The sequence below is a fragment of the Sphingomonas sp. BK069 genome (assembly GCF_014193405.1).
Taxonomy (GTDB): domain Bacteria; phylum Pseudomonadota; class Alphaproteobacteria; order Sphingomonadales; family Sphingomonadaceae; genus Sphingomonas.
Genome location: NZ_JACHZH010000014.1, coordinates 1 through 50,757, shown reverse-complemented (window position 1 = coordinate 50,757; position 50,757 = coordinate 1). Strand labels below are relative to the sequence as shown.

39 protein-coding genes and 1 pseudogene are annotated in these 50,757 nt (G+C 63.9%); 29 read left to right on the top strand and 11 right to left on the bottom strand.

Annotation, left to right across the window (positions count from 1 at the left end; genetic code table 11):
- Positions 1-889 (top strand): SDR family oxidoreductase (locus FHY02_RS21535; RefSeq protein ID WP_183926206.1); only part of this gene is annotated, 889 nt, incomplete at its 5' end.
- A 31-nt stretch (positions 890-920) separates the two neighbouring features.
- Here FHY02_RS21535 and FHY02_RS21530 read toward each other — a convergent pair.
- A complete protein-coding gene (locus FHY02_RS21530) occupies positions 921-1,595 on the bottom strand; it encodes a TetR/AcrR family transcriptional regulator (RefSeq protein WP_183926204.1) in 675 nt (224 codons plus the stop codon).
- A gap of 221 nt (positions 1,596-1,816) precedes the next feature.
- Between FHY02_RS21530 and FHY02_RS21525 the strand changes: the two genes are divergently transcribed.
- The 5 genes from FHY02_RS21525 (at position 1,817) to FHY02_RS21505 (ending at position 6,618) form a co-directional block, all read left to right on the top strand.
- Positions 1,817-3,919, top strand: a complete 2,103-nt coding sequence (locus FHY02_RS21525) for a beta-glucosidase (protein WP_311731906.1) — start codon at positions 1,817-1,819, stop codon at positions 3,917-3,919.
- A 40-nt stretch (positions 3,920-3,959) separates the two neighbouring features.
- Positions 3,960-4,151 (top strand): hypothetical protein, encoded by a 192-nt coding sequence (locus FHY02_RS21520; protein WP_183926200.1) that lies wholly within the window; start codon positions 3,960-3,962, stop codon positions 4,149-4,151.
- Positions 4,152-4,221: 70 nt separating this feature from the next.
- Complete coding sequence (locus tag FHY02_RS21515) at positions 4,222-5,067, top strand: SGNH/GDSL hydrolase family protein (protein WP_183926198.1); 846 nt, start codon at positions 4,222-4,224, stop codon at positions 5,065-5,067.
- A gap of 91 nt (positions 5,068-5,158) precedes the next feature.
- Positions 5,159-6,166: a hypothetical protein gene (locus tag FHY02_RS21510; protein WP_183926196.1), complete on the top strand. Its 1,008-nt coding sequence runs from the start codon at positions 5,159-5,161 to the stop codon at positions 6,164-6,166.
- The gene (locus FHY02_RS21505; RefSeq protein ID WP_183926194.1) at positions 6,166-6,618 is read left to right on the top strand and encodes a hypothetical protein; all 453 of its coding nucleotides are present in this window, start codon (positions 6,166-6,168) and stop codon (positions 6,616-6,618) included. Before FHY02_RS21510 ends, FHY02_RS21505 begins: the two co-directional genes overlap by 1 nt.
- 92 nt (positions 6,619-6,710) lie before the next feature.
- Here the strand turns inward: FHY02_RS21505 and FHY02_RS21500 are convergent, their stop codons facing one another.
- From FHY02_RS21500 to FHY02_RS21490, 3 genes are all read right to left on the bottom strand, one after another.
- On the bottom strand, positions 6,711-7,022 hold the full coding sequence (locus FHY02_RS21500; RefSeq protein ID WP_183926191.1) for a helix-turn-helix domain-containing protein: 312 nt from the start codon (positions 7,020-7,022) through the stop codon (positions 6,711-6,713).
- 79 nt (positions 7,023-7,101) lie between these two features.
- A complete protein-coding gene (locus tag FHY02_RS21495; RefSeq protein WP_183926189.1) occupies positions 7,102-7,254 on the bottom strand; it encodes a hypothetical protein in 153 nt (50 codons plus the stop codon).
- 35 nt (positions 7,255-7,289) lie between these two features.
- Positions 7,290-8,744 carry an efflux transporter outer membrane subunit gene (locus FHY02_RS21490; protein ID WP_183926187.1) on the bottom strand — a complete coding sequence of 485 codons (1,455 nt, stop codon included), beginning with the start codon at positions 8,742-8,744 and terminating at the stop codon, positions 7,290-7,292.
- Between the two features lie 79 nt (positions 8,745-8,823).
- Here FHY02_RS21490 and FHY02_RS21485 point away from each other — a divergent pair, with 79 nt between their 5' ends.
- The 3 genes from FHY02_RS21485 (at position 8,824) to FHY02_RS21475 (ending at position 13,828) form a co-directional block, all read left to right on the top strand.
- Complete coding sequence (locus tag FHY02_RS21485; RefSeq protein ID WP_183926185.1) at positions 8,824-9,441, top strand: TetR/AcrR family transcriptional regulator; 618 nt, start codon at positions 8,824-8,826, stop codon at positions 9,439-9,441.
- Between the two features lie 83 nt (positions 9,442-9,524).
- Positions 9,525-10,616 (top strand): efflux RND transporter periplasmic adaptor subunit, encoded by a 1,092-nt coding sequence (locus FHY02_RS21480; RefSeq protein ID WP_183926183.1) that lies wholly within the window; start codon positions 9,525-9,527, stop codon positions 10,614-10,616.
- 143 nt (positions 10,617-10,759) lie between these two features.
- Positions 10,760-13,828, top strand: coding sequence for an efflux RND transporter permease subunit (locus FHY02_RS21475; protein WP_311731907.1), 3,069 nt, complete (start codon positions 10,760-10,762; stop codon positions 13,826-13,828).
- 342 nt (positions 13,829-14,170) lie between these two features.
- Here the strand turns inward: FHY02_RS21475 and FHY02_RS21470 are convergent, their stop codons facing one another.
- A complete protein-coding gene (locus FHY02_RS21470; protein WP_183926179.1) occupies positions 14,171-16,456 on the bottom strand; it encodes a TonB-dependent receptor in 2,286 nt (761 codons plus the stop codon).
- Between the two features lie 362 nt (positions 16,457-16,818).
- Between FHY02_RS21470 and FHY02_RS21465 the strand changes: the two genes are divergently transcribed.
- Positions 16,819-17,322 (top strand): RNA polymerase sigma factor, encoded by a 504-nt coding sequence (locus FHY02_RS21465; protein ID WP_183926177.1) that lies wholly within the window; start codon positions 16,819-16,821, stop codon positions 17,320-17,322.
- Entirely contained in the window at positions 17,319-17,990 is a 672-nt protein-coding gene (locus tag FHY02_RS21460) for a hypothetical protein (protein WP_183926175.1), read from the top strand. The genes FHY02_RS21465 and FHY02_RS21460 overlap by 4 nt, the downstream gene beginning before the upstream one ends.
- A 79-nt stretch (positions 17,991-18,069) precedes the next feature.
- Here the strand turns inward: FHY02_RS21460 and FHY02_RS21455 are convergent, their stop codons facing one another.
- On the bottom strand, positions 18,070-18,516 hold the full coding sequence (locus tag FHY02_RS21455) for a MarR family winged helix-turn-helix transcriptional regulator (RefSeq protein ID WP_260173060.1): 447 nt from the start codon (positions 18,514-18,516) through the stop codon (positions 18,070-18,072).
- An 85-nt stretch (positions 18,517-18,601) separates the two neighbouring features.
- Between FHY02_RS21455 and FHY02_RS21450 the strand changes: the two genes are divergently transcribed.
- Both FHY02_RS21450 and FHY02_RS21445 read left to right on the top strand, forming a co-directional pair.
- A complete protein-coding gene (locus FHY02_RS21450; protein ID WP_183926174.1) occupies positions 18,602-20,104 on the top strand; it encodes an FAD-dependent oxidoreductase in 1,503 nt (500 codons plus the stop codon).
- Complete coding sequence (locus FHY02_RS21445; RefSeq protein ID WP_183926172.1) at positions 20,097-20,603, top strand: DUF4405 domain-containing protein; 507 nt, start codon at positions 20,097-20,099, stop codon at positions 20,601-20,603. The genes FHY02_RS21450 and FHY02_RS21445 overlap by 8 nt, the downstream gene beginning before the upstream one ends.
- An 895-nt stretch (positions 20,604-21,498) precedes the next feature.
- Here FHY02_RS21445 and FHY02_RS21440 read toward each other — a convergent pair.
- The gene (locus FHY02_RS21440) at positions 21,499-22,092 is read right to left on the bottom strand and encodes a TetR/AcrR family transcriptional regulator (protein ID WP_183926170.1); all 594 of its coding nucleotides are present in this window, start codon (positions 22,090-22,092) and stop codon (positions 21,499-21,501) included.
- 100 nt (positions 22,093-22,192) lie between these two features.
- On the opposite strand from FHY02_RS21440, the gene FHY02_RS21435 reads away from it, so the two are divergent.
- The 16 genes from FHY02_RS21435 (at position 22,193) to FHY02_RS21365 (ending at position 46,017) form a co-directional block, all read left to right on the top strand.
- Positions 22,193-22,948: a 3-oxoacyl-ACP reductase family protein gene (locus FHY02_RS21435; protein WP_183926168.1), complete on the top strand. Its 756-nt coding sequence runs from the start codon at positions 22,193-22,195 to the stop codon at positions 22,946-22,948.
- Between the two features lie 29 nt (positions 22,949-22,977).
- Complete coding sequence (locus FHY02_RS21430) at positions 22,978-23,946, top strand: SDR family NAD(P)-dependent oxidoreductase (RefSeq protein ID WP_183926166.1); 969 nt, start codon at positions 22,978-22,980, stop codon at positions 23,944-23,946.
- A gap of 255 nt (positions 23,947-24,201) precedes the next feature.
- Entirely contained in the window at positions 24,202-26,046 is a 1,845-nt protein-coding gene (locus tag FHY02_RS21425; RefSeq protein ID WP_183926164.1) for a methyl-accepting chemotaxis protein, read from the top strand.
- 541 nt (positions 26,047-26,587) lie between these two features.
- Positions 26,588-28,501, top strand: a complete 1,914-nt coding sequence (locus tag FHY02_RS21420) for a bifunctional diguanylate cyclase/phosphodiesterase (protein WP_183926162.1) — start codon at positions 26,588-26,590, stop codon at positions 28,499-28,501.
- Positions 28,502-28,581: 80 nt separating this feature from the next.
- Complete coding sequence (locus tag FHY02_RS21415; protein ID WP_183926159.1) at positions 28,582-29,112, top strand: YfiR/HmsC family protein; 531 nt, start codon at positions 28,582-28,584, stop codon at positions 29,110-29,112.
- Positions 29,113-29,114: 2 nt separating this feature from the next.
- Positions 29,115-31,172 (top strand): TonB-dependent receptor, encoded by a 2,058-nt coding sequence (locus FHY02_RS21410; protein WP_183926157.1) that lies wholly within the window; start codon positions 29,115-29,117, stop codon positions 31,170-31,172.
- A gap of 490 nt (positions 31,173-31,662) precedes the next feature.
- Positions 31,663-31,869, top strand: coding sequence for a molybdopterin-binding protein (locus tag FHY02_RS21405; RefSeq protein ID WP_183926155.1), 207 nt, complete (start codon positions 31,663-31,665; stop codon positions 31,867-31,869).
- 1 nt (position 31,870) lies between these two features.
- On the top strand, positions 31,871-32,242 hold the full coding sequence (locus tag FHY02_RS21400; RefSeq protein ID WP_183926153.1) for a winged helix-turn-helix domain-containing protein: 372 nt from the start codon (positions 31,871-31,873) through the stop codon (positions 32,240-32,242).
- Between the two features lie 110 nt (positions 32,243-32,352).
- Positions 32,353-34,755: a TonB-dependent receptor gene (locus tag FHY02_RS21395; RefSeq protein WP_183926151.1), complete on the top strand. Its 2,403-nt coding sequence runs from the start codon at positions 32,353-32,355 to the stop codon at positions 34,753-34,755.
- 512 nt (positions 34,756-35,267) lie between these two features.
- Entirely contained in the window at positions 35,268-38,162 is a 2,895-nt protein-coding gene (locus FHY02_RS21390) for a TonB-dependent receptor (protein WP_183926149.1), read from the top strand.
- 25 nt (positions 38,163-38,187) lie between these two features.
- A complete protein-coding gene (locus FHY02_RS21385) occupies positions 38,188-39,741 on the top strand; it encodes a tryptophan halogenase family protein (protein WP_221198778.1) in 1,554 nt (517 codons plus the stop codon).
- Complete coding sequence (locus FHY02_RS21380; RefSeq protein WP_183926147.1) at positions 39,738-41,327, top strand: tryptophan halogenase family protein; 1,590 nt, start codon at positions 39,738-39,740, stop codon at positions 41,325-41,327. The genes FHY02_RS21385 and FHY02_RS21380 overlap by 4 nt, the downstream gene beginning before the upstream one ends.
- Before the next feature lie 14 nt (positions 41,328-41,341).
- The gene (locus FHY02_RS21375) at positions 41,342-42,400 is read left to right on the top strand and encodes a cellulase family glycosylhydrolase (RefSeq protein WP_183926145.1); all 1,059 of its coding nucleotides are present in this window, start codon (positions 41,342-41,344) and stop codon (positions 42,398-42,400) included.
- A gap of 89 nt (positions 42,401-42,489) precedes the next feature.
- Complete coding sequence (locus FHY02_RS23200) at positions 42,490-43,164, top strand: glycoside hydrolase family 27 protein (protein WP_260173058.1); 675 nt, start codon at positions 42,490-42,492, stop codon at positions 43,162-43,164.
- Positions 43,145-43,720, top strand: a complete 576-nt coding sequence (locus FHY02_RS23195; RefSeq protein ID WP_260173057.1) for a hypothetical protein — start codon at positions 43,145-43,147, stop codon at positions 43,718-43,720. The genes FHY02_RS23200 and FHY02_RS23195 overlap by 20 nt, the downstream gene beginning before the upstream one ends.
- A 218-nt stretch (positions 43,721-43,938) precedes the next feature.
- Positions 43,939-46,017 (top strand): family 16 glycoside hydrolase, encoded by a 2,079-nt coding sequence (locus FHY02_RS21365; RefSeq protein WP_221198777.1) that lies wholly within the window; start codon positions 43,939-43,941, stop codon positions 46,015-46,017.
- A gap of 533 nt (positions 46,018-46,550) precedes the next feature.
- On the opposite strand, the gene FHY02_RS21360 is transcribed toward FHY02_RS21365, so the two are convergent.
- The 4 genes and pseudogenes from FHY02_RS21360 to FHY02_RS21345 form a co-directional block, all read right to left on the bottom strand.
- Positions 46,551-47,573 (bottom strand): IS110 family transposase, encoded by a 1,023-nt coding sequence (locus FHY02_RS21360; protein WP_183926208.1) that lies wholly within the window; start codon positions 47,571-47,573, stop codon positions 46,551-46,553.
- Positions 47,574-47,800: 227 nt separating this feature from the next.
- Positions 47,801-48,133 carry a hypothetical protein gene (locus FHY02_RS21355; protein ID WP_183926143.1) on the bottom strand — a complete coding sequence of 111 codons (333 nt, stop codon included), beginning with the start codon at positions 48,131-48,133 and terminating at the stop codon, positions 47,801-47,803.
- 462 nt (positions 48,134-48,595) lie between these two features.
- The gene (locus FHY02_RS21350) at positions 48,596-49,618 is read right to left on the bottom strand and encodes an IS110 family transposase (protein ID WP_183926141.1); all 1,023 of its coding nucleotides are present in this window, start codon (positions 49,616-49,618) and stop codon (positions 48,596-48,598) included.
- Between the two features lie 348 nt (positions 49,619-49,966).
- Positions 49,967-50,757, bottom strand: a pseudogene (locus FHY02_RS21345) (IS110 family transposase); the annotation flags it as partial.

Below are 50,757 nucleotides of genomic sequence, written 5' to 3'. Positions count from 1 at the left end.
GATCTGCTCCTCGCTGAACCTGGTCTTCTTCACATCCATCTCCTCACGAAGGTGGACTCTAGCTCAAACTGGCGGAGTTTCAGGGGAGCACGTCAGTGCTGCGCTCGTCACTGGCGGTACGTCAGGCATCGGCAAGGAAATTTCGCTGGAGCTGGTCCGGCGTGGCGTTCGCAAGCTCGTGATTGTTGCTCGCGAAACCGAGAAGCTCGATCAGGTCTCCGAAGAGATCGCCGCCCTGGAACCGGCGTGCGAGGTCCATACCATTGCACTTGATCTTGCCGAGCGAGATGCCGGCGCCAAGGTCCGCCAGAACGTCGACGAGAAAGGCTGGCCGGTCGAGATCCTGGTCAACGATGCCGGTTTTGCTCGTAAATACGTGTTCGCCGAAAATGTGGAGAGCGACCCGTCACTGCCGATGGTCGATCTGATGGTTCGCGCCGTCGTCGATCTGTCCCTTCAGTTCCTGCCCGACATGGTGAAGCGGGGCCGCGGAGGTATCTTGAACCTTGGATCGACTGCGGCCTACAGCCCTGTTCCCTTTACCTCCGTCTACGCGGCCGCCAAGGCGTTCGTGGTCTCGTTCTCAAAGGCGGTCCGCGAGGAAAATCGCGATACGGGCGTTCGGATCGCCTGCATCGTTCCGGGCATCACCGACACGAACCTAGCCGGGGACGGCCATGGCGAGAAACGCGGCACGCTCGATCTGGTCGGCATCGACAATCCCGCGGACGTGGCGAAGGGCGCGGTCGACGTGCTGGAAGCGAATGAGGCGGCGCGGACGTTCGGCTGGAACAACAAACTGTTGGCTGCCGCACAAGGCGTGCTGCCCGACTCCGCCAATGCATATCTGGTCGCCAAGTCACGTGGGCGGCCGGGTGACGAAGACTGAGTTTGGGCAATCGGCTCAAGGCAACATCACGCTACTTGTCCAAGCCTCTTGATCTGTAGAAATTGGTCAACAGCAAACCGTGCTCGACGACATACCAGCGCTGCTCGAAAATGCGGCGCTGGTCGGTTGTGGATGAATAGCCGTGCAGCGGCAGCGATGCGGCATCGTTGACCAGCAGATCGAAGAGGATCTCGCGCAGTTCCTCTGTCTCCAAAGGCGGGAGCGCGCCCTGCTGCTTCGCTATGTCCACCAATGCGTCGACGGGCGCGACGTAGCGTGCACGCACATGACCGAGCGCTTGCCGAACCGCCTCCTCAGTAATCGCCGTCAGCGCTAGACGTTGCAGCGCAAGCATCTTGTCTGCGCTGATCCGTTCGCGATAGCGCCACATCAGGGTCTGGAGGCTTGCGATCGGGTCGGCGACATCGGGGATCGGTGTACTATCAGCGTGCAGCTGCGCTGAATGACGAAGGATAACCTCCGCCAGTAATTCCGCCTTGCCGGGAAAGCGCCGGTACAGGGACATCTTGGTGATTCCGGCCGCTGCTGCCACCCGGTCCATCCGCGCAGCTTCGAACCCGTGCGCGCGAAAGATGTCAAATGCCGCCTCGATGACGCGCGCGTCGATCTGCTGCCGTTCGGCCTCGCTCGGCCGTCCGCGCTTGTGCTCCGATCGCTCTGAAGGCTTATTCGTCACAGTCGTCATGCCTCCTTTTATAGCGACAAAAGCGAACGATCGACCACGGCTAGGAACAAATATACCTCTGGTATATTTTGCCAGTATGCCTCCCGGAGATCGCGATGACTGCCAAAGTTCGCCTAGCCCTGTCATGCGCCGTATTGTCGTCCGCTGCGGCGGACGCTGTCGCGCAGTCAGCGCCGGTCGCACCGCTGCCCACGCAGAGCCGTTCGCCAGATGAGCGCGCGGTGGAGAAGGTCGCGCAGATGACGCAGGAGGAGAAATTCTCTTGGATCTCCGGCCCGATGGCGATCCCGATCGGGGATACGAAGAAGCCCGAGGGCGCGCTTGGGTCGGCAGCCTATTATCCCGCCATCCCGCGCCTCGGCATTCCAGCGCAGCAACAGAGCGATGCGAGCCTCGGCGTCGGCAATCTGGGCGGCGTTCGGCCTGGCGACAATGCGACCGCCCTGCCTTCCTCGCTGCTCCTTGGTGCAGCTTTCGATCCCGAAGGCGCGCGAGAGACGGGGGCGCTCGTTGGGCAAGAAGCGCGAGCCAAGGGCTTCACCGTCCAGCTCGCGGGTGGTGCGAACCTGATCCGCGAGCCGCGCGGCGGACGCAATTTCGAGTATGTCTCAGAGGATCCACTGCTGACCGGCGTGATCGCCGGCAGTTCTGTCGCCGGCATCCAGTCGCAAGGCGTCGTGGCCACGGTGAAGCATTTCGCGGTCAACGCGCAGGAGACCGGACGCGTGCTGGTCAGCTCCGACCTGTCCCAGGCGGCGCTGCACGAATCGGACCTGCTGGCGTTCAAGATCGCGATAGAGATCGGCCGACCCGGCTCGGTGATGCCGGGCTACAACCTCGTCAATGGCGAGTGGGCGTCAGAGAACGCCTACCTCATCAACAATGTGTTGAAGGGGGAGTGGAAGTATCCCGGCTGGGTCATGTCCGACTGGGGGGCGACGCATTCCACGGTCAAGGCGGCGCTGGCCGGGCTCGACGTTCAATCGGGCGCGAACCTCGATCCCGAGCCCTTCTTCGCCGCGCCGTTACGCAAGGCGGTGGCCGCGGGCACGGTGCCGCAGGCGCGCATCGACGACATGGTGCGGCGTCAGCTGCGCAGCCTCTACGCGGTCGGCGTCATCGACCATCCGCCGCAGCCCGGCGGTGCGATCGACTACAGCGCGCATCGCCTGATCGCGCAGCGCGCGGCCGAGCGTGGGCTCGTGCTGCTGAAGAACGAAGGCGACATCCTGCCGCTCGCCAAGGGGGCGAAGCGCATCCTGGTCATCGGCCGCCATGCAGATGCGGGCGTGTTGGCGGGCGGAGGTTCATCGACGGTGACGCCGGTCGGCAGCCTGTCGACCAAGGGCATGTCGTTCATGGGTACCGAAATGGAGAAGGTCTATCACCCATCCTCGCCGCTGATGGCGATCCGGGCGGAGGCCAACGCAGCTCGGGTCGATTTGCTCGACGGAACCGATCGTGCGGAGACGATTGCAGCGGCGCGCGATGCCGACATGGTGATCGTGCTGGCGGAAGAGTGGCGATCGGAAGGGCTCGACATGCAGGGGCTCGACCTTCCCGATGAGCAGAACACCCTGATCGACGGCGTGGCGAGTGCCAACGCTAAGACAATCGTGGTCCTGGAGTCCGGCGGTCCTGTCCTGATGCCATGGCTGGCCAAGGTGCCGTCCGTTATTGCCGCCTTCTATCCCGGATCGGGCGGCGGCGAGGCGATCGCCGGCGTGCTGTTCGGGCGAGTCAATCCGTCAGGTCACCTACCGATCACCTTCCCTGCGAGTGTTGCGCAGCTGCCGCATCCCGAGCAGCGCGATCCCGAGACGACGACGTCGAACCCCGGCATGAAACCGAAGGGCGGCGTCTTCCACGTCGATTATAACGTTGAGGGATCCGACGTCGGCTATCGGTGGTACGCCCGGCAGAATCTGACGCCGCTGTTCCCGTTCGGCCACGGCCTATCCTACACCCGGTTCCGCAACAGCGACCTGTCGGTGCGCGCGGCGAACGGCAGCATCACTGCCGGCTTCACCGTAGCCAACACCGGCGTGCGACCGGGCGCCGACGTGCCGCAGATCTATGTCACATTGCCGGGCGAGGGCGGCTTCGTCACGCGTCTGGCGGGCTTCGACCGGGTCGAGCTGGCGCCGGGAGCAAGCGAGCAGATCGAGGTGCGTATCGACCCACGCCTCCTCGCGCGGTTCGACGCGGATACGCGCCAGTGGCGGATCGCCGCGGGCCGCTACGAAGTCCGGCTGGCGAACGACGCGGCGGATCCGGGTATCCGCGCCACCCTCGATCTTCCGGCCGCAAGCTTCGCGTCCTGATTCTCACCCTGCCAAGTCACCTCCAAAGAAGGATTTTACGATGAAGACGATTCTCTCCGCCACCGTTCTGGCACTCACGTTGGGGGGTCTTTCCGCCTGCTCGACGCTGAAGGGCGCAGGTGTCGGCGCGGCAGGCGGCGCGGGCGTTGCCGCCGCGACGGGCGGTAGCGTCGAGAAAGGTGCCGCAGTCGGCGGTGCGGGCGGCGCGGCCGTCGGCACGGTCGTCGATTGACGGGGCGCGGCGGCCGGCGGCACGCTGGTCGCCGTCCTTCTCCTGCCATTTGGTCCGAGGTTCTTCAGCCATGCAATCGATGATCGGCGCGGCCATGGGGCTGGCGGTATTCGCCGCCAGTGCCGCCACCACCCAGCAAACGTCGCCCGCGCCAGTGGAGCGACAGACACGCTACGTTGCGATGGGCAGCTCCTACGCGGCGGGGCCCGGTATCCCGGCTGCCGCTGACGGGGATACCCGTTGCGCACGATCGACCAACAATTACGCGCACCAGTTCGCCCGCATGCGCCAGCTGACGCTGGTCGATGTCTCGTGCAGTGGTGCAACGACCAGGGATATCCTGAAGCGCTCGGGCACAACGCCGGCGCAGATCGACGCCGTGACCCCGGAAACCGCGCTAGTGACTGTCACGATCGGTGGCAACGATGTCGGCTTCGTCACGCTGCTGGGATCGGCCTCGTGCCGCCAGCTCGGACTGGCCAGGAAAGCGCCGGGCGGCACCTGTCCCACGGCCCCCGCGGTTACTGAGCGCAGCTGGAAGGATCTCGCAGCCGCGATGAAGCGCATCGCCGACGAGGTGCGGCAACGCGCGCCAGCGGCACGGTTGGTGTTCGTCGACTATCCGGTAGTGCTGCCGGCGCGAGGTCATTGCACGGCGACACCGATGACCCCGGCCGAGGCGGACGCTGCACGGGCGCTTGCCCGTCGGCTTGCGGCGGTGACCGCCGAGGCAGCCGAGGCGAGCGGAGCAACGCTGGTGCGCGCATCGTCGTTGTCGCGCGGACACGACGCGTGCAGCAATAACCCGTGGATTAACGGTTTTCCTCGCACGGGTCAGGCCCGCTTCGTGCCTTACCATCCCATTCAAGCCGGCATGACCGTAATAGCCAAAGCACTTGATTCAACAATCCGCTGAGAGTGCCTGCCGGGTGGAGGATCCGTAGAGCGGGAAAGACGTTGCTGCGATCCTCGCGTTACATGCCGTTCCGTCAAGGATCATCGAACTCATGACCGATTTCGACCGTGCCGATAATAAACATCGGCCACCCCTTGGCGGCACAAAGGTGCCGACCGGGAAGCCGTTGATCGTGACGCCGACCTTCGTCAGCCGAGTTGACGACACTCCTCGTGGCGAGCGGCCGCAGGACAGCGGCTCAGCCAAGAGCCGCCATGGTCATGAAGTGCACTTTCTCGACTGGCGCGCGAGTGCGTTGGCGCTCGAAGGTGATCCCAACCTCGCGTTCGAACACTGGGATGAATATTGGCGTAAGGTGCACGGCCCCAAATTCGCTTGGGACGAGCCAGGCAGTTCGTCCGCCAAAGTGCTACGTTACGATCAGGTGCACCGGGTCGCCTCGGGTCCATCGTCCGGTTTCCCTCTGCCATATCGGGCGATGGTGGACGATGATGGCCGGCTGCCGTCTGACCCCTGGAAGCGGGGGCCGGAATTCAAGCGGCCACGTTGGGACGGGCTCGCCTACATCGCCTATGCTGACGAGGATGATATCGAAGCGACGCTTGGTCAGGAGAAGTTTGCCAAGCGGATCATCGCAGACGAGCAAACCGCCTTTCGGATGGTGACGCGCGAGATCACGCGTGAACATATCTTGATCCCGAGCGAACGACATCGCGACCCAATCAGCCTGGTAAAAATCCACATGCGTAGGCCGGAGCTGTCCCGCGACGCGTTTCAGGCTCGCCTGCTGCACGATCACGCCGATCTCGTCATGGCGCAAGGAGCGACGAAGGAACTGGTGCGCCGCTACGCACAGCTTCACAATATCGGGTCGACCCAGACCGACCCCGAAGGATCGAAGATCGATGCGGTATCGATCCTTTCGTTCGCCTGCATGAACGATGTCGAGGATTATCTGGTGCACGCCGACCACGCCGCGATCGCGGCATCGGAGGATGCGCTCGCTGGCAAGGGCTCCGAGTGGTGGACCGCGGTCAACTATTCCGTGATCAACCGGCTCAACCCTGAAGTCATTACTCTCCGAAAGGAGGAGAACTGATGCGCCCTCTACCCGCAGCGGTGCTCGGCGGATTAGCGGCCGGCATCATAACCACAGCCGTCATGACCGTGGGCCGCAAGACTGGCCTTTTGGGCAAGACCCTTGATCGCGATGCAGTCGACTGGATCGACGATCTCACCGGCAGTCGCGACGTCATCGGCGACACAGGAACGAGCGTGGTGGAGTTTGCCAATCATCTCGGCGCGTCGGCCGCTTTTGCCGTGGCATGGCCGACGTTGCGGCGTCTAGCGCCCGAGGCTTCGGTACCACTCGTCGCGGCAGCGTATGGCACGGCCCTTTATGCGGTGAACATCGCCGGCGTTGCGCCAAGACTCGGCATTACAGAAGGCGAAATCGAAGCCGGACCGCGAAAGGCAGCGGAGCGTTGGATGGTTCACGTTGTCCAAGCAGTTGCGACCGGAATGCTAGCTGAGCGGCTTACCGATCGATAGCCAGCCTCGGAGCACGCCCCCACAGACACGGCAAGTGGCTGTGGGGCGTCAATTAGGATTCGACTACGACACGAGCACTTCGTCCAAGGCTCTTACGGCGCCTCTCCCCAGCGTTGCGACAGAGCTCGAATAGCCTCTAACACACTGCGCATGTCGCCCCCTCGAGGCGTCAGGATATACGCTTGGCGGTCCGCAGGTGGCGGCAGGCAGACGCGATCAAGTAGATCCTCCTGCTCAAGATCGCGCAGTCTTTTCGTTAAAACGTTGGCTGAGACGAGCGGAAGGCGCCTCTTCAAGTCCGAGAAGCGGGCCGGCCCATCGAGCAAAATCTGCATGATAGGCACGGTCCATTTAGTCGAGATGATCTGCTCAAGCGACATCCGGGTGCTTTGCATCTCGCTCATACGGTGACATTCCCAGCGTCTACGCTTCGACGGCGACATCCGGTGGACGAGCGGCACAGGAAGCGGCGACGTACCGGCATCATTTGGCTGATGATCCTTGCACCAGGTCTAGATAGCGCGACGCGAGTTCGTAATGGGAATTACAGGCCTTCGCATTGTCGGCACGCTGCGCCATCACGAGCTCGGCCTCCGCCCGCTTTTGAAAGTAAGCGAGGTCGTCTGACTTTGACATCGATGCCTCCGAACCTGAGTCGCCCGGTGCGCAGCTCACCGGCTCGCAATCTGTCTGGGGTTCCAGCCGCCGCCCAAGGCGCGAAAGGACGCAACCGCGCCACGGCTCGCGGCCGCTCGCGCCTGTATCGCGCTGTCACGTGTCTCGAGCAGTCTGCGGTCGGCGTCGAGCACCTCGATGAGGCTGACGACTCCGCCTTTGTAGGCAAGATCGGACGTATTCCTTGCGCGCGTTAGCGCCACCTCCCCTTGCGCAAGCGTGGTCGCCCGGGCCTCCTGCTGCACCAGCGTCGAAAAGGCATTCTCGACATCCTCGGATGCCTTGAGGACGGCGAGACGATAGGCGGCGAGCGCCTCGGCATTACGACCGCGTGCCGCCTTGATCTCGGCATCGACGCGCCCGAAGTCGAACAGGCGCCAGCGCAGCCCGAAGATGCCATTGGCCTGGATGGAATTGCCCGAAAACAGGCCACCTGCGGCGGTAGTCGCGGTGCCCAGCAGACCGCTGAGGCTGAATTTCGGGTAGTATTCCGATATTGCCACGCCAATGCGGGCATTGCTCGCGGCGAGCGTCCGCTCGGCTGCGATGATGTCGGGCCGGCGTCGCAACAGCGTCGCCGGCCCGCCCGCCGTCGATACCTGGGGAGGGGAAGGGATCGCGGCAGGAACAGAAAGATCGGCCTGGCTAGAGCCGGGCTGTGCGCCGATCAGTACGTCGAGCGCATTCATCGCGACGTCGAGATCATTCTGAATTTGGGGGATAGAGGCGCGCACCTGCGCGGCGGCACCCTCGGCCTGCCGCAACTGCAGCTCAGCCGCGATGCCCTTGCGGTACTGCAGAGCGATCAGGTCAACGAGGCGCTGCTGGGTCAGGCTCTGCGCCTTGGCAACGTCGAGACGGGCCTGGAGCGATCGGATGAGGATGTAGGTGTCCGCAGTCTGTGCAGCGATCGACAGTCGCGCGGCAACCGCTCCGGCTTCAGAGGCCTGCCAATCGGCACGGGCGGCATCCCGCGCGGCATCGCGGCCGCCGAAGAGGTCGATTTCCCAGCTCGCGGTCGCATCGAGTTCGTAGATCTCAGTCGATCGCTCGAATTGCGGAAAGGCGTTCGCGACCCTGCCGATCGGCGTCTCGAGCGATTGGTAGGTCTCACCTGCCTGTCCGGAAATCTGACCCGACGGGAGCAGCGCGGCATTGGCGTTCTTCAACGCCGCCCGTGCCTGCAACACACGAGCTCGCGCCTGCTGCAGATCAAGGTTCTGGTCGAGTGCCTGTTCGACATACCGCACCAACAGCGGATCGTGAAACGACTGCCACCAAGTAGCCAGATCAACGTCGTTTCGCACGACGGCTCGTGCTTCCACCGCCTGAGCGCCCACGAAGGTTGCGGGCGCCTGAGAAACGGGCGCGACGTAACGCGGACCCACTGCGCAGCCACTCGATAGGGCAGTGAGCGTGAGCGCGGACGCCTTTAGGAGGTTGAGACGCATTCCGGAGATCCCTTGTCTGTGACCGATGTACGTTATAGTCACTCATTGTCAATCCGGCGATGAGCAGTATGTTGAGACGATGACCGATAACCAGACCATCGAAGCCCCTGCCCGAGGCCCCGCAGAGCACGCGGTTCGCGACCAGATCATCGAGGCGGCCAACGATTGCTTCGCGCGATACGGTTTTCAAAAGACCACCGTATCTGACCTCGCCAAGTCGATCGGCTTCTCCAAAGCCTACATCTACCGCTTCTTCGAATCGAAGCAGGCTATTGGCGAGGCCATATGCCGATCGAGGCTCGACATCATCGTTCAGCGTGCCCGCGAAGCAATGGAAGGCGCGTCCGGTGCGAATGATAGATACCGCCGTATGTTTAAGGCGATAACAGCCTCAAGCGTTGAGCTGTTCTTCGTCGATCGAAAAATCTACGAGGTTGCCTCGCTCGCAGCGTCTGAAAACTGGGAGTCTGCGCAGGCGTACACCCAAACGCTGCTCAGCATGATCGAAGAGGTAGTCCGGGAAGGACGTGAGAGTGGCGAGTTTGAGCGCAAAACGCCGCTCGACGAGACGTGTCGCTCAATCTTCTACGCGATGATGCCGTTTGTGAATCCGATCTTTCTCGAACGCAATCTGTCGCTGGTTCCGGACGGGCAAGGCGAGGTCGCGAACCTGATCCTGAGGAGCCTTGCCCCCTAGCTTCAAACGCTAAAAGCATTGTGACCAGTTGACATATCGGTCACAGAACTACATTTGAGCTTCTCCTGAGGGAGGGATTGCTCGTGCCTAATCGTCAACTCGGCGCCGCTCTGGCTAGCGCCACGCTTCTATCGGTTGCGCTGTCGGCGTGCGGAAAGAAGGCCGAGGATCCTCGCACCGAGCCGCCGCTGGTCCGGGTGTCGACGCCAGCGCTGGCAAACAGCGCGACGCGCGAGTTTACCGGCATCGTCGCGGCGCGTGTGCAGAGCGATCTTGGCTTCCGGGTTGGAGGCAAGGTCATCCAACGCCTGGTCAACGCTGGCGAGACCGTGCGCCGGGGCCAACCCCTCATGCGGATCGACAACACCGACCTCGCGCTGGCGACGCGCTCGGCGGCCGGGTCCGTCGAGGCGGCCCGCGCCCGTGCGATCCAGACCGCGGCCGACGAGCGGCGCTACCGCGATCTCGTCAGCGCCGGAGCCGTCTCCGCCTCCGCCTATGACCAGGCGCGCGCGGCTGCCGACAGCGCCCGCGCTCAACTCGTCTCAGCTGAGGCGCAAGCCGGCGTCGCGCGCAACGAAGCGAACTACACCGTGCTCCTTGCTGACGCAGACGGTACCGTCGTCGAAACGCTGGCGGAGCCCGGACAGGTTGTCGCCGCAGGCCAGATCGTGGTTCGTATCGCCCGCTCGGGGCCACGCGAGGCGCTGGTGCAGCTGCCCGAGACGCTGCGTCCGGCGCTCGGCACCAGAGCCCAGGGACGTATCTTCGATGGCGCGACCGGTACCGCCAGATTGCGCCAGCTGTCAGATTCGGCCGATCCCGCCTCACGCACCTTTGAGGCGCGCTACGTCCTCGAAGGCCAGACCGCGCGTGCACCGCTCGGCTCGACTGTCACCATCGCGCTCCAGAGCCCCGGCAAGGTCGCCAGCACCGAAGTGCCGCTCGGCGCCCTGCGCGACATCGGACGCGGTCCTGGCGTCTGGATCGTCCGCGACGGCAAGCAGCCGACGGTCGCCTGGCAACCGGTCAAGCTGTCGGCGATCGGCGAGGAAACCGCGACCATCGTCTCGGGCCTGACCCCTGGTCAGCGGTTGGTCGCGATGGGCGCACACATGTTGCACCAGGGCGAGGCCGTTCGGATCGCAGCGCCTGCTCCGGGAGCCGCACGATGAGCGATCATGACGACGGCAAGCGACCCGACGGGGCTGCTGACGCTTCCCATAGCGGACACGGCGACGGTCATGCGCCCGCCGCGCACGGGCATCACGACGACCATGACGCGCAGCCCGGCCGCTTCAACCTCTCGGCGATCGCGGTGCGCGAGCGGTCGGTCACCCTATTCTTCCTGGTAGCGATCATCCTCGCCGGGATCTTCGCGTTCCTGAAACTTGGCCGCGCCGAGGATCCGAGCTTCACTATCAAGACGGCGACGATCGTCACCGCCTGGCCCGGCGCGACCGCACAGGAGATGCAGGATCAGGTCGCCGAGCCGCTGGAGAAGCGGATGCAGGAACTGCGGTGGTACGATCGCAGCGAGACCTTCACCCGTCCCGGGCTCGCCTTCACCACGCTGACGTTGCGCGACGACACGCCGCCCAAGGATGTCGAAGGCGAGTTTTACCAGACCCGCAAGAAGATGATGGACGAGGCCCCCAGCCTGCCGCGTGGCGTGGTCGGACCGTTCGTCAACGACGAATATGCCGACGTCACGTTCGCGCTCTACGCGCTGAAGGCCAAGGGGGAGCCTCAGCGATTGCTGGTGCGCGAGGCCGAACAGCTGCGCCAGCGCCTGCTGCACGTCCCCGGCGTCAACAAGATCAACATCGTCGGCGAGCGGCCCGAGCGCATCTTCGTCGAGTTTGCGCAGGAGCGCCTTGCCACGCTCGGAGTCTCGCCGCGCGACATCTTCGCAGCGCTCGCGAAGCAGAACCTCATCACACCCGCCGGCTCGATCGAGACGAAGGGCCAACAGGTCGCGATCCGCCTCGACGGCGCGTTCAACGAGCTCGAGACGATCCGCGACGTGCCGGTCGTGGTGCAAGGCAAGACCTTCCGCCTGTCGGAGATCGCCAAGGTCGAACGAGGCTACGAAGACCCCGCCACCTTCATCGTTCGCAACCAGGGCGAGCCGGCGTTGATGCTGGGCGTCATCATGCGACCGGGCTGGAACGGGCTGGAGCTCGGCAAGGCGCTGAACGCGGAGATCGCCCAGATCGGCAAAGAGCTGCCGACGGGCATGACGCTGACTCCGGTCACCGATCAGGCGGTGAACATCGACGAGGCCGTCGGCCAGTTCATGCACACCTTCATGGAGGCGCTCATCATCGTAATGGTCGTCAGCCTTATCAGCCTGGGGTGGCGCGTCGGTATCGTCGTCGCAGCGGCGGTGCCGCTGACGCTGGCGGTGGTGCTGGTCATCATGTGGGCGACCGGCCGCGCGCTTGACCGCATCACGCTAGGCGCGCTGATCCTCGCGCTCGGCCTTCTCGTCGACGACGCGATCATCGCCATCGAGATGATGGTCGTGAAGATGGAGGAGGGCTATGATCGTATCCGCGCCTCTGCCTATGCGTGGAGCCATACCGCGGCGCCGATGCTGGCGGGCACGCTCGTCACCGTCATCGGCCTGATGCCGGTCGGGTTCGCGCAGTCAACTGCGGGCGAATATGCCGGCAACATCTTCTGGGTCGTCGGCTTTGCGCTGATCTCGTCCTGGTTCGTGGCGGTGATTTTCACGCCGTACATGGGCGTCAAGCTGCTGCCGAACATCAAGCCGGTCGAAGGCGGTCACGCCGCCATCTACCAGACGCCGCGCTATGAGAAGGTCCGCGGCTTCATTGCCTGGGCAGTGCGGCGCAAGGTCGCTGTCACGCTTGCCGTGCTCGCCATCTTCCTGGTGGCAGGGGCGGGTATGGCGCTGGTCAAGAAGCAGTTCTTCCCGGCGTCGGACCGTCCCGAGGTGCTGGTCGAGGTGCAGATGCCAAAGGGCACTGCGATCAAACAGACGGCTGAATCCGCTAAGCAGGTCGAGGCGTGGCTACGCAAGCAGCCGGAAGCCAAGATGGTCTCGACCTATATCGGTCAGGGCGCACCGCGCTTCTTCCTTTCGCTCGCGCCGGAGCTTCCCGACCCCTCATTCGCCAAGATCATCGTGCTGACGCCCGATCAGGAAGCGCGAGAGGAATTAACGCTCCGCCTGCGCAAGGCAGTGAGCGATGGCCTCGCTCCCGCGGGGCGGGTACGTGCTACCAAGCTGACCTTCGGTCCCTATTCGCCCTTCCCGGTCGCGTTCCGCGTCAGCGGACCCGATCTGGCTGAAGTGCGGACCATCGCCGCCAAGGCGCAGGCCGTCCTTCAGGCCGATCCGATGATGCGCACGGTCAACGCTGACTGGGGTGAGCGCGCACCGTCGCTACACTTCGTCCTCGACCAGGATCGCCTGCGAGCTCTGGGGCTGACCTCCGGCGATGTTGCCGATCAGCTGCAATTCTACCTCACCGGTGCCACCGTCAGCCAGGCTCGTGAGGACATCCGCACGGTCGATGTGGTGGCGCGTTCCGCCGGCGCCGACCGGTTCGACCCGGCACGAGTGGGCGATTACATGCTCACCGGCGCGCAGGGTCAGCGCGTACCCGTGAGCCAGATCGGAAAGCTCGAGGTCCGTATGGAGGATCCGATCCTCCAGCGTCGCGATCGCCTGCCGACGATCACCGTGCGCGGCGACATCGCCGATGGCCTGCAGCCGCCCGACGTCTCCACCGCCATGTTCAAGAAGCTGCAGCCGCTGATCCAGCAACTGCCCAGCGGCTACAAGATCGAAATGGCGGGCTCGATCGAGGAAGCCGGTAAGGCGAACAAGGCACTCGCCCCCATCTTCCCGATCATGATCGTGCTGATGATGATCGTCATCATCCTCCAGGTGCGCAGCCTGTCGGCCATGGCGATCGTCCTCCTCACCGCGCCCCTGGGGCTAATCGGGGTCGTGCCAACGCTGCTGGTGAGCGGACAGCCCTTCGGGTTCAACGCCATCCTCGGGCTGATCGCGCTGGCGGGCATCTTGATGCGCAACACGCTGATCCTGATCGGGCAGATCCACGATCATGAGCGCGACGGCATGGATCCCTACCATGCCGTGGTCGAGGCGACCGTGCAGCGTTCGCGGCCGGTGATCCTAACCGCGCTTGCCGCCGTGCTCGCCTTTGTGCCGCTCATTTCCTCGGTGTTCTGGGGTTCGATGGCGGTCACGCTGATCGGCGGGACGTTGGGCGGCACGATCCTGACCCTGCTGTTCCTGCCGGCACTCTACGCCTTGTGGTTCAAGATCAAGCCGCCGGTAGACGAGAAGGACGGGCACGCACCCGCCAGCCAACCTGCTCATGCGTGAGGAGTAGATCATGCTGTATCTGCCCAGACAGGCGTTCGCCACGATGACGGTCCGGGAGGAAGCAATTCAGCTTCCTCTCAGCCCCCTCGAACGATAGGTCCTATTCCTGTCGCTCAAGGATCATCGGCGTACGGCGATGGAGGAGACAAGCTTGCGTCGTCTCCTGCCGCGCCTGTTCGGGCAGCGAAGGTCCAATCGCCTGGCCGATCTGAGACTGGAGGCACTCCGCGTGTTCTGCGTTCGCTAGGCCCACACGTTCGCGCTGCCGATCCGCCCATGCGCGCCGCAGCAGCGTAGCACCGGCCAATCCCCCGATGACGGCGACGAGCGCGGTCAGGGCTGTCACAGATGCAGTTCCAGACCGGCACCGAACGTCTGCGGATCGCCGAGAATGCCGCGATTGCCGTCAGGGGTGCGGTACTGGAGGTAGTCCTGGTCGAGCAGGTTCCGGGCGAAGGCGAACACCGTCCAGCGACCGGCATCATAGCCCAGCCGGGCGTTCACCACCGTGCGGCCGGACACGCGCGATTGATTCTGCTCGGTGCCAACATCGGTGAAGACGCCGCTGCGATAGTTGGCGTTGACGTTGCCCACGATGGCACCGACACGGCCGTTGATCCCGGCTGCCAGCGTCCAGCGGGGCGCATAGGGGAATTGCGATCCGGCCAGATCAACCGTGCTGGTCGAACCCGTGGGGAGGTCGAAGCGATCATACTTGGTCCGGACGTAGCCGGCCGAGGCGTAAGCATCGAACATGCGATTGAGGCGGCCCTGCACTTCAAGCTCCCCGCCATAGAGGTGCGACTTGCCGGCGTTCACTGTATTGTAGTCGTAGGCGTTGAGACCGAAGAAGGCGGTCGTTTGCTGATCCTTCCAATCGACGTAGAAGACGTTGGCATTGACAGTCAGCCTGCCGTCCAGCCAGCGCGAGCGCAGCGATCCCTCGTAGTTCCAGCTATATTCCGGATCATAGGCGACGAGCGTCGCGCGCGCCGGGTTCTGGCTGGACCCGCCCGAGCGATAGGCGCGCTGCACGGTGAAGGCGGTGGTGAGGTCCGGCGTCCACTCCATGCTGACGCCGGCCTTTGGCAGGAAGGCGTCGAAGCTGCGGGCGGTGCTGGCCCGGGCCGATGCCGCCTGCGCAACCAGGCCGAGCACCCCGCGGTTGATCGCGGTCACCGCCAGGTTGAGCGGGGTGCCGGTTGCGCCGAACGCGGCCGGGCTCGGCAATGTGCCGTTGAAGGTGGCGATCGTCTCTGCGCCGTAGCGATTGTCCTCGTGATCGTAGCGGAAGCCGGCGAGCAGCGAGAGGCGATCGGTCACCCGCAAGCGACCATCGCCGAACAGCGCGGCGTTCTTCACGAGCAAGGGTTGATCGGCGATGTAACGGACCGGTATTTGAGGCAGCGCGGTGGCATAGGCGGTTGCGATCTGCCGAGCGGCAGTGGCCGGGAAGCCGCCGCTCTGCAACAGTCCGACGATCGTGGTGACAGGCGTCGCGATGTTCAGGCGGTTGTTGGCATCGAGTCCGCCTGAGCGTCGATAGGCCCAGGCGCCCAGCACGCCGCTCACCCGTTCACCGTCGTAGTTGAGGCGGAGTTCCTGCGTCCAGGTCCGATAACGGCTGTCGTTGCTGATGAACTGTACGTCGGCGGCCGTGCCGTCCGCGTCCGTCTGGGCCAATGTCGCGGTGCGATTGAACGAGGTAACGCTCGACAATCGCAGGTGGGGAGCGATCTCGTAGCCGACGTTCAACACTGCGATGTCGGAGCGGACATAGCCGCGATTGGGCTGGTCGCTGGTCGAGCGCCGGTGATCGTAGAAGTCCGGCGTGGTGAGGTTGGTGTATTCGTAGAGATAACCGCCGTCGCGCCGCACACGATTGTAGCTCGCCTGTACATCAAGGCCGGGCAGCGCCTGTGGCGTCCAGTGGAGCTTGCCGCGCAGGTTGAGCATGCGCAGGCTGTCGTCGTAACCGCCTCGCGTGACATTGCGGATGATGCCGCGATCAGCACGACGTTCAGCCGACAGGCGAATGCCCAGCTCGTCGCGGATCAGCGGGCCGCCTGCCGCGGCCGAGAAGGTGCGATCGTTCTGGTCTGTCCACAGGATACGGCCGTCAGCGCTATAGTCGGTGACGGAGGCATTGCGGGTCGTTAGCACGATGGCGCCGGCCAGCGCGTTCAAGCCCTGGATAGTGGATTGCGGTCCGCGCAGGATTTCTACCTGATCGATGTCCCATAGGTCGGTGGGACCGCCGAACAGCGCCTGGCGAGGAATGGGTGCCCCGTCCACGTACACCGTCGCCGTATCCGCATTGCCGCCCGCACCCACACCCTGATTGTTGATCCCGCGAATGGTGAAGCCGGCAGAGCCGTAGGTTTCGGAGACGTTGGCGGTACGGTTGTAGATATCCTGGATCGTCAGGATGTTCTCTTGCCGGATACGCTCCGGGGTCGTGACCGCGACGCTGGTCGTCGTCTCCTGGAGCGTCCGGTTCGATTTCTCGCCGGTGACGATGATGTCGTCCGGTTGCGCTTCCTGCGCGGTGGCGGGCGCCTCTTGCGCAAAGCCGGGTGTGGCAACGACCAGCGTGCCGGTGCAGAGCAGGTAAGCGATCAGTCTCATTGTAGCCCCTTTTTTGGTAGGAGCTACAAACCGTCTTAATGATAATCAATAGCAGAACGGTTTAGCTCGCTCGGTAGGTGTACTCCTGTCGCACGAGTGTCAGAACCGTCCGGGGCTGTCGAAAAAAGCCGCGCTGGTGGCTGGGTATGGTTGGGGGCGGAATGACACCCCAAGGCGTTGCGATGCCGTCCCATAGGGATAAGGCGGTCGAGACGGCCGGAGCATTCCCATTGGGATGGTGAATTGGGAAACGTCAGTATCCCGATCGCCACATTGTACCGGCGAAAAAATATCATCGGCCCTGTGATGAACCGCCCCCGCCTGCGAATAACCCTGCGTAACGATAATGGGGTTGCGAAACAGTGGCGAGCAGGGGGATCAGGGATAGCGAGAAGTTCGCGGGACTGATCCGGGATCATGCCGGCATCGTCCGCAAGGTAGCGGCTACCTATGCCAGCGATCCTGACGACCGCGCCGATCTGGTGCAGGACATGCTGGCTAATCTTTGGGCGGCTTGGCCTCGTTACGACGATACGCGGCCCTTTCCGACCTGGATGTATCGCGTGGCGCTCAACGTCGCGCTGTCACATGTACGCTCGGTCTATCGAGAGCGGCGGGTAATGATCCCGCTTACCATCGACCATGACACGGTAGCCGCGACAGGCCCGGACCACGCTGCAAACCACGCGCTCGACGCACTGCACGCGACGATGGCTCGCTTCGATCCGCTCAACCGGGCGGTGCTGCTGCTCTACCTCGATGAGCGCAGCCATCGCGAGATCGGCGAAATCGTCGGTCTCGGCGAAAGCGCCGTCGGCACCCGGATCGACCGCATCAAACAGAAGCTCCGGAGGGAGCTGGCATGACGGAGGAACTGACGATGGACACCGACGCGCTGAAAGCTGCGGTGGCGATGCTTGAGGGCGGGGACCGCGAACTGGTCTTTCCCGGCACGGTCGCCGTCCGCAAGGCTAGGCACGGCATTGATGCGCTCGGCAAATGGCAGATCGTTCAGATCGGTGCCGGCATCATCTTCGCCGTTGCAGGAGGAACGGTATGGAGCGGCCTGCTGGCGCGACCGGGGCTGCTGTTCGCCAGCGGGCTGCTCATCAATCTCTTCGGGGCAGCCATGATCGCGCTCGGGATAGCCGGTCTTACCCACGCCGTGCGGATCGACGTGACCGCCCCCATCATCGAAACCGAAGAGCACATGGCCCGGCTGCACAGGATCAAGCTGATATCGGGCTGGATGCTCGGCGCGAGTTGGTGGGTGCTGTGGCTCCCGTTCATGGCCGTGGTTATCCGACTTCTGTGGGGCGCCGACATGCTGGGTCCGATCGGGATCAGTGCGTGGCTCCTCACGACCGTCGCGAGCGGGGTAATTGGGTGGGCCGGCATGTGGGGGCTGCGGCGCTGGGCGGCCCGGAACGGGCGGGCGCGCCTTGCCACGCGGATGGATGACATGATGACCGGCCACAGCTTCCGCGAGGCGCATCGCCGCCTCAAAGAGGTTGCCCGCCTCGCGGCGGACTAGCGGCGATGCCTTCTCGATTGGGAACGGCGGTCGAGACGGCCTAGGCATTCCCATTGGGATGGTGTTTTGGGAAACAGTGTTAGCCTTGCTGAGTGGGGTCGTTCTGCACCGCATCGGCGAAGCGGCGCATTAAGCGGGTAAGATCGGCAACATCCTGGTTCGCCCAATCGGCAAAAATCGTGCGCGCCGTTGCCTCACGCGCCATGTCGATCTTGTCGGTCAGGGCTTTGCCACTGGCGGTTATGACTGCCTCACGGACCCGCCCATCTGTTGGGCTTGAACGGCGCTCCACGAAGCCGAGGCTCTCCAGCTTGGTGACCTGTCGGCTAACCGTCGTGTAGTCGCGCCCCACCCGGTCGGCGAGGTCGACGATGCCGATGGGTCCCAGCCGTTCCACCATCACAAGCAGCGGGAACAGCGCCCGATCGAGTGCGATCCCCGCCTCGCGGACCATTCCCTCGTCGCGCTGCGGCCGGTTCATGACGCTAACGATGTCGATCAGCGCGCCGTGCAGTTCGCGCAGCAATGCCGAATTAGGTGTATTATGCACGTTTCTGTTTGACTCCAACCGTCGCCCAATCTAGGTGCATATTACACATATGGAGCATGGTATGACAAACGGTTTTGCAGCGGATGTGCTCATCTGCGGCGCGGGCGCGGCTGGCCTGACGCTGGCGATCGACCTCGCCCGGCGCGGCGTCTCGTTCCGGCTGATCGAGAAGCTGGACGATCCCTTCCGCGGCTCGCGCGGCAAGGGCATCCAGCCCCGCACTCAGGAGGTGTTCGAGGACCTTGGCATTCTCGACCGGATCGTGGCGGCGGGGGGCTTCTTCCCCAAGCAACGCAAATATGCGGACGACGGCAGCTTCACCGATGCCGATGTGGTGGAGGCGGAGCCCGCGACGCCGGCGGAGCCCTATCACCTGCCGCTGATGGTGCCCCAGTTTCTCACCGAGCGTGTGATGCGGGAGCGGCTGACGGAACTGGGCCACGGCCCAGAGTTTGGCTGCGAACTGCTCGGCTTCACGCAGGACGACTATGCGGTGACGGCGCGGATCGCGACGGAGGCCGGCGAGGAGACGGTCCGCGTCCGTTGGCTCGTCGGTACGGACGGCGGCCGCTCCTTCGTTCGCCATGCCCTGGACATCGGCTTTCCGGGCAAGACGCTGGGCGTACGCGCCATCGTCGCGGATGTAATGCTCTCCGGCCTGTCACGCGACGTGTGGCACCGCTTCGGCGAGGGCGACATGCAGCGCCAGATTTCCGCCTGCCCGCTTGCCGGCACCGATCTCTTCCAGCTCCAGGGACCGATCCCGCTGGAAGGCCACGTCGACCTATCGGTCACCGGGCTCACCGCTCTGCTGCGCGAGCGAACCGGGCGGGACGATCCCTTCGTCCACTCGGTATCCTGGGCATCTGCCTTCCACATGAACGCGCGCCTTGCCGATCGCTACCGGGTCGGCCGTGTCTTTCTCGTGGGCGATGCCGCGCACACCCACCCCCCGACCGGCGGGCAGGGTCTGAACACCAGCGTGCAAGATGCTTACAACCTAGGCTGGAAGCTCGACGCGGTCCTGCACGGCGCTCCCGATGGGCTGCTCGACACCTACGAGGCGGAACGCCGCCCCGTCGCCCAAGCCATGCTTGGCCTCGCGACCAGCCTGCTCGATGCCATGAAGCGCGGCCAGATGCGGCGCGGGCGCGACGTGCATCAGCTCGACATCGGCTATCCCGAATCCTTCCTGGCCGTGGAAGCGCCGGAACGGCACGGCGTCCTGCTCGCCGGTGACCGAGCGCCCGACGCACATGTCCGGGGTGCAGCCGGACAGCCGCATCGATTGTTCGACCTATTCAGAGGTCCCCATTGGACACTGCTGACTTATGGCGATGCGTCCATGGCAACGCGGCCGGGGTTGCACGCCCATGCCATCGGGCAGCGCGGCGACCTTGCCGACGATGCCGGACAGTTCCGGGCTGCCTATGGTGTCGCGGCCGGCGATCGAGTGCTGGTGCGACCGGATGGCTATATCGGGGCGATTGTCGGCGCCGGCGAAGATGCGGTGCTGGATGCCTACCTTCTACAGGTTAGCATGGCGGGCAAAGTAGATGGCTAAACCTACCACCGTTCGCACTTGGGCCACCCCGCTCACGATCGGCGCCTTCCTGCTGATGGCGGCGACCGGCATTTTAATGTTCTTCGGCTGGAACACCGGGCTGACCACCGTTGCCCATCAATGGCTGTCCTGGTTCTTCCTGGTCGGCGCGGGCGGGCACATCGTGGCTAACTGGCGCCCGCTCAGGAACCATCTGAAAACCCGGTGGGGTCGCGTTAGCCTGTTGTGCTTCTCGGCCCTGCTAGCCACATCGCTGTTCGCCTGGGGGCGGGTGACAGGGCCGCAACTGGAACGCCCGATCATGACGGCGCTGGTTGACGCTCCACTATCCTCCCTGGCTGGTGTTGCCGGCATGGCGCCGGACGACATGGTACGACGATTCAACGCTCATGGCGTCCCTGCCGATCGACAACGATCGATCCGCGAACGGTCTATTCGGCACCATATCGGGATCGACCGGCTGCTGGGCTTGGTCTTCCTGCCTGACGCGCAAAGTTGATGGTGTTGGGGATGCTCGCCCTGAATGCCGGGGGGCAGCGCGCCTTCAAAAGGGAACGCCCAGCGAGACCGCGCGGGCGTTCTTGGAATCGATGGTCAAAAGGGAATGAGGCTGCGCGAGACCTGCGCTGCGTCTAGCATTGGTTACGCAGCGTCGTTTACGACTTTGGCTTTCGCGTTGGCGGCACCACGTTCGGCTACCTCTTTCAGAATAGCGGCGGCGCGACCTTGATCATTTTCCCGCAATTCAGCCTTGGCTTGCTCTAGAAGGTGCCGATCACTCGATCCACCGTTGCCCATTGTTACCTCCAAAACTGACGTCGATAACCAGCTTGGCCCGACAGCCAGCGAGTGTCCAGCGAGCGACTAACACGCTCGATCTCACTGATCCGGCGTTCCGATTGGGAACGGACAGCGAGACAGTCGCAGCTTTCCCATTGGGAACCCATAGCGGGACAGTTGCTCAGGAGACCGCGGCAGCGGTCGCCCAGAGCACCTGCTTTTCCAAAATCTGTTCCCAATTGCTCCTTCCCAAAATGGCATGTCGGAGGCGGAGAAGCGGAAAAGATCGCGCTTTACGAATGGCTGTTTTGGGGACGGCGGGTCGCCAGCGTAAATGGTTGCATGAGCAGGCGTCAAGCTGAGCTGAGTTCGTGCTTTCGAGTATTACATCCACGGCATGATCCGTGGCTCTTATGACCCAATTGCGGTCATTCGCGACCTCTTTTCAGTTCCCCACTTTCTGCCATCCATTCATGTGGCTGGGCAGGCGATGTTGAGCTTCGGTTGTGCTCGCGGCGCCGTCAGCTTGCGGGGACGATGGTGTTCTGGGGATGTCAGCCGGTTCGAGAGGTCGGATCAGAGCTGGCATATTGGGAAGCGCAACAGAGCCTCATCTAATACGCGCCGATGCGTAGGCCATCCACCAGAACCATCACCATGCGCTGCGTCTGCGGCGTGGTGTCGGCATCCGACATCGACAGACGTGCGACCGCGCCGAGCAGCTCGTCCGCGGCGACGTCGCCGCGGACGCGCCCCGCCCCCTGCGCCGTGACCAAGAGCCCCTCCAGTGCCGGTCGTAGCCGCGCTTCGAAGTGGCCAGGCAATGCCGCGTAGGCCGGCTCGCCCGAATGCAGCGCCGCCGCCAACCCGCGTTTCGTGGCGAAGAACGCCGAGAACCGCGCCATCCACAGCCGCAACGCCTCGAACGGCTCCTCCTCGGCGGCGAGTTGCACGGCGGCATCGGCACAACGATCCATCTCGCGGCGGAACACCGCGGCGATCAGGTCCGAGCGTTGCGGAAAGTGGCGGTAGACCGTGCCGAGCCCCACCCCCGCTTTGGCGGCGATGTCGCGGATCGGGGCGTCGACGCCGATAGCAGCGAACACCTCCTGCGCCGCCTGCAAGAGCGCGTCTACACTGCGCTGCGCGTCCGCCCGCAGCGGCTTGGCGGGACCAGCATCAGGGGTGGAGGTCGCGGTTTCGCTCATAAAGCCTTGTCATCCGGAACATTGTTCCATATCTACCTCGAACAACGTTCCGCTTGCATAGCGGAACGAAGTGTCACCGCCTAGCCCTTGGAGCCTTGCTATGATCCCCTCGACGTTCGACCTCTCCGGCAAGAACGCGTTGGTCACCGGCGGCAGCCGCGGCATCGGTGCCGCGATCGCCGTTCTTCTGGCGCAGCGCGGCGCGACCGTCGCGATCACCTATGCGCGCAGCCCCGACCGCGCGGCGGCGCTGGTCTCCGACATCGAGGCGGCGGGCGGCCGGGCATTCGCCGTCGAGGCGGACATCGCCGACCCCGAGGCCGCCCGCGCCGGCGTCGAGGCGGCGGTGAAGCGGTTCGGCGGGCCGCTCGACATCCTGGTCAACAATGCCGGCATCGCCGAGCACGGACCGCTGGGCGTGATCGCGGGCGCCGCGTTCGAGCGGCAGCTCGATACCAACGTGCGCGGCGTCTGGTACACCACGGCCGCGGCGGTCGCGGCGCTTCGCGACGACGGGCGTATCGTCAACATCGGCAGCTTCTTCAGCGAACGCGCGCCGGCGCCCGGTACCAGCGCCTACGCGATGACCAAGCACGCGGTCGCCGGGCTGACCAAGGGCTGGGCGCGAGACCTCGCGCCGCGTCGCATCACCGTCAACACGGTCGAGCCCGGCGCGATCGCGACCGAGGCCAACCCGGACGCGGGCGAGCGGTCGGCGACGATCAAGACGACCGTGCCGCTCGGCCGCTACGGCCAGCCGGGCGAAGTGGCCGAGCTGGTCGCGTTCCTGGCGTCGCCGGCGGCCGGCTACATCACCGGCGCGCAGATCCTCATCGATGGCGGCATGCTCGCTTGAACGGCGCGGGAAAGATGGAGGCGAAGCATATGGGTCATCGGCAGCATCCGCTCGGCAGCGGTTTTCCCCCGTCGGCCACCGCCGCCGAGGTACTGGACGGGATCGACCTATCGGGTCGTCACGCGGTGGTGACCGGCGGGCATGCCGGCATCGGGCTGGAGGTGACGCGCGCGCTCGCCGAGGCGGGCGCGCAGGTACTGGTCGGCGCGCGCGATCTCGAGCGGGCCCGCATGGCGCTGGCGGACGTGCCCGGTGTGACGGTCGACCGGCTCGATCTGATCGACCCCGCCTCGATCGAAGGCTTCGCCGCCCAGCGGCTCGCGAGCGGCGCGCCGCTGCACATCCTGGTCAACAACGCCGGCTCGTCGGGGGGACCCGAGCGCGACTCGCGCGGCTACGAGCGGCAGTTCGCGGTCAACCACCTCGGCCATTTCCAGCTGACGCGCGCGCTTCTGACGGCGTTGCGCGCGGCCGGGCGGGCGCGGGTGGTCGTGGTGTCGTCGGGCGCACACCGGTTCGGGCGCATCCGCTGGGACGATCCGCACTTCACGTCCGGCTACGATTCGCTAGCCGCCTACGCGCAGTCCAAAACGGCCAACGTCCTGTTCGCGGTCGGGTTGGACGCGCGCTGGTCGGGCGACGGCATCCGCGGCTACGCGGTGCACCCCGGCGTAGTCGCGGGCACCAAGCTCAACGCTGCGGCGGGACTTGACGCGCTGCGCCGCATGGGGCTGATCGATGCTGACGGGCGGCCGATCATCGATCCTGCAGGCGGTAAGAAGACGCCGGCGCAGGGCGCCAGCACCATCGTATTCGCCGCGACCAGTCCGCTGCTGAACAATCTGGGCGGCGTGTACCTGACGGACAACGACGTCGCGCCGCTAACCGACGGTGACGTGCCGTTGACGGCCGGCCGCATCCCCGCTGACGCCGCGTCGCATTCGATCGACCCGGCGCAGGCGGAGCGGTTATGGCGGTTGTCGGAGGGAATGCTGTGACTGACGCCAAACCGACCCAAAACCGGTCAGCCCGCAGGCCCTGCCCGCCTCTCGAATCCAGACATTTGTTCATCTTGAGGGTGCCGTCGCTATGAGCGACCGCTGCAGGCACCGCTTCATACCCGATCCTGCGGGCGTTCGTGGGAGGCACCGCTAACCCCAACTCTCCTTGAGTGCGCTCCAAGTGACCAAGCAGTCGCACCTCGTTAACATATGTTGCTCTATGTTGCTGATACCCCTTGAGAGTGTCAGCACGTGAAGAACCTGAAGATCAGCTCGAAGCTGCTCGTTGCCTTCGGCATCCTACTCGGCTCGCTGCTGCTCATGGCAGCCGCATCGATCACCAGCCAGCGCACCTTGAACGACGCAGCAGAGCTGCTGGGTCACGATCGGCGCGATAAGTTGGTCGCTGTTGCGGCCCTCGACACGGCCACGTCGGATTACCGAAATGCGGAGGCGAACAGCATCCTGTCAGAGGCGCCTGCCGACATCGCTGCTGCTGAAACCGATGCGGCGGCTCAGGCGGCAGAGGTCGGCAAGAACGCGAGCTTCTTAAGCGAGGCGCTCAAGAACCCTGCCGCGCGATCCATGTTCGAACGATTCGAGGCGGACTGGCGCACCTACCTGACGCAGTCGAAGACCACACTGACCCTGTCGCACGACAATCAGAACGACGCGGCACTCGCCAGCTTCCGCCGCAGCAAGGCGGTCTATGATCAGGCCAGCGATGATGCCGGCAAGCTGAAGGCGATCCAGGTCAGCCTGATGGATGGCGACATGGCCGCGGCGAATGCGACCTACACGACCTCCCGCGATGTCTCGATCGGGATCGCCGTCGCGGTGCTCGCCCTCACCATTATCATGCTGCTGTCGCTGATCCGCGGCATCGCCACGCCGCTGACGGCGATGACGGCGACGATGCGCCGGCTCGGCGCGGGTGACCTCAACGCCGAGGTCGCGGTCGATCCGCGCCGCGACGAGGTGGGCGAGCTCGCGGGCTCAATGGTGGCGTTCCGCGATCAGCTCGTCGCCGCCGAGCGCGCCAAGCAGGAGCAGACCCGCCTGATCGTCGACAGCGTTGGCAGCGGGCTCGACTCGCTCGCGCGCGGCGACCTCACCGCACGGATCGAGGCCGAGCTGACCGGGCCGTTCGCCAAGCTGAAGGACGACTTCAACAACGCGATGCAGTCGGTCGCGGGCACGCTCACCGCGGTCAACGCCAGCGCCGAGGGGATCACCAACGGTGCCAGCGACATCCGCCAGGCCTCGGACGATCTGTCGCGCCGCACCGAGCAGCAGGCCGCCAGCCTGGAAGAGACCGCGGCGGCGATGCACGAAATCACCACCACGGTGCGCGACACCGCCGCCAACGCGGTCAAGGCGAACGGCGTGGTGAACGACACGCGCCGCGACGCCGAACAGTCGGGTGACGTCGTCCGCCGCGCGGTCGAAGCGATGAACGGGATCGAGCGCTCGTCCAACGAGATCAGCGAGATCATCGCGGTGATCGACGGTATCGCGTTCCAGACCAACCTGCTCGCGCTCAACGCGGGCGTCGAGGCGGCGCGCGCGGGGGACGCAGGCAAGGGCTTCGCGGTGGTCGCCTCCGAGGTGCGTGCGCTGGCGCAGCGCTCGGCCGACGCCGCGAAGGACGTGAAGAGCAAGATCACCACCTCGACCGAGCAGGTCGACGCCGGCGTCACGCTGGTGGCGCAGGCGGGCGAGGCGCTCAGCCGCATCACCGGGCGGATCGGCGAGATCAGCGCCTTGGTGTCCGACATCGCCTCGGCCGCCGAGCAGCAGGCGATCGGGCTCCAGCAGGTCAATACCGCAGTCAGCGAGATGGACGGCGTGACGCAGCAGAACGCCGCGATGGTCGAGGAAGCCACTGCCGCGGCGCGCAGCCTTGCCGAGGAGACCGAAAACATGGCGCGTCAGGTCAGCCGCTTCAAACTAGGCGAGGCTGCATCACCGGCGTCGTCGGTTCACCAGCTCCAGGCACGCGCCGCGCAGGTTGGTGCTCGATTGGTTGCCGGCGCGCGTGCGCGTCGGACGAGCGTGGCGGCGGCGTCACCGCAGGATGATTGGTCTTCCTTCTAGGGGATCGATGATGGACCAGCACCCAGAAGCCGCTCCTTCTACGGTCGTCGCCGAAGCTCTCCTTATGTCGGCACAGGCAGAGTGCCTGCTGCTGGATCTCGCCGAACTGAAGCAGCAGGTCGAAGCAACCCTCCGCTTGCTACGGGCGTCCGAGGAGGGAAACCAGACAGCAAGCCTATCACGATAGCTAAGAACCTGCTGGAACGCTGCTGTGTGGGAGGGTAGCAGGTACGCAGCCCCTCTCGGCTTGTGCTTTGACCAGTTTGCGTCTTTTCTTGCCGGAAAAGGCCTCTACGACTCCCCCCTGGTTGATGCACCATTTTTTAGCAATGTCGTGCAATGGCGATGCTGATCCATGGGCCAGGTCCGTCCCTCCTCCTCCGTGCAGCGAATGACCGGCGCGGTTTTGTCCCGGCTTCGAACGCCGGGCTTAAATCTGAGTCCAATAAGCGCCCGGCACTCCCAGCAGGCCGGCCTGTTCAGGCTAGGCTGGCTGCTGCGGCGAATAGCGGGGCCACGAGCGGTTATCGTCCTTCTGATCATGGCCGTGGCCTTGTGCCTAGGCACGCTTATCTACGTTCAGCATACGACCAGCGTCATCGTTGATCGCGACATGGAGACGGCGCTCACCTTGAGCGAGATCGCGGCAAGCTTCGATCACGAGGATGGTAGTCTCTACCGTGTCATGGTGGACAAGGCGGCTGATGGCGCAACGTATGACATCGGTCCTCGAGTCGATACCATTCACGCGCGCGTCTCAAGAATTCGCGATCTCTTGGTCCAGCAGAGAGGGAGGCTTTCACGTCGCGACCGACGTCGCGTCGATCGCGTGATCCTCGAACTTAATACGTATAATGACGCTGTGAGCGTATTATCCTCCATGCTGGAGGTCGACTTTGCCACGAGCGTGGCGATGCTGAGACCCTTCCGCGCGAACGCCAACAAGGTCCTTACTGAAGTCAAAGGGATAGCACGGTCTGGCATCACCGATGCTCACCGCCATGCGGAAGCGGCGGCCTGGCGCACACGTATCCTCGTTATTGTTGTCATCGCGGCAGTGCTCATCGTGGGACTGCTGTCATACCTCTGGCTTGCCATCGCCGCTGCTCGAGGCGTGCAACTACAAGAGGAGGTTCGCCGTCGTGGCGAAGCCGAGCGCGAGGCGTTGGTTCTCGCGCGGACCGATGCGCTGACCGGCTTGGTGAACCGGCGGGTTTTTAGTTCTGAGTTGCAGGCTGCTGTCGATGCAGCCACAGCTGACGTCGGCGAGCTCGCGGTTGTGCTAATCGACCTCGACGGCTTCAAGGAAGCGAATGATTGTCATGGCCACGCTGCCGGCGATGCTATCTTGAGAGCCGTGGCACGGCGGCTCACCTCGATCTTCGGCGCAGACAGCACCATCGCTCGCCTCGGTGGTGACGAGTTCGGCGTTCTTGTCCCTGTGGCGCATTGTGGACCCGCGATACCACTTGCTGAAGTGGCAAGCGTGTCGCTGCGTGCCCCCGTAGGCTGGCTGGGGAACATGCTGACAACCGGGGCCAGCATAGGAGTGTCGCAGTACCCGCGCGACGGACGCGAACCCGACGAGCTCCTGCATGCCGCTGATGTTGCAATGTACCACGCCAAGCGGAACATGAAGGGAGGCGTATGCCGGTTCAACACGACGATGGAGGCCGAGCGGCTGGAACGGCGGCGTCTGGAAGGAGAGCTGCGCGACGGGATCGAACGCGGCGAGGTTCGCCCATTCTATCAACCGATCGTGCATCTCGTAGACCGGACGGTATGCGGCTTCGAGGTTCTGGCGCGATGGCAGCATCCGCGCCTGGGTCTGCTGACACCCGACTCCTTTATCAGACTGGCCGAAACCACGAGACAGATCACCGCGCTGACTCGGCGCATCCTGACACAGGCATGTAGTGACCTCGCCGACCTGCCGTCTCATATCCGATTGGCCATCAACATATCGCCGACACAGCTGATGGAGCCCGACTTGGCGGCGTCGCTGATTGCAATCATTCAAGAGCATGGGGTCGACCCAGCAAGGATCGAGATCGAGATCACAGAAGATGCAGTCATGGATGACGTGCTGCTAGCAGAGAGCGTCCTCCAGACCTTTCGAAACGCGGGAATGTCAATTGCGCTCGACGATTTCGGCACCGGCTACTCCAGCCTCGCAAATTTGCGGCGCTTGAGGTTTGATAAGATCAAGATTGACCAAACCTTTGTTCGTACGCTGCATGGGAGCGTGGAGAGCGAGAAGCTTGTCGACGCCATTCTCTCGCTTGCTGCCAGCTTCGGTATGGCCGTTACGGCAGAAGGCATTGAGGACGAGAAGGTAGCTGGCTTACTATCCGGCAAGGGCTGCACCAGAGGACAGGGCTACCTTTTCGGTCGACCTGCGGCCTTAGTCGACGTCCTGCCGTTGTGCGCTGAGCGGCACTGCGAGGCGGCATAGCCGCGTGCCCGCCGAGGCCGGCCTTAACCATTTGGTATCGGCGTAGCGCTAGGGGCAAATCCGAACTGATCGGGACGATCGTGAGCCTCAAAATATTCACCAGGTCGATCGGCGCGGTAGCCATGGCGTGCTGGTCCTCGGCGTCTACGCCGGCAACCGGGCTCAACGTGCCGGTAGCCGCGCGCGTGATTTCGTTCATTCAGCCAACGCCGCAAGGCATCCTGCCCGTAGCTATTGTCTACCAGCCGGGCAACGCAACATCGGAAGCCGAAGCGGTGACTATCGAGAGGGCGCTGGCTACAACCACACAGGTGGGACGGGCGCGACTGAAGACTCGTCGTGTTACGACATCGAACCTCGCCGCGCTTGATGGTGCGAAAGCCGCCTTCGTCACGAGTAGTTTACGACCGCATCACGACGATGTCGCGCAGGCGGCCACGTCTCGGTCTATCCTGACGATCACATCCGACACGACCTGCGTGATGGCCGAGCGGTGCGTGGTTGGGATCACCAGCGCTGATCGCACTCAGATCATCGTCAGCAGGGCTGCGGCCCGGCGCAACGGCATCCGCTTCGGATCTGCCTTCCTGATGCTCGTCAAGGAAATCTGAGCATGACCGCCAGTGTGCGTTGCCTCCTGCTGGCATCGGCTGTCCTGGTCGCGTGTGCACCCGGAGTACAGGCGCAACAGGTCGATTACGAGGCGTTGCAACAGACCGTTGGCGAGCCGGTCACGACGAGCGTGACGGGCAAGCCGCAGCGTCAGTCTGACACGCCGGCCTCCACCATCATCATCACCCGAGAGCAGATTGATCGTTCTCCGGCAAAGGACGTGCCGGGTCTGCTGAAGACCTACGCTGGCATCGACGTGAACCGCTGGACGGCAGGGCAGAGCGACGTGGCGGTACGTGGCGGCGTGCAGACCTACAATCCACGCCTTCTGGTGCTCGTGAACGGCAGGCAGGTCTACCTCGATCATTATGGAATGACCGACTGGAACCTGCTGGGCATACAGCTGGAGGAGGTGCGACAAATCGAGCTGGTGCGTGGTCCATCGGGAGCGCTGTTCGGCTTCAACGCTGCGAGCGGTGTGGTGAACATCATCACCGATGACCCCTTGAGCAGTCCCCGGGTCACCGCCAGCATCGAGGGCGGGAACCACGATTATCGTCGCCTTGCCGGTGCGATAAGCGTACCTGTCGGGTCCTCAGTCGGCGTGCGCCTCTCCGGCGGTCACATGCGAGAGGGGGAGCGTCGTATCCCCAGCGACCAGCTACAGCCTACTCGTAGCGGTGACGTATCGCGCGATGAGCTATCGACCGCTATGAGCGTAGCGATTGATCCACAGACGAGCCTTACGATCAGCGGCGGGTTGGCTCGCAACGAGCAACTCGAGCTTCTGGTGACGCAGATCGCCAGTCGCCAACGATATGCAACCGAGAACGCTGGATTGCGGATCGACCGCGACACGTCGTGGGGCGGCTTGTCGGCCAGCGTCTACGCCAACTGGCTGGACGCTCGTTACGGCTTGGGAGCAAACGACCCCGGTGCTATGCCGATCGCGGCTCTTCAGACCTTCCAGCTCTCAGCCGTCACTACTGTGGCGCAGACCTCTGCGCTGTTCAGCCTGGGAGACGACACGGCACGTCTAGGCCTTGAATACCGCCACAACAGCATGGACAGCGGTATCAGCTTCTCTCGAACGATCGAGTACACCGCGCTCGCGGCGAACGCGATGTACGACAAGAAGCTCGACGATCACGTCACGCTGAACGTTGCCGGGCGCCTGGACCGTCTGTCGCTGGGCCAGTCGGGAGCATTGGCGCGGTTAACCGCCGACGTGCCGGCGGATTTCGATAGGAGCTTTCTAGCCTTCAGCTTCAACGCCGGGTTGCAGGCGCGGCTCGACGAGCGCCAGTCACTGAGGATCAACGGCGGACGAGCGGTTCAGGCTCCATCACTCGTGGTCTTCGGTATGAACGTCCCTGTATCGTTCGTCGGCGTACCATTGCCGGTGCTCGTCGCAGGCGACCCTCGCATCAAACCTGTCACGGTGTGGAGCGCAGAGGCTGCCTACGATATACGGCTGTCAGAACAGGCGGAATTTAAGTCCGCAGCGTTTTTTACGCGGACCAACGATGCGATCTCTTATCCAGGTGACGATCCGGTGCTGGAACTGCAGCCCAGATTCGACCCCTTCCTTGTGACGCGCGTCGCCAATGTGGGCAGCTTCACTACCTACGGCCTCGAGCTTTCCGGACAAGGCGCGATCACGCCTATGCTCAATTGGCGGGCTAATTACACCCTTACCGAGACGAACGACACGCTGCCGGGCACCTCACCCGCGATCAAATACTCACTCGCGCCCAGCCTCGGAACAGCCCGCCACAAGGCAAATTTCATCCTTGATGGAAGTCGTGGCTCCCTATCCGCTTCTATAGCGATGAGGTACACCTCAGCGACACGGCAGATCAGCACCAGACCAGACACTTTCCTGGCGCTCCTTCGAGTTGAGCCAGCACTCGCTCTCGATGCGAAGTTCAGTGTGCGCATGGGTAAGCGCTTCGGTATATGGTTGGCAGGAGAGAACCTGACCAACGCGTCCGGGGCGACAGGTTCACCTCTCCCAGGGGACACGCGGGTGCGTTCCGGGGTAAAGCTGGCTCTCTGACCGGTAGGGCGGTAGCAGCAGCTCGATGGCGATGCAGGTGGTCCTCTTCACCAGGACACCACAGGAACAACCGCCGGCGCGTACGAAGGTTTAAAGCGGCGGCGGAAATGCCGCTCTTGCGCCCGAAGAGACGAACCAAGTCGCTTAGGTTGGCTAGGCGGCGGCGAGAACTACCACAGTCTTCAGTCCTCTCACGCCTCGCCCTATGTCGCGAGCACCCGCTTGCGGCCCCCTGCCCTCTCGTGCCGAGGACCCAAAAGCGGTCACTCCAAGCGCCCTGCCCAACTCCCAACTTCGGACGCCCATTCATCTCTGCGGCGGACACGGGTGACGCGCCGCAACGCCGGTGATCCTGGTCGGGCCTTGGGAGGATTGCGGCCGGACGGCTTTCGGGTACCCTCTGCACACTTACGACAAGCGCGGCGAACGTCCTGAGGCGCCGGCACGATCTTTCGGCGAGCTGTAGCCGGCGTAGACATGAGGAACTAAGATGAAGCTGAGCGCCCGCAATCAGATCTCCGGTAAGATCACCTCGATCACGCCTGGAGCCGTAAACGGCTCGATTAAGGTCGACATCGGCGGTGGCAACGTCGTGACGGCCAGTATCACCGAGGAGGCGATTCAGGAGCTTGGCCTTGCCGAGGGGGACACCGTTACAGTCATCGTCAAGGCTAGCGACGTGATGATCGGCAAGTGAGATGAAGATCGGCCCGCTATGGCTGAAGCTGCAGATAGCCTGCGGCGATGCGCTCGCTCTAGGACCCGGCAAGGCCGATCTCCTCGAGGCCATCGGCGCGCATGGGTCGATCACGGCCGCGGCACAAGCGCTTGGCATGAGTTATCGCCGCGCCTGGATGCTCGTCGACGAGATGAACCGCTGCTTCGAGCCGCCTTTGGTCGAGACGCTGAAAGGCGGCGGACGCGAGCGGGGCGCGCGGATCACTTCTACAGGACAGGACGTGCTCGAGGCGTATCGCGAGATGGAGCGAGAGGCAGCGCGCATCGCCAATCACGAGGCCTATGAACGGTTGCGCTCTCACCTGCGCGACCAGCCCCGCCCACAGGAGTGACGCCAAGACGATACGTCACCTGGCACCCTGACTATATACGGCAGAATACCGTCTCGGTATACGGCGGAACATAATGGTGCGGCGATGACCGCGAACTGGGGTGTTCCACGATGTCGACGCGTCTCGCAGTGTTCCTGTGTGCGGTAGCCATGCCTGCGCTGAGCGAAGCCGCTCTCGCCCAGAACGTACCCTTTGCGACTGACGCGGCGGCCGAAAGCACGACAGCTGTAGGCGACACTGACGGCCTGCCCGACGTCACCGTGACCGCGAGGCGTCGCGCAGAGAATGCCCAGCACGTGCCCACTTCGCTGTCGGTCGTCGGCGGGAATCTCATCGACCGAAGCTACACGGTGAACACGCAGGGGCTGACGACGCTGATCCCCAGCCTCAACTACTCGTCGGCCAACCCGCGCAACACCGCCTTCACGATCCGCGGGCTCGGCTCCAGCGTCGTCGCTGTGAGCCAGGCCAATGACGGGTTGGAGCCCGGCGTCGGCTTCTATGTCGACCAGGTCTATCACGCGCGGCCCGCGACGGCGGCATTTGACTTCGCCGACATCGAGCAGGTCGAGGAGCTGCGCGGCCCGCAGGGGACGCTGTTCGGCAAGAACACCACCGCCGGCGCGCTCAACATCACATCGCGCGCGCCCAGCTTCACGCGGGAAGGCTTCGCCGAGCTCTCCTACGGCGAGTACAACTCCGTTCAGGCTAAGGGCTGGGTCTCCGGCCCGATCACCGACAGCATCGCCTACCGCGTCTCAGGCGTGTCGACACGCCGTGATGGCGTAATCAGCAACGTGCGCACGGGGCGCGATACCAACACGCTCGGCACGCAGGCGGTGCGGGGCCAGCTGCTGTTCAAGCCCGACGACGCGATCCAGATGCGTCTGATCGCGGACTTCACCAACTTCCAGGCCTATTGCTGCGGACAGGTGTATCTCCGCACGGGCACCAGCCAGCGCGCAGCCGGTCGACAGTTCGGCGGCCCGAGCGGGCTCGCGGCGCAGTTCGGCTACGCACCCGCCAGCACCAACCCCTATGATCGCAAGACCGACATCGACGGCCCGCTCGGCGTGGACACCAACGAGGGCGGCGTCAGTGCGATCACCGACTGGAACCTGGGCTTCGCCACGCTGACCTCGGTCACCGCATGGCGCTTCTGGAACTGGGACGCGGAGAACGACCGCGACTATACCGGCCTTCCGGTGCAGCTCTCGCAGCACATCCCCTCGCGCCAGGACCAATATAGCCAGGAGTTGCGCCTCGCCTCGAACGGCGATGGTCGGCTGTCCTACGTCGCCGGCCTCTACGGCTTCCGCCAGCGGCTCACCGGTCGTCCCATCAGCATCTACGGCCCCGCGGCCGCGCGCTACCTGATCGGCACGACCACCGGCGCCAACAACACGCCCGTGCCGTCCAACCTGCTCGACGGCTACGGCCAGGACGGGCGGACAGACTTCCGCAGCCTCAGCTATGCCGCGTTCGGCGAGGTCAACTACCGGATCGTCCCCGCGGTCACCGCGACACTCGGGCTACGCTACACGCAGGAGGACAAGGACGGCTACTACACCATCACCGTCTCCGGCGGCCCCGCGACCACCAGCACCGCGCTGATCAACGCGAGACTCGGCGTATTGCGGCCGCAGAGTTACGAGGCGCACGACAGCGACGGCAGCCTGTCGGGCCGCGGCAATGTCGCCTGGCAGGTGACCGGGCAGACCATGGCCTATGCGAGCTACGCGCGCGGCTTCAAGTCGGGCGGGATCAACATGTCGGGCCTGCCGCTCGACAATGCCAACCAGCCGGTGCTCGCCACCGCGGTGGTGCGGCCCGAGCGCAACGAGACCTATGAGGTCGGGGTCAAGAACACGCTGTTCGACCGGCGGCTGATCCTCAACCTCGACGCCTTCTACACCAAGGTGCACGACTTCCAGGCGACCGTGGTCGAGAACTCGCTGACGCAGACGGTGCAGCTGCGCGGCTATCTCTCCAACATTCCCGAGGTGACGGTGAAGGGCGTCGAGGCCGACGTCGCCGCGCTGATCCTGCCTGGCCTGAGCGCGCGCACCAGCGCAGCCTACTCAGAGGGCGAGTACAGCGACTATCCCGCCGGCCCCTGCCCGCTTGAGGTGCAGACCGCGGCGACGACCCAGTGCAGCCTGACGGGGCGCCGCCTCGCCTCGCTGCCGCGCTACGCGATCAGCGCTGGGCTCGACTATGTCCGCCCGCTCGGCGCCGGCGCGCTGACGCTCCACGTCGATACCGCATCGCGCAGCGGTTATAACGGCGACCCGAGCCTGTCGCGCTTCACCTCCATTCGCGGCTACAACCTTACTAACGCCAACATCGGCTACCGTTTCACCAGTGGGCTGGAGTTGATCGTGTGGGCGCGCAACCTGCTCGATGCCGACTACATCCAGAACCTGACGATCCAGGCTGGCAACTCCGGACTAATCCTCGGCAGCCCGAGCGACCCGCGGACCATAGGTGGCACGCTGCGCTTGCGGGTATAACGCTGCCACCCAAACCACCGTGACCAGAGACCCATTTACGGTCACTCAGTGGCGCCTGCCGGTCTCCCAGCTTCGGCTATTCGTTAATCTTGATCTCGGAGGCGCCGGGGCCGCCCTGCGAGGCGATGCAGTGCTCCTACCGTCGGCTTAGCTGCGATCACGAATGCGGTGTTCGCGGCTCTCAACGACCTGCGCCCGTCCGATCCTAACATCGCGATGGGAGCCGAGCGCATCGCTTGGGCTGGGTCGTTAATCAACATTTATCCGACAATCAGTTGACAAGGTCAGATTAATCTGGCGGTTTGCGGAGAACGCTAACAAGCGTGTTTTCGGAGAGGGCTGAGATGAACCGGAAGGCTTCGTTGCTGGGGGGCGCAGCGATCGTCTCGATCGGATTGGCGTCATCCGGCTTGGCTGTGGCACAGACAACGCCTACTCCGACGGGACCCGCAGGAACCGCGACGAACTCGTCCAGCTCAGATTTGGGAACGTTCACGGCGCCAGATCGGGCGGTGGATCAGGCAGACGTCGGCACCTCCGCCAACGAGGAGGCAGGCTCGGGCGAAGTGCTCGTCACCGCCCGCCGCCAAGCGCTCCAGAGCGCCACGGAGCGCAAGCGGAACTCCGACACGATCATCGACTCGGTGGTCGCTGACGATGCCGGCAAGCTCCCGGACAACTCGATCACCGAAGTGCTGCAGCGCGTGCCCGGCGTTTCGATCGTCCGCTTCGCGTCGCTCGGTGATCCGGACCGCTTCTCGGTGGAAGGGTCCGGCATCCAGGTGCGCGGACTGTCGGGCGTCCTGGCGACGCTGAACGGCCGTGAGATCGTCGGCGCCAACGGCGGTGGCGGGATCAGCTGGGGCGAGGTCACGCCCGAGCTCATGGCCGCGGTTGACGTCTACAAGGCAAGCACCGCGGACCGCATCGAGGGTGGGATCGGCGGAGCGGTCGATCTTCGGACCAAGATGCCTTTCGACTTCAAGTCGTTCACCGTCTCAGGCAACGCGCAGGGAGGTTACGGCGACTCCTCCAAGAAGGGCTCGTACGGCGGCTCGCTCCTGGTGGCGAACACATGGGACACCGGCATCGGCCGACTGGGCGTGCTGGTTGACGTCGCGTACAACAAGTTGCGGAGCCGCAGCTCGTTCGCGCGCGCCGAGCCCTATTACCCCCGCATCGTCGCCGGCGAGCAGCGCTATATCCCCGGCGGTTTCGACTTCGGCCAGGAGGATTTCGAGCGGCGTCGTCAGGGCTTCTACGGCGCGGTTCAGTGGGAGCCGACCGAGGGGCTGCGCTTCTTCCACACCAGCTTCATATCCAATTATCGAAGCGATCGGACCGAACGCGTCGTGTTCGCGGTGCCGAGCAACACCGATGCCACGCTCTTCCCCAATCCGTCCGCGGACGCAGCCTACGACTCGAACGGGATCCTGGTGAGCGCCAGCAGCCTGACTCCCGCGTCGCAGGCCAACTTCACGCAAGGCTCGCTTTCGACGTCGGGCACGGCCAGCCGCCAGGAGAACGAGACGCGTGACTTCAGCCAGGGCTTCACCTGGGACGTGAGCTCGAAGCTGCGGTTGTCCGGCGCGGTGCAGTTCATCCATTCCTTCTCGAACCTAGACGCCGAAAGTTCGTCGATCGGCACGACGCTGGGCTCGTTCGGCTTCGACGCCACGGGCGACCTGCCGCTCTTCACCGCCACTCCTGCAACTTCCTTCGGCGATCGTTCAGCCTACCAATGGCAGAGCTTCGCCTTCAATCCGGATCGGAACCGGGCAAACGAGACCGCGATCAACCTCGATCTCTCCTGGAACGTGGGCGACGGCACCGGCTTCGTGCGCCAGATTCAGGCGGGTGCGCGCTATGCCAACCGCCGGGAGCGGGACAATCAGATCGGCACGTATTGGGCCGCTCTCGGGCGTGACTGGAACGGCTCGCCGCAGCGCACTCTCGCTGACGGACGGCCTGGTGACGCGAACTTCGAGGGCTTCAGCAACTTCTTCAAGGGCGATCTCGATGTCCCTGCCGGCGTCTACACGCCAAGTCAGTCGCTGCTCGGGACCTACGACCCCATCCTGATCCAGCAACTGTACGGCTACGACACGGCAGCCAATCCCAACGGACCCAACCCTGTAGGCCTTCAGGATCGCGCTGGGCTGATCGTCACCCGCCTGCGCAACAAGGCGGCCTACGTTCAAGCCCGCTTCGCTGGGGGCACCGACCTCCGGGTCGATGGCAACGTTGGTCTTCGCGTCGTCCGACTGGAGCGTGACGGTTCGGGCAACAGCGTGATCACGACGCCGAGCTTCTACTTTTCGCAGGCCGACGCAGACGCGGATCTTGCTGACGGCGTCGCGAACAACTTCGTGCAGCAGGCCAGCAGCGCCTCGGTGGTCAGCGGTCGCTTTAACGTGACCCGCTTCCTGCCGTCTCTGAACATCAATCTTCACCCAACCGAGAATCTGGCCGTTCGGCTGGCGGCGACGCGCACGCTGTCGATGCCTGACTTCATCTCGACGAGAGCCACGCAGATCATCGGCCTCAACACGGCGACGAATGCCAACAACACGGACGGCAACTCGTTCAATCCGATCTTTAACGGCTTCACTGCGAACCGCGGGAACGTCGCACTCAAGCCGACCATGTCGACCAACCTCGACCTGAGCGCCGAATATTACAGAGGCAACGACCTCAATCTACATATCGCTGTCTTCCACAAGGCGTTGACCGACCAGATCCTGTATGGAACAACACTTCGACCCTACTCGCAGACCTTCACGCGAGCAGACGGCACGACCTTCAACGCCACCAGCTTCATCCAGGCCAATGAGGTCTACAACGCCTCCAAGAAGTCGTTCGTCACTGGGACCGAGATCGGCGGCCGGAAATTTTTCAGCGAACTTCCCGCGCCCTTCGATGGCATCGGTGTGGAGGCAAACTACACCTTCATCGACAGCAAGTCGCCGAGCGCACTTGCAAGGGGGATCAGCGGCGAGGAGCTGAGCGGCATACCGCTCGTCGGCCTCTCGAAGCACAACGTGAATGCGCAGCTGCTATACGAGCGTAATCCGCTCTCGCTCCGCGTCGCTTACTCGTGGCGAAGCCGGTATCTGCAGACGACCAATGGCAACGGTACCACGCCGAACTACTCGCTGGTGGATGCATCGGGCGCCAGCAGAACGGTCAGCGCCTCGCTTCCCGTCTACGCCGCGGCATATGGCCAGTTGGACGCCGGCGTGACCATCGAGCTGATCAAGAACCTTCGCGTCTACATCCAGGGAACCAACCTCACCAACTCCACCACCAAGACGCTGATGGGCGGCTATCCGGGCGGCGCCCTGCTGACGCGTAGCTGGTTCATCTCGGATCGTCGGGTGGAAGGGGGTATAAACTTCAGCTTCTGATCGGTTCGTAGTAGGAGAGGGTCGGTTGGCGCTGGTCAGGGACATCATCATCGTGGGAGGCGGCACGGCGGGCTGGATCGCCGCCGCCTACCTGGCCAAACGCCTGAACTCAGCCTCCCCCGACGGAGTTCGTGTCACCGTCATCGAGGCACCCGACATTCCGCCCATCGGCGTCGGCGAGGGCAGCTTCCCCAGCCTGCGCAAGACGCTGGAGGCCATCGATATCGACGAGGCCGAGCTGATCCGCGAGTGCTCCGCTACGTTCAAGCAGGGCATTCGGTTCAACGACTGGTTGATCGCGCCGTCGGCCACGGCCCAGCACCATTACTTCCACCCTTTCCAGCTCAGCGATGATCACGACGGGCTCGATCTGTTGCCGTACTGGCTGCTCGGTGCCGCCGGCGAGGTTGCATGGGCGAGCGCCAACACCGTTCAACAGGTCGCGGCCGATGCCTGCCTCGCGCCCAAGCTGGCACAGCACCCGCCTTATCGCGGCCCCCTCGCCTACGCGTACCACTTCGATGCCGCTCTACTTGGCCGACTCCTGCGGCGGCGAGCCGTGGAGCTGGGGGTCACGCACGTGGTCGACACGGTCACCTCGGTGCAGCTTGGAGAAGACGGCGCCATCGCCGAACTCGCGTGTCGTGACAGCGGCACCCATCGCGCCGGCCTGTACGTCGACTGCACCGGCTTCCGGGCACAGCTGATCGGTCAGGCTCTCGACGTCCCGTTCCGATCGCGTCGAGCCGAGTTGTTCACCAACCGGGCGGTGGCGATCCAGCTGCCCTATCAATCGACGCAATCGCCCGTGCCCTCGCAGACCTTCGCTACCGCGCAGCGCGCGGGATGGATCTGGGACATCGGGCTGCACGAGCGCCGCGGGACTGGCTACGTCTACTCCACCGATCATTGCAGCGACGACGACGCCGAGCGCACGTTGCGCGACTATCTCGGACCTGACGCGGAGCAATCGAACGCACGCAGGCTGGACTTCGAGACCGGCTATCGCACCGCACAATGGCACAAGAACTGCGTCGCAATCGGATTGTCCGCTGGCTTCATCGAGCCGCTCGAAGCCACCGGGATCGGCTTCGCCGAGATCGCGGTCATGAACCTGGTCAATCTTTTTCCGTGGAACGGACAGATCGAGGTGTCGGCACGCCAATTCAACGAGATCATGGTGCGCCGCTACGATCACGTGGTTGACTTCATTAAGTTACATTACTGCCTCAGCCATCGTGATGACGACCCGTTCTGGCGCGACAACCGCGACTCCTCGACGATCTCGGACAGCCTCAGGGAACGCTTGGAGCGCTGGCGCTATCGCGCCCCCGCCTTCATGGACGTGGATCTGAATCACGACGTGTTCCTCGCCGAGAACTGGCAGTACGTGTTATATGGCATGAACTTCCGGACAGACCTGACCGCCCAGGCTGGATCGTATCGCTTCTTCGAGGACGCGCGCAGGACCTTCGCCGACATCCGCGCGCAACAGGCCAACGCGGTTCGACGGCTTCCGCCACATCGCGCTCTGATACAGCAACTCGGTGCAACGATGCCGGCCGTGGCCCTGACATGACGGCCGAGGGCCTCGTCCGGCGCGTCGTGATCGTGGGCGGGGGTAGCGCCGGCTGGATGACCGCGGCGGCCATGGCTCGGCTGCTCATGCCCTCCGGCGTTGAGGTGACGCTCGTCGAGTCGGACGCGATCGGGACGGTGGGGGTCGGCGAGGCGACGATCCCGACCATCAGGGACTTCAACGCCTTGCTGGGGATCGACGAACATCAGTTCATCCGCGAGACAGGCGGCAGCTTCAAGTTGGGGATCGAATTCGTCGACTGGGGGCGTCTCGGCAACCGCTATTTCCATCCCTTCGGCACCTTCGGGCGGGATACCCGGACGTTGCGGTTCCACCAGCTGTGGCTGCGTCGCCGCCACGACGACGGAAGGTCCGAGCAGGAACGCCTCGAACACTACAGCATGGCCGCGCTCGCCGCCTCCCGCGGCCGCTTCGGCACGCCCTCGTCCGATCCCAACCATCCGCTCTCGACCATTAGCTATGCCTATCACTTCGACGCAGGGCGCTATGCGATGCTGCTGCGGCGCTGGAGCGAGGCGAAGGGCGTGCGCCGGATCGAAGGCCGGATCACGGACGTACGCCGCTCCGACCGCGACGGCGCCGTCGACTCCATCGCGCTCGAGAACGGGACCGAGATCGTCGGCGACCTCTTTATCGATTGCAGCGGCTTCGCATCGCTGCTGCTCGGTCGCGCGATGGCAGAGCCGTTCGAGGATTGGTCGCGTTGGCTGCCCTGCGATCGCGCCATCGCACTGCCCTCCGTGCGGTCCGGCCCGGTCCTGCCCTACACCCGCTCCACGGCCGTGCGCGGCGGCTGGCGCTGGCGCATTCCGCTGCAGCATCGGACCGGCAACGGGATCGTCTACAGCAGCGCGCATCTGAGTGACGAGGCTGCATTGAAGGAGCTGCGCGCCGGCTTGGACGGCGAAGCGGTCGGCGAGCCGAGGCACCTCCGCTTCATCGCCGGTCATCGACGAAGGCTGTGGAGCCGCAACGTCGTAGCCATCGGTTTGTCGGGAGGCTTCCTTGAACCACTCGAGTCGACCAGCATCCACCTCATCCAAACGGCCATCACACGGCTGCTCACGCTCTTCCCGACCGCCGCGGGCTGGCAAGCCGAGCGCGCTGAGTTCAACCGACAGAGTGTCAGCGAATATGAACGAATACGTGACTTCCTCATCCTTCACTACAAGGCAAGCACGCGCGACGACGACGCCTTTTGGCGATATTGCGGCGATATGCGCGTGCCGGACTCGCTGGCTCGGCGGCTCGATCTGTTTCGTGCCGCCGGACGGATCTTCCGCAAGGGCGACGAACTCTTCTCCGAGAGCAGCTGGCTCGCCGTGATGGTAGGCCAGGGCATCATGCCGCACGCGCACGACCCCGCCGCCGATTCGATTCCAGCGCTTTCGTTGGCGACACAGATGGCTGCGATGCGCAGTGCCCTTGCGCGAGCCGCCGACCAACTAGCGCTTCACGAAGACTACATCTCCAGCTGCTGTGCAGCCGCTTCGGCAGTCGATGCCTCATCGCCGGACGTGCGCTGGCCAGCGATCGACCGGTCGAGAACGGCGGCGGAACCATGAGCGAGGCGCCGCCTATGTCCCGTTGGGTCGACCGCCTCGTCTTGTTCGCCCTGGCCTGTGCCGTGCCGGGCGCTGGCGTCGCCGGGGAGTCGGGTGGCACCATGACGGTCCGCGGTCGCTTCCTCTATACCGCAGCGGGCGAGCGGGTGGTGCTACGCGGCGTCAACGAGATGTTCGCCCACTCGCCCGACCCGACGGGACAGTGGACCCTCCCGGAGATCGCCCGGACCGGCGCCAACTCGGTCAGGATCATGACCACACCCGATTATGCGGCGGAGACGCTCGACGCGGTTTTGCGCAATGCGATCAACAACGGGCTGATACCAATCGCGGAATGCCACGCCGCTACCGGCAAGTGGGAGAAATTGGGCGACTGTGTCGACTATTGGACTCGGCCCGACGTTGCCGCGGTAGTCCGACGTCACAGGCGCTGGGTGCTTGTCAACATCGCCAACGAGGCCGGCGCGGAGGTCTCGGCAAGCGCGTTCGTCGCGGGTTACCGCGTCGCGATCGCCCGCATCCGCGCGGCCGACATCGATGTGCCGCTTGTGGTTGACGGCTCAGACTGGGGTAAGGAGTACGAAATGCTCCTAGACAGCTGGACCCCGCTGAACGCTGCGGACCCGCGCCGGGCCATCCTCGTGTCCGCGCATAGCTATTGGGTCGGGACCGAGCAGCAGCGCAAGGCGCCTTATCGCGCGATCGTCAAGCGGGTGACGCGGGAGAACATCCCCTTTCTCCTGGGCGAAGGTCCGACGTCGTCGGGATGGGACTGCGGGGCGTCGCCATATCGCTGGGCAATGCGGGTGCTCCAGCGCGCGCAGATCGGCTGGCTTACATGGTCCTGGGGCATGGTACCCAACGGCGACTGTCGCGCCGAGAACCGCTACGACGTGACCAACGATGGGCGATACGGACATTGGAAGTCCGACGCGGGCGAGGCGCTGATGATCTCCGATCCCGGCAGCGTCCGGCACACGTCGCGCCGCCCCTGCTCAATCTCCAACGCAGGCGCCTTATGCACGCCCCCGAGTGGCGGGCGACGCAGGTCGTTAGCCGAGGAGGCACAATGAATATCATGAGGACCGACCGCGGACGTCGTTGCGGCATCGGCGAGAATGCTCACGCGAGCCGTACCCGCGTGACGCTGCTGGAGGGTTAAATGACAAGAAAGATCTCATCTGCCATCGCAGCGACCATCCTGCTGCTGCAGGCCACGTCGCCCGCTTTGGGGCAGGAGGTTCTCGATCAGGACCCGAACACCTTGGCGCCGTCGAAAGACCCGAAGCGGCGGCCCAACGGCCTCGCGCAGACACCGCCGATGGGATGGAACAGCTGGAACAAGTTCGCCTGCAAGGTGAACGAGCAGACGATCCGCGCCACTGCGGACGCGATCGCCACGAACGGCATGAAGGCCGCCGGGTACGAGTACGTCGTCATCGACGACTGCTGGCATGGCACACGTAATGCCGACGGCTTCATCACCGAGGATCGGGACCGATTTCCCTCCGGGCTGAAAGCGCTCGCCGACTACGTTCATGGCAAAGGCCTGAAGTTTGGCATCTATTCTGATGCTGGCACGAAGACCTGCGGCGGTCGTCCGGGCAGCCAGGGGCACGAGTACCAGGACGCGCTCCAATATGCGCGCTGGGGCGTAGACTATCTGAAATACGACTGGTGCTCGACCGGCGTGCGGAACGCCGAGGAGGCGTATGCTCTCATGTCGGACGCGCTTCGTGCCAGCGGTCGCGATCCTGTTCTCGATGTGCGAGTGGGGCAACTCGAAGCCTTGGCTCTGGGCCGCCAACATCGGCAATATGTGGCGCACCACCGGTGACATAACCGACAAGTGGAAGGGCAAGCACAGCTACAGCTGGGGCGTCTCCTCGATCGTCGACATGAATGAACCGCTGTGGCCCTACGCCGGCCCTGGGCATTGGAACGACCCGGACATGCTTGAAGTCGGTAACGGCGGACTGACGGACGAGGAGTACAGGTCGCACTTCTCGCTCTGGGCTATGATGGCCTCCCCCCTCATCGCGGGCAACGACGTGGCGGCCATGTCACAGGCCACCCGCGACATCCTCCTCAATCGCGAGGTGATCGCGGTCGACCAGGATCCACTCGGGGTGCAAGGGCATCGTGTTCGGCGCGACGGCGACCTAGAGGTCTGGTCGAAGCCGCTCGCGGACGGCGGTCGCGCGGTGACGTTGTGGAATCGAGGCGAGACGCGGGCGCGCATCACGGCCGAGTGGGCGGCACTCGGTTTGCCCGCATCTGTGAAGCTGAAGGTTCGCGACCTGTGGGCCCACCGGGATCTCGGCTCTAGCTCTCGCCAGTTCGCCAGTCAGGTGGCGCCCCACGGCGTGACCATGATCCGACTAAAGCCATAACCGCCCCTCGCGCTCGCCTCGATGACCGGACGTGCGAGCCATCAGCGGCAACAATCCCCTTCTTGCCATGACTTGACTTGTAAAGTCAGGCTCTAAGCTCATGGAGCACGACGATGAATCATGGTGACCCTGCCAGCCTACAACTTGAATCGCCTGCGCACGATCCATCGCCTCCTCTCTTTTCGAGGCGAGGTTACCTTCTAGGAGGTGGTGCGCTGGTGGCGTACATAATAGGTCCGTTCAACCACGCTGTCGCCGCAATGGCCGCGCCGCTCAACGTAGCGAAGCTCAACGGCTCAGCGGGCGGGAAGAGGTTTGATGGAATTGGCGTCGTCAATGGCGGTGGCGCGACGTCGGTATTGCTGAAGGATTATCCCGAGCCCCAGCGCAGTCAGATCATGGATCTCCTTTACCGGCCCAAGTTTGGCGCGTCGGTGAGCGCGCTGCTGGTCGAAATACCAGGCGACGGCAATTCAACACAGGGATCGATGCCGAGTCACATGCATTCCCGTGACGACCTCGACTACAATCGCGGATACACCTGGTGGGTTCTCAAAGAAGCCAAGAAGCGTAATCCAAAGCTGTCTCTCGATGCAACGGCATGGAGTGCACCCGGGTGGATCGGTGCAGGAGAGAGCAACGGAGCTCCTACCGGCCAGCGGAACAACTCCGATTTTTGGTCGCAGGACGCGGTCGACTATTATATCAAGTGGCTTGAGGGACTGCGCTCCGTCCACGGCCTCGAACTGGACGCGATTGGCTGCCGCAATGAGAAGGGTTCCAGCATCAGCTTCGCTAAGGCGTTAAAGGCGGCGCTTAACTTACGCCACTTTGACAAGGTAAAGTTGCATGCTTTCGATAATTGGGGTCCTGATAAGCTGAACTTTGTGTCAGCAATGCTTAAAGACAAGGAGTTGCGCGACGCGATCGACGTCATAAGCGCCCACACGTTCAGTGAGATACCTGCCTCCCCGGCCATTGTTGAAGCCGCAAGGCGCATGGGCAAGCCGATCTGGAACACAGAGGACCATGTCTATAAGAAGGGCTTTGACTGCGCCATAAGCATAGTGAACTGCTTCAACAGAAACTTCATAGAAAGCGGCGCGACAAAGATTGTTAATTGGTATGATATTGGCGGTGTCTACCCTCTTGAACCCTATTCAGAGGACCCGCCCGCCGTGCTTGCTTGGGAGCCGTGGAGCGGCCACTACAAGGTGCGGGAGGCACTTTGGGGATACGCTCACTACGGGCAGTTTTCGGAAATCGGCTGGACTTATCTTGATGGCGGCAGCGGAAAGCTGAATAAGGGCGGGACCTACGTTACCTTAGCGTCGGGCGATGGTGACTTCAGCGTCGTTCTTGAGACGCGTGAGGCCAAGGCCCGCCAGATATTCCGACTCGAAATCGCTGGCGGCCTATCGACCGCCCCCTTGTCCGTTTGGAGGAGTGACGCCACCGAACAGTTCGTTCGACAGTCAGACCTGACCGTTAGAGATGGGCGTGCAACGCTTACACTACAGCCTGGCACCATCTATACTTTGTCAACGACAAGGGGGCAGCGCCGAGGGGAGTTTGATGACATTCCTTCTTCAAAGCCCTTTCCTTTCCCCTACTCCGACGATTTCAGCTCGTATGGGGACCCTTCGGAGAGCGGGTATCTTCCTCGCTTCACGGCGGACATCTTAGGCGCTTTCGAGCTTTCGAAGCGACCGGACGGTAAGCCGGGGGCATGCCTGCGGCAGGTGGTTCCCAGACCCACTCTCTCTTGGGCACCCGAATGGCAGCCGTACACAATCATCGGTGACAGCAACTGGTCAGATTACGAGGTCAGTGCCGACGTTTGGCTCGAATCCGGCGACACGGCCGGCGTCATGGGCCGGATCAACCACGTGGGTACCGGCTATGGCACAATCCCCAAAGGATATTATCTTCAACTTGATCATACAGGCGAGTGTCGACTGATAGCCATTCGTGGCAAGAAAGATCCTAAAGAACTGGTTGGTGACGCAGAACAACGAAGGCTCATCGCTGCGGGCAAGTTCGAGGGTGAAGGAGGTGAGTTAGTTCTCGATAAAGCCAAGGCTGCGACCGAAGGTAGTAGGTGGGTACGGCTGACGCTGCGGATGAAGGGCGAGACTCTCACTGGCCTTGTGGATGGCAAACCGGTCTTGTCAGCAACGAATCGCCTCTACAATACGGGAATGGCTGGTCTCCTGGCTGGACAGGACGACAGGCGTACGAGCACGCCATACTATGCCGCACTTCGGATAGGAGCTGCACGTGATCCTGTAGGATAGTACAAGCCTGATCATCAATGTGCCCCGCCGGCCAATTCGGGGGCACACTGATGTGGGCATCGTTGTCTCCCAAAGGACCAACCGGGCTGGCAGGTCGGCTGCGCTACAGCTGCTCCTGAGCGCTTTTTGATTGTCGATCTGGGCACACTCTCGCCCGACGATCACTGGCTGAGTCACTTCGTTGTGTGCGTGTGACGGTTAGGCGCATGCTTCCACCTCAAGCCCGTGGAATCTAATAATCGCGATTCAAGCCCACCTCCCCGCTGACCCCTGTGTGGACGGCCCTCCGTTGGCAAGCTTGAACATTCGCTTCGCGTTGCTGGTTGGTGCGGCCATGTGTCCGACCTGTTGGTGCGGCACATAGCCGCTGGCCATAATGCCATTCGCGCGTCTCGGGTCCCGATCAAAAGCACGCACTCGAGGTGCCTGGGTCATCGTGGGTTTTCCCGATCCGGCGGTTCAACCGGCTTGTCGCATTAGCTCCTGTTCGCCCTTTCCAACTTCGTCAGGCGCAGCTGCCCGCGCCGTGTTCCTTACGCGACCTGCGGCTCGCGGTATCGTTCGCCGCTCGCCATTATCGCCCAGATCATGCGGGCATTCTTGTTAGCGAGCGCGACTGCGGCGACCTTGGTCTTCCGCCGTGCGAGCAGCTGTACCAGCCATGGTCGCTTCGCTCCGTTCCGCTCGGCGTAGCGAACCACCGCCATTGCGCCAACGATCAGCATCTGGCGCAGGTACTGGTGCCCTGCCTTTGTGATCCCGCCAAGCCGCTCCTTGCCGCCGCTTGAGTTCTGCCGCGGCACCAGCCCGATCCACGCGGCAAGGTTACGGCCTGAGCGGAAGATCGCCGGATCGGGCACGGTGGCAACGATAGCGCTGGCGAGCAGGGGACCGACACCGGGTATCTCCATCAGGCGGCGACCAAGCTCGGTCTCTCGCGCGCTCGCCAGGATGCGGCGGTCGTTCTCCAGGATCTGCTCCTTCACGATGCGCAGCTGAGCCGCCAGCATCTCCAGGCAGAACCGCGCATCGGCCGGCACCCGCTCGTCGGTAGGATCGGCGATCACGTCGAGGAGCTGCTCGATGCCGTTCCTGCCGATCGGCGCCGCGATCCCGAACTCAGCCAGGTGAGCGCGCATCGCGTTGGACAGCTGCGTGCGCTGGCGGTTGAGGATCAGGCGTACACGGTGCAGCATCATGGCGCTCTGTTGCTCCGGCGACTTGATGCCGACAAAGCGCATCGTCGGCCGGGTCACTGCCTCGCAGATCGCCTCGGCATCCGCCGCGTCGTTCTTGCCCCGCTTGACGTAGGGCTTCACATACTGCGCCGGCATGAGCTTCACGTCGTGGCCGAGTGCCACCAGCTCGCGTGCCCAGTAGTGCGATGTCGCGCATGCCTCGATACCGATCAGACACCTGGGCAGCTTCGCGAAGAACTTCAACATCCGCCCTCGCGTCAGCCGCTGCCGGATCACCGCCGCACCCTCCGCATCGACGCCATGTACCTGGAACACGTTCTTGGCGAGATCGAGACCTATCGTCGTGACGTTGCCCACCGCAGTTCTCCTTCCGGCTCTCCGCAGGTCATCCTGCGGGAGGGTTGGAGAGCCGTCCACGTCATCAATAGCGGTCACTCAGGGCCACCTGGCGCCGTCCCACTTTCGGACGCTTGTTCATCTCGCCGCGAAAGCAGCCTGAGCGTTCCACACAGCTGTCCGGCTGGCCGGATTGGCAGGAGAGCGGACGTTCCCGGAGTCGGCAACGGCCTTATCTGGGACGTTCGTCACGCCGACGCTGCGGTGGACGCCCAAAAACTTATCCACCAGAGTGCGGGCATGATGAGAAGGGCCGCAAATCGCGCGAGGGAGAACCTTCTAAATACGAGAAAGGACAATGTCACAGTGCCGAGCAACACCACAGGCTTAGCCAAAAGCACAATCAACATCACATAGGCGCTAATTATTGACGACGAGCCGGGCGCGTCAAAGAGCATTGGCGTCAGGAGCGCTGTCATTGCGGCCTTTGGAATGGCAAGCAGCGCCAGTACTCCGACGAGTGCGGGAATGACACGCCTCCAAAGCTCGTTCGTACCACCTCGATATTCTGGTTCTTGCATGGCTTTGAGCTCCTGGCAGGTCGACGATGGCTAGCGCAGACGCTGGACTCGGTCAGAATGTAAGCTCCTGGTGCCTTCTGCAAGCAGCTGGTCCACCCACGCAGGGACGTTCCAAAGCAGACCTCGAGTGCGAAGAACTCCTCAACGGATGTCGCCTTATGGGCGCTTGCGCCCCCCTGCCCTCTCGCGCCGAGGACCCATGTGTGGACGGCCCTCCGTTGGCAAGCTTGAACATTCGCCTTGCTATGCTGGTTGGTGCGGCCATGTGTCCGACCTGTTGGTGCGGCACATAGCCGCTGGCCGTAATGCCATTCGCGCGTCTCGGGTCCCGATCACAAACACGCACTCGAGGTGCTTGGGTCATCGTGGGTTTTCCCGATTCGGCGGTTCAACCGGCTTGTCGCATTAGCTCCTGTTCGCCCTTTCCAACCTCGTCAGGCGCAGCTGCCCGCGCCGTGTTCCTTACGCGACCTGCGGCTCGCGATATCGTTCGCCGCTCGCCATCATCGCCCAGATCATGCGGGCATTCTTGTTAGCGAGCGCGACTGCGGCGACCTTGGTCTTCCGCCGTGCGAGCAGCTGCACCAGCCATGGTCGCTTCGCTCCGTTCCGCTCGGCGTAGCGAACCACCGCCATTGCGCCAACGATCAGCATCTGGCGCAGGTACTGGTGCCCCGCCTTAGTGATCCCGCCAAGCCGCTCCTTGCCGCCGCTTGAGTTCTGCCGCGGCACCAGCCCGATCCACGCGGCAAGGTTACGGCCTGAGCGGAAGATCGCCGGATCGGGCACGGTGGCAATGATAGCGCTGGCGAGCAGCGGTCCGACACCGGGTATCTCCATCAGGCGGCGACCAAGCTCGGTCTCTCGCGCGCTCGCCAGGATGCGGCGGTCGTTCTCCAGGATCTGCTCCTTCACGATGCGCAGCTGAGCCGCCAGCATCTCCAGGCAGAACCGCGCATCGGCCGGCACCCGCTCGTCGGTAGGATCGGCGATCACGTCGAGGAGCTGCTCGATGCCGTTCCTGCCGATCGGCGCCGCGATCCCGAACTCAGCCAGGTGAGCGCGCATCGCGTTGGACAGCTGCGTGCGCTGGCGGTTGAGGATCAGGCGGACACGGTGCAGCATCATGGCGCTCTGTTGCTCCGGCGACTTGATGCCGACAAAGCGCATCGTCGGCCGGGTCACTGCCTCGCAGATCGCCTCGGCATCCGCCGCGTCGTTCTTGCCCCGCTTGACGTAGGGCTTCACATACTGCGCCGGCATGAGCTTCACGTCGTGGCCGAGTGCCACCAGCTCGCGTGCCCAGTAGTGCGATGTCGCGCATGCCTCGATACCGATCAGACACCTGGGCAGCTTGGCGAAGAACTTCAGCATCCGCCCTCGCGTCAGCCGCTGGCGGATCACCGCCACGCCCTCCGCATCCACGCCATGCACCTGGAACACGTTCTTCGCGAGATCGAGACCTATCGTCGTGACGCTGCCCATCGTGGTTCTCCTTCCGGCTCTCCGCAGGTCATCCTGCGGGAGGGTTGGAGAGCCGTCCACGTCATCACAAGCGGTCACTCAGGCGGCTCTCCCCGCTTCCCAACTTCGGCCGTCGTCTAATAGCGGGGTTTGCAAGCGCCTTTGTGTGGGGACGTCATTTGCCGGGGCACGGTCGTCTTCGCGGTCGACATGAGCCGCCGCATCATGGGGCTTCGCGGGATGGCCCTTCCAATGTTCGTTCCGCACGCATCGAACCGGGTTCGCGGTGCAACGGCCGAAGCGGAATGGACCAGCCTACGTCCCGGCAGGGACGCCTCGTCACGCCATAGGCGCTGGCGAGCTCTTGGATCAGGCGGTAGCGGTTGTCCTGGTGAACAGTTCTCCGGAGCGCAGCATCGCGTGCATGATGACCGCGAGCTTGCGGGCGACGGCGATCGCAGCACGCTTGAAGCCAATCTTCTCGCGGAGCCTCATGCCCCAGCTGCGCAGATCGCTGTCGGCGTGGCTGCGCGTCAGGATCACGACGGCCGCCTCGTACAGGAGCGAGCGGACGTGGCTGTCGCCGCGTCTGGAGATATGGCCGTCATAGTCCACCTCCCCCGACTGGTATCGCCTGGTGGTCAGCCCGAGCCAGGCGCCGACCGAGCGGGATCGGCTGAAGTTGGCGGGGTCCTCTACCGCGGTCAGGTAGGCGGTAGCGGTAATAGCGCCGACGCCGGGGATCGACATAGCAGCTGACATTTCTGGCTCCCGCGTGCTTCGGCGAGCAGTTGGCGACCAAGTGCAGTCGCCTGGATGCGCAAGCCCCGCCACGCCTCGAGGAGAGGCAGGATGATCCGAGCGAGCGCGGCATTGTCGGCGAGCAGGCCGCAGACGTTCGCCTCGAATTTGCCGCCGATGCCACGCGCCACGATGAGCCCGAAGGTCTTCATCAGCCCACGGATTTGCCCTGCTATGTCCAGCGTCGCCCGGACGAGCTTTGTGCGCGCCGCAATCAGCGTCCGCGAAAGCATGCTGTCGAAACCCTTCACCCGCACCTCGCGGAAGAACCCTACCTCGGCGAGGTGCGCCAGCCCGTCGGCATCGTTGGCGTCGGTCTTGTTGGCCGCCATGTCGAGCGCGGCCTTGGCATGACGGGC

What these genes read in the sequence shown, in the direction of transcription:
- FHY02_RS21405 (WP_183926155.1), top strand. Translation starts at nt 31,663, where the DNA reads ATGAAGCTGAGCGCCCGCAATCAGATCTCCGGTAAGATCACCTCGATC.
- FHY02_RS21430 (WP_183926166.1), top strand. Translation starts at nt 22,978, where the DNA reads ATGGGTCATCGGCAGCATCCGCTCGGCAGCGGTTTTCCCCCGTCGGCC.
- FHY02_RS21395 (WP_183926151.1), top strand. Translation starts at nt 32,353, where the DNA reads ATGTCGACGCGTCTCGCAGTGTTCCTGTGTGCGGTAGCCATGCCTGCG.
- FHY02_RS21355 (WP_183926143.1), bottom strand. Translation starts at nt 48,133, where the DNA reads ATGCAAGAACCAGAATATCGAGGTGGTACGAACGAGCTTTGGAGGCGT.
- FHY02_RS21410 (WP_183926157.1), top strand. Translation starts at nt 29,115, where the DNA reads ATGACCGCCAGTGTGCGTTGCCTCCTGCTGGCATCGGCTGTCCTGGTC.
- FHY02_RS21435 (WP_183926168.1), top strand. Translation starts at nt 22,193, where the DNA reads ATGATCCCCTCGACGTTCGACCTCTCCGGCAAGAACGCGTTGGTCACC.
- FHY02_RS21470 (WP_183926179.1), bottom strand. Translation starts at nt 16,456, where the DNA reads ATGAGACTGATCGCTTACCTGCTCTGCACCGGCACGCTGGTCGTTGCC.
- FHY02_RS21485 (WP_183926185.1), top strand. Translation starts at nt 8,824, where the DNA reads ATGACCGATAACCAGACCATCGAAGCCCCTGCCCGAGGCCCCGCAGAG.
- FHY02_RS21510 (WP_183926196.1), top strand. Translation starts at nt 5,159, where the DNA reads ATGACCGATTTCGACCGTGCCGATAATAAACATCGGCCACCCCTTGGC.
- FHY02_RS21450 (WP_183926174.1), top strand. Translation starts at nt 18,602, where the DNA reads ATGACAAACGGTTTTGCAGCGGATGTGCTCATCTGCGGCGCGGGCGCG.
- FHY02_RS21400 (WP_183926153.1), top strand. Translation starts at nt 31,871, where the DNA reads ATGAAGATCGGCCCGCTATGGCTGAAGCTGCAGATAGCCTGCGGCGAT.
- FHY02_RS23200 (WP_260173058.1), top strand. Translation starts at nt 42,490, where the DNA reads ATGACAAGAAAGATCTCATCTGCCATCGCAGCGACCATCCTGCTGCTG.
- FHY02_RS21445 (WP_183926172.1), top strand. Translation starts at nt 20,097, where the DNA reads ATGGCTAAACCTACCACCGTTCGCACTTGGGCCACCCCGCTCACGATC.
- FHY02_RS21460 (WP_183926175.1), top strand. Translation starts at nt 17,319, where the DNA reads ATGACGGAGGAACTGACGATGGACACCGACGCGCTGAAAGCTGCGGTG.
- FHY02_RS21500 (WP_183926191.1), bottom strand. Translation starts at nt 7,022, where the DNA reads ATGAGCGAGATGCAAAGCACCCGGATGTCGCTTGAGCAGATCATCTCG.
- FHY02_RS21495 (WP_183926189.1), bottom strand. Translation starts at nt 7,254, where the DNA reads ATGTCAAAGTCAGACGACCTCGCTTACTTTCAAAAGCGGGCGGAGGCC.
- FHY02_RS21490 (WP_183926187.1), bottom strand. Translation starts at nt 8,744, where the DNA reads ATGCGTCTCAACCTCCTAAAGGCGTCCGCGCTCACGCTCACTGCCCTA.
- FHY02_RS21515 (WP_183926198.1), top strand. Translation starts at nt 4,222, where the DNA reads ATGCAATCGATGATCGGCGCGGCCATGGGGCTGGCGGTATTCGCCGCC.
- FHY02_RS21520 (WP_183926200.1), top strand. Translation starts at nt 3,960, where the DNA reads ATGAAGACGATTCTCTCCGCCACCGTTCTGGCACTCACGTTGGGGGGT.
- FHY02_RS23195 (WP_260173057.1), top strand. Translation starts at nt 43,145, where the DNA reads ATGTGGCGCACCACCGGTGACATAACCGACAAGTGGAAGGGCAAGCAC.
- FHY02_RS21380 (WP_183926147.1), top strand. Translation starts at nt 39,738, where the DNA reads ATGACGGCCGAGGGCCTCGTCCGGCGCGTCGTGATCGTGGGCGGGGGT.
- FHY02_RS21375 (WP_183926145.1), top strand. Translation starts at nt 41,342, where the DNA reads ATGTCCCGTTGGGTCGACCGCCTCGTCTTGTTCGCCCTGGCCTGTGCC.
- FHY02_RS21420 (WP_183926162.1), top strand. Translation starts at nt 26,588, where the DNA reads ATGGCCGTGGCCTTGTGCCTAGGCACGCTTATCTACGTTCAGCATACG.
- FHY02_RS21440 (WP_183926170.1), bottom strand. Translation starts at nt 22,092, where the DNA reads ATGAGCGAAACCGCGACCTCCACCCCTGATGCTGGTCCCGCCAAGCCG.
- FHY02_RS21530 (WP_183926204.1), bottom strand. Translation starts at nt 1,595, where the DNA reads ATGACGACTGTGACGAATAAGCCTTCAGAGCGATCGGAGCACAAGCGC.
- FHY02_RS21505 (WP_183926194.1), top strand. Translation starts at nt 6,166, where the DNA reads ATGCGCCCTCTACCCGCAGCGGTGCTCGGCGGATTAGCGGCCGGCATC.
- FHY02_RS21350 (WP_183926141.1), bottom strand. Translation starts at nt 49,618, where the DNA reads ATGGGCAGCGTCACGACGATAGGTCTCGATCTCGCGAAGAACGTGTTC.